The sequence below is a fragment of the Chelatococcus sp. XZ-Ab1 genome, from assembly GCF_029309855.1.
In the GTDB taxonomy this organism is placed as follows: domain Bacteria; phylum Pseudomonadota; class Alphaproteobacteria; order Rhizobiales; family Beijerinckiaceae; genus Chelatococcus_A; species Chelatococcus_A sambhunathii.
The window spans coordinates 1-55037 of the sequence record NZ_JARKII010000007.1 but is presented as its reverse complement, the minus strand read 5'-3'; the positions used below and the strand labels follow the sequence as shown (position 1 = coordinate 55037).

At 68.6% G+C, this 55037-nt stretch carries 56 protein-coding genes and 1 tRNA gene (1 of these 57 running past the window's edge); 35 read left to right on the top strand and 22 right to left on the bottom strand.

Annotated features, from left to right (window positions below; all coding sequences use genetic code 11):
• From putA to P2T65_RS11730, 6 genes are all read left to right on the top strand, one after another.
• Window positions 1–1462, top strand: the 3' end of a protein-coding gene (gene putA / locus P2T65_RS11755; protein ID WP_276199836.1) for a bifunctional proline dehydrogenase/L-glutamate gamma-semialdehyde dehydrogenase PutA. The gene continues 1655 nt to the left of window position 1, outside the view; the window shows 1462 of its 3117 coding nt (coding positions 1656–3117); its start codon lies beyond the left edge, outside the window; it ends in the stop codon at window positions 1460–1462.
• A 250-nt stretch (window positions 1463–1712) separates the two neighbouring features.
• Window positions 1713–2267, top strand: a complete 555-nt coding sequence (locus P2T65_RS11750) for a peroxiredoxin (RefSeq protein WP_019402473.1) — start codon at window positions 1713–1715, stop codon at window positions 2265–2267.
• Between the two features lie 61 nt (window positions 2268–2328).
• Window positions 2329–2865, top strand: a complete 537-nt coding sequence (locus P2T65_RS11745) for a carboxymuconolactone decarboxylase family protein (RefSeq protein WP_019402474.1) — start codon at window positions 2329–2331, stop codon at window positions 2863–2865.
• A 140-nt stretch (window positions 2866–3005) separates the two neighbouring features.
• Window positions 3006–3692, top strand: a complete 687-nt coding sequence (locus P2T65_RS11740) for a response regulator transcription factor (protein WP_055459858.1) — start codon at window positions 3006–3008, stop codon at window positions 3690–3692.
• Complete coding sequence (locus P2T65_RS11735) at window positions 3689–5056, top strand: HAMP domain-containing sensor histidine kinase (protein ID WP_055459859.1); 1368 nt, start codon at window positions 3689–3691, stop codon at window positions 5054–5056. Before P2T65_RS11740 ends, P2T65_RS11735 begins: the two co-directional genes overlap by 4 nt.
• Window positions 5057–5136: 80 nt before the next feature.
• Window positions 5137–5739 carry a methyltransferase domain-containing protein gene (locus P2T65_RS11730; RefSeq protein ID WP_276199835.1) on the top strand — a complete coding sequence of 201 codons (603 nt, stop codon included), beginning with the start codon at window positions 5137–5139 and terminating at the stop codon, window positions 5737–5739.
• 38 nt (window positions 5740–5777) lie between these two features.
• Here P2T65_RS11730 and P2T65_RS11725 read toward each other — a convergent pair whose 3' ends face one another.
• Entirely contained in the window at window positions 5778–6542 is a 765-nt protein-coding gene (locus P2T65_RS11725; RefSeq protein WP_071923139.1) for a CPBP family glutamic-type intramembrane protease, read from the bottom strand.
• On the opposite strand from P2T65_RS11725, the gene P2T65_RS11720 reads away from it, so the two are divergent.
• From P2T65_RS11720 to P2T65_RS11710, 3 genes are all read left to right on the top strand, one after another.
• On the top strand, window positions 6541–6663 hold the full coding sequence (locus tag P2T65_RS11720; protein WP_276199834.1) for a hypothetical protein: 123 nt from the start codon (window positions 6541–6543) through the stop codon (window positions 6661–6663). The genes P2T65_RS11725 and P2T65_RS11720 overlap by 2 nt on opposite strands.
• An 82-nt stretch (window positions 6664–6745) precedes the next feature.
• Window positions 6746–7486 carry a hypothetical protein gene (locus tag P2T65_RS11715; RefSeq protein ID WP_055459932.1) on the top strand — a complete coding sequence of 247 codons (741 nt, stop codon included), beginning with the start codon at window positions 6746–6748 and terminating at the stop codon, window positions 7484–7486.
• Window positions 7487–7517: 31 nt separating this feature from the next.
• Window positions 7518–8234, top strand: coding sequence for a hypothetical protein (locus P2T65_RS11710; protein ID WP_276199833.1), 717 nt, complete (start codon window positions 7518–7520; stop codon window positions 8232–8234).
• Window positions 8235–8245: 11 nt separating this feature from the next.
• Here the strand turns inward: P2T65_RS11710 and cueR are convergent, their stop codons facing one another.
• Both cueR and P2T65_RS11700 read right to left on the bottom strand, forming a co-directional pair.
• Window positions 8246–8686: a Cu(I)-responsive transcriptional regulator gene (gene cueR, locus P2T65_RS11705; RefSeq protein ID WP_276199832.1), complete on the bottom strand. Its 441-nt coding sequence runs from the start codon at window positions 8684–8686 to the stop codon at window positions 8246–8248.
• An 11-nt stretch (window positions 8687–8697) separates the two neighbouring features.
• Entirely contained in the window at window positions 8698–11214 is a 2517-nt protein-coding gene (locus P2T65_RS11700) for a heavy metal translocating P-type ATPase (RefSeq protein WP_276199831.1), read from the bottom strand.
• A gap of 173 nt (window positions 11215–11387) precedes the next feature.
• Between P2T65_RS11700 and P2T65_RS11695 the strand changes: the two genes are divergently transcribed.
• Complete coding sequence (locus P2T65_RS11695) at window positions 11388–11591, top strand: cation transporter (protein ID WP_055459864.1); 204 nt, start codon at window positions 11388–11390, stop codon at window positions 11589–11591.
• Window positions 11592–11597: 6 nt separating this feature from the next.
• Here P2T65_RS11695 and P2T65_RS11690 read toward each other — a convergent pair whose 3' ends face one another.
• The 6 genes from P2T65_RS11690 to P2T65_RS11665 all read right to left on the bottom strand — a co-directional run bounded on the left by P2T65_RS11690 (window position 11598) and on the right by P2T65_RS11665 (window position 20390).
• On the bottom strand, window positions 11598–12545 hold the full coding sequence (locus P2T65_RS11690; protein WP_276199830.1) for a homocysteine S-methyltransferase family protein: 948 nt from the start codon (window positions 12543–12545) through the stop codon (window positions 11598–11600).
• Between the two features lie 115 nt (window positions 12546–12660).
• Window positions 12661–13449, bottom strand: coding sequence for a DeoR/GlpR family DNA-binding transcription regulator (locus P2T65_RS11685; protein ID WP_276199829.1), 789 nt, complete (start codon window positions 13447–13449; stop codon window positions 12661–12663).
• Between the two features lie 32 nt (window positions 13450–13481).
• Window positions 13482–14264 (bottom strand): TIGR00730 family Rossman fold protein, encoded by a 783-nt coding sequence (locus P2T65_RS11680; protein WP_055459867.1) that lies wholly within the window; start codon window positions 14262–14264, stop codon window positions 13482–13484.
• A 104-nt stretch (window positions 14265–14368) separates the two neighbouring features.
• Window positions 14369–15283 (bottom strand): DMT family transporter, encoded by a 915-nt coding sequence (locus P2T65_RS11675; protein ID WP_055459868.1) that lies wholly within the window; start codon window positions 15281–15283, stop codon window positions 14369–14371.
• A 251-nt stretch (window positions 15284–15534) separates the two neighbouring features.
• Window positions 15535–19089, bottom strand: coding sequence for an autotransporter domain-containing protein (locus P2T65_RS11670; protein WP_276199827.1), 3555 nt, complete (start codon window positions 19087–19089; stop codon window positions 15535–15537).
• A 602-nt stretch (window positions 19090–19691) separates the two neighbouring features.
• A complete protein-coding gene (locus P2T65_RS11665) occupies window positions 19692–20390 on the bottom strand; it encodes a TetR/AcrR family transcriptional regulator (RefSeq protein ID WP_071923133.1) in 699 nt (232 codons plus the stop codon).
• Window positions 20391–20631: 241 nt separating this feature from the next.
• Here P2T65_RS11665 and P2T65_RS11660 point away from each other — a divergent pair, with 241 nt between their 5' ends.
• The 3 genes from P2T65_RS11660 to P2T65_RS11650 are packed head-to-tail and all read left to right on the top strand — an operon-like array spanning window position 20632 to window position 23584.
• Window positions 20632–21603, top strand: coding sequence for an efflux RND transporter periplasmic adaptor subunit (locus P2T65_RS11660; protein ID WP_276199916.1), 972 nt, complete (start codon window positions 20632–20634; stop codon window positions 21601–21603).
• Window positions 21604–21614: 11 nt separating this feature from the next.
• Window positions 21615–22862: an ABC transporter permease gene (locus P2T65_RS11655; protein WP_055459871.1), complete on the top strand. Its 1248-nt coding sequence runs from the start codon at window positions 21615–21617 to the stop codon at window positions 22860–22862.
• Window positions 22859–23584: an ABC transporter ATP-binding protein gene (locus P2T65_RS11650; RefSeq protein ID WP_071923132.1), complete on the top strand. Its 726-nt coding sequence runs from the start codon at window positions 22859–22861 to the stop codon at window positions 23582–23584. The genes P2T65_RS11655 and P2T65_RS11650 overlap by 4 nt, the downstream gene beginning before the upstream one ends.
• Here P2T65_RS11650 and P2T65_RS11645 read toward each other — a convergent pair.
• Window positions 23565–24371, bottom strand: a complete 807-nt coding sequence (locus tag P2T65_RS11645) for a DUF72 domain-containing protein (RefSeq protein ID WP_276199826.1) — start codon at window positions 24369–24371, stop codon at window positions 23565–23567. The genes P2T65_RS11650 and P2T65_RS11645 overlap by 20 nt on opposite strands.
• 162 nt (window positions 24372–24533) lie before the next feature.
• Window positions 24534–25361 (bottom strand): helix-turn-helix transcriptional regulator, encoded by an 828-nt coding sequence (locus tag P2T65_RS11640; protein ID WP_055459874.1) that lies wholly within the window; start codon window positions 25359–25361, stop codon window positions 24534–24536.
• 116 nt (window positions 25362–25477) lie between these two features.
• Here P2T65_RS11640 and P2T65_RS11635 point away from each other — a divergent pair, with 116 nt between their 5' ends.
• Both P2T65_RS11635 and P2T65_RS11630 read left to right on the top strand, forming a co-directional pair.
• On the top strand, window positions 25478–25882 hold the full coding sequence (locus tag P2T65_RS11635) for a hypothetical protein (protein WP_055459875.1): 405 nt from the start codon (window positions 25478–25480) through the stop codon (window positions 25880–25882).
• Between the two features lie 28 nt (window positions 25883–25910).
• Complete coding sequence (locus P2T65_RS11630) at window positions 25911–26231, top strand: DUF1330 domain-containing protein (protein WP_055459876.1); 321 nt, start codon at window positions 25911–25913, stop codon at window positions 26229–26231.
• Here P2T65_RS11630 and P2T65_RS11625 read toward each other — a convergent pair.
• Window positions 26224–26925, bottom strand: a complete 702-nt coding sequence (locus P2T65_RS11625; protein WP_276199825.1) for a helix-turn-helix transcriptional regulator — start codon at window positions 26923–26925, stop codon at window positions 26224–26226. The genes P2T65_RS11630 and P2T65_RS11625 overlap by 8 nt on opposite strands.
• A 132-nt stretch (window positions 26926–27057) precedes the next feature.
• On the opposite strand from P2T65_RS11625, the gene P2T65_RS11620 reads away from it, so the two are divergent.
• Window positions 27058–27372, top strand: a complete 315-nt coding sequence (locus P2T65_RS11620) for an NIPSNAP family protein (protein ID WP_055459878.1) — start codon at window positions 27058–27060, stop codon at window positions 27370–27372.
• Window positions 27373–27553: 181 nt separating this feature from the next.
• Window positions 27554–28408 (top strand): dihydrodipicolinate synthase family protein, encoded by an 855-nt coding sequence (locus P2T65_RS11615; protein ID WP_276199915.1) that lies wholly within the window; start codon window positions 27554–27556, stop codon window positions 28406–28408.
• Here P2T65_RS11615 and P2T65_RS11610 read toward each other — a convergent pair.
• Genes P2T65_RS11610 through P2T65_RS11600 form a run of 3 tightly spaced genes read right to left on the bottom strand, consistent with a single transcriptional unit; the run spans window position 28389 to window position 31985 of the window.
• A complete protein-coding gene (locus P2T65_RS11610; RefSeq protein ID WP_055459879.1) occupies window positions 28389–29081 on the bottom strand; it encodes an ATP-binding cassette domain-containing protein in 693 nt (230 codons plus the stop codon). The two genes, P2T65_RS11615 and P2T65_RS11610, sit on opposite strands and share 20 nt — an antisense overlap.
• On the bottom strand, window positions 29078–30757 hold the full coding sequence (locus tag P2T65_RS11605; protein ID WP_276199824.1) for an ABC transporter permease subunit: 1680 nt from the start codon (window positions 30755–30757) through the stop codon (window positions 29078–29080). Before P2T65_RS11605 ends, P2T65_RS11610 begins: the two co-directional genes overlap by 4 nt.
• Before the next feature lie 7 nt (window positions 30758–30764).
• Complete coding sequence (locus P2T65_RS11600; protein WP_082464842.1) at window positions 30765–31985, bottom strand: ABC transporter substrate-binding protein; 1221 nt, start codon at window positions 31983–31985, stop codon at window positions 30765–30767.
• Between the two features lie 261 nt (window positions 31986–32246).
• On the opposite strand from P2T65_RS11600, the gene P2T65_RS11595 reads away from it, so the two are divergent.
• Window positions 32247–32522, top strand: a complete 276-nt coding sequence (locus P2T65_RS11595; protein ID WP_157672641.1) for a hypothetical protein — start codon at window positions 32247–32249, stop codon at window positions 32520–32522.
• A gap of 21 nt (window positions 32523–32543) precedes the next feature.
• Here the strand turns inward: P2T65_RS11595 and P2T65_RS11590 are convergent, their stop codons facing one another.
• A complete protein-coding gene (locus tag P2T65_RS11590) occupies window positions 32544–33044 on the bottom strand; it encodes a peptide deformylase (protein WP_055459936.1) in 501 nt (166 codons plus the stop codon).
• Between the two features lie 196 nt (window positions 33045–33240).
• Here P2T65_RS11590 and P2T65_RS11585 point away from each other — a divergent pair, with 196 nt between their 5' ends.
• The 7 genes from P2T65_RS11585 (at window position 33241) to P2T65_RS11555 (ending at window position 39891) form a co-directional block, all read left to right on the top strand.
• A complete protein-coding gene (locus tag P2T65_RS11585) occupies window positions 33241–33924 on the top strand; it encodes a TetR/AcrR family transcriptional regulator (RefSeq protein WP_276199823.1) in 684 nt (227 codons plus the stop codon).
• Between the two features lie 53 nt (window positions 33925–33977).
• Window positions 33978–35216: an amidohydrolase family protein gene (locus P2T65_RS11580; protein ID WP_055459883.1), complete on the top strand. Its 1239-nt coding sequence runs from the start codon at window positions 33978–33980 to the stop codon at window positions 35214–35216.
• Between the two features lie 31 nt (window positions 35217–35247).
• Window positions 35248–36468 (top strand): ABC transporter substrate-binding protein, encoded by a 1221-nt coding sequence (locus P2T65_RS11575; protein WP_055459884.1) that lies wholly within the window; start codon window positions 35248–35250, stop codon window positions 36466–36468.
• Between the two features lie 207 nt (window positions 36469–36675).
• The gene (locus tag P2T65_RS11570) at window positions 36676–37539 is read left to right on the top strand and encodes a branched-chain amino acid ABC transporter permease (RefSeq protein ID WP_055459885.1); all 864 of its coding nucleotides are present in this window, start codon (window positions 36676–36678) and stop codon (window positions 37537–37539) included.
• Window positions 37539–38426 carry a branched-chain amino acid ABC transporter permease gene (locus P2T65_RS11565; protein ID WP_055459886.1) on the top strand — a complete coding sequence of 296 codons (888 nt, stop codon included), beginning with the start codon at window positions 37539–37541 and terminating at the stop codon, window positions 38424–38426. The genes P2T65_RS11570 and P2T65_RS11565 overlap by 1 nt, the downstream gene beginning before the upstream one ends.
• Complete coding sequence (locus P2T65_RS11560) at window positions 38423–39181, top strand: ABC transporter ATP-binding protein (RefSeq protein ID WP_063188019.1); 759 nt, start codon at window positions 38423–38425, stop codon at window positions 39179–39181. Before P2T65_RS11565 ends, P2T65_RS11560 begins: the two co-directional genes overlap by 4 nt.
• Entirely contained in the window at window positions 39178–39891 is a 714-nt protein-coding gene (locus P2T65_RS11555; protein WP_276199822.1) for an ABC transporter ATP-binding protein, read from the top strand. Before P2T65_RS11560 ends, P2T65_RS11555 begins: the two co-directional genes overlap by 4 nt.
• Window positions 39892–39896: 5 nt before the next feature.
• Here P2T65_RS11555 and P2T65_RS11550 read toward each other — a convergent pair whose 3' ends face one another.
• Window positions 39897–40316 carry a DUF3830 family protein gene (locus P2T65_RS11550; protein WP_040404561.1) on the bottom strand — a complete coding sequence of 140 codons (420 nt, stop codon included), beginning with the start codon at window positions 40314–40316 and terminating at the stop codon, window positions 39897–39899.
• A 710-nt stretch (window positions 40317–41026) separates the two neighbouring features.
• Here P2T65_RS11550 and P2T65_RS11545 point away from each other — a divergent pair.
• Window positions 41027–41479: a group III truncated hemoglobin gene (locus P2T65_RS11545; protein ID WP_276199821.1), complete on the top strand. Its 453-nt coding sequence runs from the start codon at window positions 41027–41029 to the stop codon at window positions 41477–41479.
• Window positions 41480–41542: 63 nt separating this feature from the next.
• On the opposite strand, the gene mgtE is transcribed toward P2T65_RS11545, so the two are convergent.
• The 3 genes from mgtE to P2T65_RS11530 form a co-directional block, all read right to left on the bottom strand.
• Window positions 41543–42925 (bottom strand): magnesium transporter, encoded by a 1383-nt coding sequence (mgtE, locus tag P2T65_RS11540; RefSeq protein ID WP_276199820.1) that lies wholly within the window; start codon window positions 42923–42925, stop codon window positions 41543–41545.
• 306 nt (window positions 42926–43231) lie between these two features.
• Window positions 43232–43396: a hypothetical protein gene (locus P2T65_RS11535; RefSeq protein ID WP_276199819.1), complete on the bottom strand. Its 165-nt coding sequence runs from the start codon at window positions 43394–43396 to the stop codon at window positions 43232–43234.
• A gap of 564 nt (window positions 43397–43960) precedes the next feature.
• On the bottom strand, window positions 43961–44671 hold the full coding sequence (locus tag P2T65_RS11530) for a L,D-transpeptidase (protein ID WP_055459892.1): 711 nt from the start codon (window positions 44669–44671) through the stop codon (window positions 43961–43963).
• 325 nt (window positions 44672–44996) lie between these two features.
• On the opposite strand from P2T65_RS11530, the gene P2T65_RS11525 reads away from it, so the two are divergent.
• The gene (locus P2T65_RS11525; RefSeq protein WP_276199818.1) at window positions 44997–46235 is read left to right on the top strand and encodes an MFS transporter; all 1239 of its coding nucleotides are present in this window, start codon (window positions 44997–44999) and stop codon (window positions 46233–46235) included.
• Between the two features lie 298 nt (window positions 46236–46533).
• Here P2T65_RS11525 and P2T65_RS11520 read toward each other — a convergent pair.
• Window positions 46534–46608 (bottom strand) — tRNA-Gly (locus P2T65_RS11520).
• A gap of 275 nt (window positions 46609–46883) precedes the next feature.
• Between P2T65_RS11520 and P2T65_RS11515 the strand changes: the two genes are divergently transcribed.
• The 4 genes from P2T65_RS11515 (at window position 46884) to P2T65_RS11500 (ending at window position 49381) form a co-directional block, all read left to right on the top strand.
• Window positions 46884–47441, top strand: a complete 558-nt coding sequence (locus P2T65_RS11515) for a prolyl-tRNA synthetase associated domain-containing protein (RefSeq protein WP_276199817.1) — start codon at window positions 46884–46886, stop codon at window positions 47439–47441.
• 53 nt (window positions 47442–47494) lie between these two features.
• A complete protein-coding gene (trxA, locus tag P2T65_RS11510) occupies window positions 47495–48394 on the top strand; it encodes a thioredoxin (RefSeq protein WP_055459894.1) in 900 nt (299 codons plus the stop codon).
• A 32-nt stretch (window positions 48395–48426) separates the two neighbouring features.
• Window positions 48427–49098: an LON peptidase substrate-binding domain-containing protein gene (locus tag P2T65_RS11505; RefSeq protein WP_055459895.1), complete on the top strand. Its 672-nt coding sequence runs from the start codon at window positions 48427–48429 to the stop codon at window positions 49096–49098.
• A 106-nt stretch (window positions 49099–49204) separates the two neighbouring features.
• Window positions 49205–49381, top strand: a complete 177-nt coding sequence (locus P2T65_RS11500) for a Trm112 family protein (protein WP_071924357.1) — start codon at window positions 49205–49207, stop codon at window positions 49379–49381.
• A gap of 4 nt (window positions 49382–49385) precedes the next feature.
• Here P2T65_RS11500 and P2T65_RS11495 read toward each other — a convergent pair whose 3' ends face one another.
• Window positions 49386–50687, bottom strand: coding sequence for a ubiquinone biosynthesis hydroxylase (locus P2T65_RS11495; RefSeq protein WP_276199816.1), 1302 nt, complete (start codon window positions 50685–50687; stop codon window positions 49386–49388).
• A gap of 116 nt (window positions 50688–50803) precedes the next feature.
• On the opposite strand from P2T65_RS11495, the gene tesB reads away from it, so the two are divergent.
• The 4 genes from tesB to P2T65_RS11475 all read left to right on the top strand — a co-directional run.
• Entirely contained in the window at window positions 50804–51673 is an 870-nt protein-coding gene (tesB, locus tag P2T65_RS11490; RefSeq protein WP_276199815.1) for an acyl-CoA thioesterase II, read from the top strand.
• A gap of 191 nt (window positions 51674–51864) precedes the next feature.
• The gene (locus P2T65_RS11485; RefSeq protein WP_055461131.1) at window positions 51865–52203 is read left to right on the top strand and encodes a P-II family nitrogen regulator; all 339 of its coding nucleotides are present in this window, start codon (window positions 51865–51867) and stop codon (window positions 52201–52203) included.
• 25 nt (window positions 52204–52228) lie between these two features.
• Entirely contained in the window at window positions 52229–53593 is a 1365-nt protein-coding gene (locus tag P2T65_RS11480; RefSeq protein ID WP_055461130.1) for an ammonium transporter, read from the top strand.
• Window positions 53594–53778: 185 nt separating this feature from the next.
• The coding region (locus tag P2T65_RS11475) for a DNA translocase FtsK 4TM domain-containing protein (RefSeq protein WP_276199814.1) at window positions 53779–55037 on the top strand (1259 nt) is incomplete at its 3' end.

Here is a 55037-nt window from a genome sequence, read left to right as displayed (position 1 = left end):
GGCCATCGTCGGCGGCGAAGCCCGGCCCGGCACGCGCCGCGAGATCGTCAGCCCCATCGACGGCAGGACCGTCGCCGGCGTCGTCGAGGATGCGGACGAGGCTACCGCCGATGTGGCGATGGCGGCGGCGAAGGCCGGTTTTAGTGCCTGGGCGGCAACGCCCGCCGCGACGCGTGCCGAAGCCATCTGCAAGGCTTCCGACCTTCTGGAGGCGCGGCGCGGGCTGTTCCTCAACCTACTGCAGGTCGAAGCCGGCAAGACGCTCGACGACGCGGTGGCGGACCTACGCGAAGCAGTGGACTTCTGCCGCTATTATGCGCGGCAGGCCGAGCGGCTCTTCGGCGAGGGTACGGTGATGCCCGGCCCGACGGGCGAAGAGAACCGCCTCGTGCTGCGCGGGCGCGGCCCCTTCGTCGCCATCTCGCCGTGGAATTTCCCGCTCGCCATCTTCCTCGGGCAGGTGACGGCGGCGCTCGTCGCCGGCAATTCAGTCGTCGCCAAGCCGGCCGAGCAAACGCCCGTGATCGCCTTCGAGGCGGTGAAGCTGCTGCACGAGGCCGGTGTGCCGAGAAGCGCCCTCCACTACGTGCCCGGCGACGGGCGCATCGGCGCCCGGCTCGTCGCCCACCCGGCCGTCGCCGGCGTCGTCTTCACCGGCTCGACGGAGGTCGCGCGCATCATCAACCGCACGCTTGCCGCCAAGGAAGGGCCGATCGTGCCACTCATCGCCGAAACGGGCGGCATCAATGCCATGATCGTCGACGCGACCGCTCTGCCCGAGCAGGTGGCCGACGACGTCGTCACGTCCGCCTTCCGCTCCGCTGGTCAGCGCTGCTCGGCGCTGCGCCTCATGTGCGTGCAGGAGGATGTCGCGGACCGGATGATCGAGATGGTGGTAGGCGCCGCACGCGAGCTCAAGGTGGGCGATCCGCGCGATCCGTCCGTCCATGTGGGGCCCGTGATCGATGCCGAGGCCAAGGAGAAGCTCGAGGCCCATATCAAGGCGATGAAGGAGAGCGCCCGCACGCATCTTGCCACACCCGGCCCGACGCCGGGCACCTATGTCGGCCCCCACGTGTTCGAGCTCGCCGGCCCGAGCGACCTCAAGGAAGAGATCTTCGGCCCCATCCTGCATGTCGTGCGCTACAAGGCGAACAGGCTCGACGACGTGATCGCCGCCATCGATGCCACGGGCTATGGCCTGACGCTCGGCATCCACTCGCGCATCGAGGACACGGTCGCGCGGATCGTCGCACGACTCGAGACGGGCAATGTCTACGTCAACCGCAACATCATCGGCGCGGTGGTCGGGACCCAGCCCTTCGGCGGCCACGGTCTCTCCGGTACCGGGCCGAAGGCAGGCGGACCACACTACCTCCTGCGCTTCGCCACCGAGCAGACGGTGACGATCAACACCGCTGCCGCCGGCGGCAATGCCAGCCTGATCGCGATGGGCGAATAAAAGGGACGGCGCCGCTCTCCCCGCCCCCCGCACGGGCGAGGGAAAGCAGGTAGCCGCGAGCCATTCGTCGCACCGGGCCCGCCATGCGGCCTGCGCAATTTACTTTCGCCGCGGCGCGGCTATTGTCGCGGCGCAGCGCATGATTTGTGCGCTGCACAGGAGCTGCGTCCGTGGCTCCTTCCAGCCAATTTCCCCTCGGCGGCGCGGGCGCGGCAGGCGCGGCGCGGCCACTGCTTTGCGGAGAAGCGACATGCTCGGAATCGGCGACAAGCTCCCCTCGTTCAGCGTCACCGGCGTCAAGCCCGGCTTCAACAACCACGAAGAGAACGGCCAGAGCGCCTTCGAGACGATCACGGACGAGAGCTTTGCCGGCAAGTGGAAGGTGATCTTCTTCTATCCGAAGGACTTCACCTTCGTGTGCCCGACCGAGATCGCGGAGTTCGCCCGCCTCGCCGGCGAGTTCGCGGACCGTGACTGCGTCGTCCTCGGCGGCTCGACGGACAACGAGTTCGTGAAGCTCGCCTGGCGCCGCGCCCATCCCGACCTCGACAAGCTGCCGATCTGGTCCTTCGCCGATACCAACGGCTCCCTGGTCGACGGGCTCGGCGTGCGCTCGCCGGACGGTGTCGCCTACCGCTACACCTTCATCGTCGACAACGAGAACACCATCCAGCACGTCTATGCGACCAACCTCAACGTCGGCCGCAACCCCAAGGACACGCTGCGCGTTCTCGACGCCCTGCAGACGGACGAGCTCTGCCCCTGCAACCGCGAGGTCGGCGGCGCCACGCTGAAGGCCGCGTGAGCCGCGGGGCCGGGCGGGCATGCCCGGCCCTCACCCGCCCCTGAAGCCAAGGACGCAATCGATGTCGTTCGACACGCTGAAGAGCAAGATCCCCGACTTCGCCAAGGACGTGCGGCTCAATCTTTCGTCGCTGGCCCAGGACGAAACCCTGAGCGAGCAGCAGAAGTACGGTCTCATCCTCGCCTGCGGCATCGCCACCCGCAACGCCGAGGTGGCCGCCGCCTGCGAGGCCGAGGCCAAGGCCAAGCTGTCGCCGGTGGCGCTCGACGCCGCCCGCGCCGCCGCCTCGATCATGGCGATGAACAACGTCTACTACCGCTTCGTCCACCTTGCCTCGAACAAGGAATACGGCACCCTGCCGGCGAAGCTGCGCATGAACGTCATCGGCAACCCCGGCGTCGACAAGGTCGATTTCGAGCTGTGGTCCCTGGCCGTCTCGGCCATCAACGGCTGCGGCATGTGCATCGACGCGCACGAGAAGGTGCTCAAGGATGCCGGCCTGCCGACGGCCACCGTGCAGACGGCGGTGCGCTTCGCCGCCATCATCCAGTCCGCCGCCGTGGCGCTGGAGGCCGCCGCGCTCGCGACGGCCGCGTGAGCCGCGCCTGCCGGCCGGGACGAGCGAAGGGCCGCCACGCGCGGCGCTTTTTCATTCCGGGCACGGCAGGACCCGCGCGGCGCAACGCTTCCGCAATGATCGCCGCTCACAGATGATGGTCCGGCACAGCGGAGCGACCATTGCGGATCCTGCTCGTCGAAGATGAGGTCGAGATGGCCGGCGCCCTGGCGTCGGCCCTGCAGCGCCACGACATCGTGCTCGATCACGTGACGAGCCTCGCCGAGGCGCGCGAGGCGCTGGCGGGCGAGGTACACCATGCCGTCCTCGTCGACCGCCGCCTGCCGGATGGCGAGGGGCTCGATCTCGTCCGCGGGCTCAGGGGCGGCGAGCGCGCGGCGCTGCGCCATCTGCCGGTGATCGTGCTCACGGCCCGCGGCGACATCGAGGATCGCGTTGCCGGCCTCGACGCCGGCGCCGACGATTATGTGCCCAAGCCCTTCGCCGTCGAGGAATTGCTGGCGCGCCTGCGTGCCATCCTGCGCCGGCCGGGCGCCGTCTCGCAGCGCTCGCTGCGCATCGGCCATCTGACCTTCGACACCGAGCATCGCGAGGCGAACGTCGGGGGCGCGCGCCTCGACCTGCCGCGCCGTGAGCTCCTGGTGCTCGAGACGCTGCTGCGCCGCGCCGGCCGTACGGTAATGCGCACCATGCTGGAGGAAGCGGTCTACGGCTACAGCGACGAGATCCAGTCGAACGCTCTCGACGCCCACGTCTCACGCCTGCGCCGCAAGCTGACCGAAGCCGGGGCAGGCCTCGAGATCCACAACGTCCGCGGGGTCGGCTACCTGCTGCGGCCGGCCTCATGAGAGGCGGCACGCGCCATTCGCTCAAGCGGCGCCTGGTAACGCGGCTCATCGCGGTGCAGGCGGCCGTCGTCGCGCTCGTCGTCCTCGCGGTCTTCCTCACCCTCTGGCTGGGCGGCCACTTCGCCAGCAAGCTCGAGCCCGAGGACGCGATCCTCGAGGCCGTGGCCCATGCCCTCGGGCGCGATAGCGGCGGCGGCCTCATCCTTCGTCCGACGCGGCAGCTCGCCGAATTGCGACAGCGCTCGCCCGACCTGTGGTTCGTCGTGCGCGACAAGGATGGCGCCATACTCTCCGAGGGGCGGGTGCCCGATGACTATGCGCGCATCGGCGCATTCGCAATGCGAATCGGCCAGGCGCGCTTCGGCTGGAATCTCGGCGATCCGCCAGGGCAGATCGCCCGCCTGAAGCAGATGGATACCGCTGCCGGGCGCGTGCAGGTGCTGACCGGCCCCGGTAGCGACATACCGCTGCGGCGTATCGTCTGGGCCGTCACGATCAGCTTCGCCGGCATCGTCCTGCCCATCGTCCTCGTCATGGCGCTGGCGACGCTGACCGCCACGCCGCTCGTCGTCGGCCGGGCGCTGGCCGGCCTGACGACGGTCGCCGAAAAGGCACGCCAGATCGACGCCGGCCGGCGCGGCGGGCGCCTGCCGCTCGACGGCGTGCCGGCCGAGGTCGTGCCGCTCGTCACGGCCGTCAACGACGCCCTCGCCCGTCTCGATGACGGCTACGAGCGTCGCCAGCGGTTCCTCGTCGATGCCGCGCACGAGCTGCGCACGCCCATCGCCATCTTGACGACGCGGCTCGAGGCACTCGACGACAGCCCGCAGCGGCAGCGCCTGCTCGCCGATGCCGCGCGCCTCTCCAACCTCGCGGGCCAGCTGTTGGACCTGCAGCGCATCGATGCGGCGCCCTGTGCCATGACAAGCCTCGACCTCGTCGCCCTGGCGCGCGAGGTCGCCGCCGACCTTGCCCCGCTCGCCATCGCCGCGGGCTTCGAACTGTCGTTCGAGGCGTGTGTGAAGACGATGAAGGTGCGTGGCGACCCGCTCGGGCTGGGGCGGGCGCTAACCAATCTCGTACAGAACGCCATCGACCATGCCGGCCGGCCCGGCCTCATCACCATCACAGTTGCCGAAGGCGGCATCGTCGAGATCGCGGACGACGGCAACGGCATCCCTGCGGCCCAGCGCGAGCAGATCTTCGAGCCTTTCCAGCGCCTCGACACGCGCTCGCACGGCACCGGCCTCGGGCTGCATCTCGTCGTCGAGATCGTGCGTCTGCACGGCGGCACCATCGCCGTCGTCGATGCGCCCGGCGGCGGCGCCTGCTTCCGCATCGCCCTGCCGCAGCCGGAGGACTGATCCGGGCGGGCGTCATGCTTCCACAATCCGGGTCGGCGACAAGCGAATGGGGCCCGCCATAGGAAGGATCGTCGCAAGCCATGTCCGTCGCCCGTCCATCCGATCTCGTCCAGTTCCTCCGCGCCTGGTGCGCCGATCCGGCCCGAGTCGGCGCCGTTGCGCCATCCGGCGCTGCTCTCGCCGAGCTCATCACGCGCGAGATCGGGCCGGCCTCGGCGCCCGTCATCGAACTCGGCCCCGGTACCGGCGCCTTCACAGAGGCGATCCTCGCCCGCGGCGTTGACGCCCGCGACCTCGTGCTCGTCGAATACGGCTCCGACTTCGCCCGCCTCCTGCAGGCGCGCTTCGACCGGGCCCGGGTGCTGTGGATGGACGCGGCCCGACTTGCCCAGGTCGAGCTGTTCGACGGACGTCCGGCCGGGGCCGTCGTCAGCGGCCTGCCACTGCTCAACCTGTCGCCGCGCAAGGTCATGGCCATTCTCGATGGCGCCTTTCGCCACCTCAGGCCCCAAGGTGCCTTCTACCAGTTCACCTACGGCATGCGCTGCCCGGTGCCGCGGACCATCCTCGACCGGCTCGGCCTCAGGGCGACGCACCTCGGGCGTACCGTTCGCAATGTGCCGCCGGCGGCAGTCTATCGCATCACCGCCCGCCCGCAGAGGCGCGGTGTGAAACATGTCTGAAGGGCCGGACATTTCCTGCACGATGCGGCGCCTTAACCTCAGGGCAGGAACAGCATCGGAGCGATCTGCAGGGGAAGATGTGCGGCCGCATGAGCGATCATGGCGGCCTCCAGTCCCCGTCGGACATAGATGAACCCGCACACCACACCCACGAGGCCGTTGAGCAGCAGGGCACGCAGGACGATCGCAGGGGTCAGCGGGGCGAGTGCCGCCGTGGCCGGAAGATGGCCAAGCCCGAAGACGATCGCAGCGACGGCGATGGCGATGACGACGGGCACGGTGCCGGCCCGCGCGCCCTCACGCCAGCCGCATGCAAGGAGATAGACGAGCGCGGACACAAGAAAGAGGCGCAGGAGGATCTCCTCGGCGAGGCCACCATACAGAAGGCCGGCGAGCAGACGCTTCCACAGGGCGACCTCGCCGAAGATGGCGGCAGAAGGCGGCAGCACGCCGCGAAAGAGAACCCCGTCCACGGCGACCACCAGAAGGCCGACGCCGAGCCCGACCATCACCGCCCGGTCAAGGCGCGCGTCCGCCAGGGGCGCGGGCCGCCCGCTGGCCAGCGCCGCCAGCAGCGGTGCGCCGGGAAGCCCGACGTGCTCGGCGGACCTCAGGCCGAGATGGGCGGCAAGCGCGAAGACGACCAGCGCCTGCAGCGCCATCCCGGCGATCAGGACCGGCCAGGGGGGCAGGCCGGCCATCCCTCCGTGCAGGGCGAAAGCCACGGGCAGGGTGGCGAACGAGGCCACGACTCCCAGAATCGACAACACCAGGACGAGCCGACGGTGGGGGGACGGTTGCATGACGAGCCTGTTCCGCGATGGTTGCGCCTCGGCGCTGCAGGCCCTGCTAAAGCGGGTAGATTACCTGGTTATGATGAACCTGTGCCGCAGCAGCACCGCGCCACTAAAATTGCATTCTTGACGTGTTACAACCATTGCGCGAATAATGATTTTGCTTACACTTGTTCCGTTTTCACAAGCCTTTCTTTCACCGGGGTCATTTCATGAAACATACGGTTATCCTGGTCGGCGCCGACAAGGGCGGTGTCGGCAAGACCACGACGTGCCGCGGCCTTCTCGACTATCTCATCGACCGCAACATCCTGCCTCGTGCCTTCGACACCGAAACACCTCGTGGCACGCTGCAGCGCTTCCACCCCGATATCACCGAGATCGTCGACCTGTCGCTGACGGCCGGCCAGATGCGCATCATCGACACACTGTCGCGCACAGACGTGAAGGCGAGCGTCGTCGACGTGCGCGCCGGCCAGATGGGACGAACCCTGGCCGCGCTGCGTGACATGGGCTTTCTAGAGGCGGTGGCCGAAAAACGCTTCAACTTCATCGTCCTGCATGTCCTCGGGCCGTCCATCGCATCGCTGGACGAGATTGCGGAGACGGCGCCCTTCACGAGCGATGCCCAGTATTTCCTGGTGAAGAACAAGGTGAACGATACCACCTTCTTTGATTGGAGCCCCTCCACGTCCAAGGCCTATTTCGGCAAGGTCAAATGCGCGGGTGAAATCACCATCCCGAAGCTCAACGAGATGGCCTACGAGCAGGTGGAACTCGCGGGAACGAGCTTCTCCACCTTCATTGCCGACAAGTCGCGCGACGGCGAGGAAGCCGGCCACTCCTTCGTGCTGCGTGGCTATGTCCGCTCCTGGCTGCGCTCCGTCTGCGCGGAATTCGATCGAGTGCACTTCGCCGACATCATGACGGCCCGCCCGGCGAAGAGAGCCTGAGCGAAGCCGAGGCAACGAGCTGGAAGCCCCGATGCGGCACGTCGTCATGAGTGGCTGGACGCCCATATTCATCGCCTGCGGGCCACTGGCGAACGCCGGCAAGACCCTTTCAGCGCGACTCTTCCTGGAGTTCTGCCGGGCGAGCGGGCGCTCGCCCCTCGCCTTCGACGTCAATCCACACGATGCGGAACTGGCAGCGACAACGAGTGGCGCCGCGCACATCGTCAATCTCTCCACCACGGCCGGACAGATGCGGCTGTTCGAGGGCATGCTGCAGGCGGGACCGGAAGCGCGGGTGGTCGACCTGTGGCACGGCTCCTACGAGCCCTTCCTCGACCTCATGGAGCAGATGGAGTTTGCCTCGGAAGCCGCCCGGCGCGATTTCAGACTGGTGCTGCTGCTGCACGGACGTTCGCTCGAAGACCTCGACATCCAGGCCGAGCAACTGCGCGCCCGCATCAATCCGGCCGAAACCATCGTCGTGCTCAACGAACACATCTGCGAATCGGCAGGGCCGTCATTCGCGCGCTTCGAACATTCCCTCTCGATCCCCGTGCTCGCGCCCTCCATTCTGCAACAGCTGGCGCGCATGCGGCTCGGGCTCGTCGAGGGGATCGACGCCGAACGCGGCCTGCCCTCCATGGTGGCCCGCAGTTGCCTGCGGGACTGGCTGACGCAGATCTTCGCGCAGTTCCACTGCATCGAACTGCGCCACCGTCTCGGCGCCACGACCTTCAACCCGGGCTGAGCGCGGCACCGTCACACCCGAGCGGGGCGTCGCGCTGCCCTGTTCTGTTGCGCCTCATCGAGGTCGCCCTGGGCGAGGTTGTCGAGAATGGGGCAGTGGGGCCGGTCGTCGCCATGGCAGTGGTCGGCGAGATGCCTGAGCGTGTTCACCATCTCGCGGATCTGCCGCATCTTCTCCTCGAGATCGGCGATATGGGTGGTGGCGATACGCTTCACGTCGGCGCTGGCGCGATCGCGGTCGGCCCACAGGGCGAGCAGCTCGCTGATCTCCTTGACGGAGAAGCCGAGGTCGCGCGCGCGACGGATGAAGCGCAGCCGATGGACGTCGCTCGTCGAATAGACGCGATAGCCCGCCTCGGTGCGCGCGACGCCGGCGACGAGGCCAATCTGTTCATAATAGCGGATCATCTTGGCCGAGACGCCGGAGGCGGCCGCGGCTTCGCCGATGTTCATGGGTTTGCTCCTCAGCTTCCGGCACCTGCCGGCTGCGCCGGCGAAAACCGCCGCAGCCGCAGGGCGTTGGTGACGACGAAGACACTCGACAGGGCCATGGCACCGGCGGCCAGCATCGGCGACAGCAGGATGCCGGCAGCCGGATAGAGCACGCCCGCCGCCACGGGGATGAGCGCGACGTTGTAGGCGAAGGCCCAGAAGAGGTTTTCGGTGATGTTGCGCATCGTCGCCCGCGACAGGGCGAGCGCCGTCGCGACCCCGGTGAGGGCGCCCGACATCAGCACCACGTCGGCGCTCTCGATGGCGACATCCGTCCCGGTGCCGATGGCGATGCCGACATCGGCGGCGGCGAGCGCCGGCGCATCGTTGATGCCGTCGCCGACGAAGGCGAGGGGGCCGGCGCGCTTCAGCCGCTCGACGACCTCGACCTTGCCGCCGGGCAGCACCTCCGCTTCCACGGCATCGATGCCGAGGCGCCGGGCGACGGCCTCGGCCGTGCGCCGGTTGTCGCCCGTGATCATCACGACGGAGAGGCCGAGCGCATGCAGAGCCGCCAGAGCGGCCGGCGTCGAGGGCTTGACCGTGTCCGCGACGGCGACGATGGCGGCGAGACGCCCGTCGACGGCGACATAGAGCGGCGTGCGCCCCTCGTCCGCGAGCCGCGCCGCCTCTTCGGCGAAGGGCGCGACGGCCACGCCGAGCCGTTGCATCAGGCGGTCCGCGCCGACCTCGACCCGGCGGCCCGCGATGACGGCGCTGACGCCGAAGCCGGGATCCGCCGAGAAGGCCTCGGCGGGGGCCAGGCCAAGGCCCCGCTCCTCGGCGGCGCGCACCACCGCCTGGGCGATCGGGTGCTCGGAGCGCGCCTCGGCCGAGGCGAGGAGGCCGAGCACCTCGGTCTCGTCGAAGCCATCGGCGGTGACAAGATCGGTCAGCGACGGCCGGCCCTCGGTCAGGGTGCCCGTCTTGTCGAGGGCGACGGTGCGCACGCCCCGCAGGCTCTGCAGCGCGTCCCCCTTGCGGAAGAGGACGCCGAGCTCCGCCGCCCGGCCCGTGGCGACCATGATCGAGGTGGGTGTCGCGAGCCCCATGGCGCAGGGGCAGGCGATGATGAGCACCGCCACCGCATTGACGAGCGCAAAGGATAGCGCCGGATCGGGGCCGAGGGCCAACCAGGTGAGGAAGGTCGCGCTCGCGACGGCGACGACCGCCGGCACGAACCAGGCCGTGACCTTGTCGACGAGGCCCTGGATGGGCAGCTTCGCGCCCTGGGCCGCCTCGACCATGCGGATGATCTGGGCGAGCAGCGTCTCGGCGCCCACCTTGGTGGCGCGGAAGGTGAAGGAGCCGGTGCCGTTGACCGTGCCCGCCACCACCTCCGCCCCCGCTTCCTTGGCAACGGGGACCGGCTCGCCCGTGATCATGGACTCGTCGACAAAGGAACGGCCGTCGAGAACCTCGCCATCGACGGCGATGCGCTCGCCGGGGCGCACCACGACGGTATCACCCGCCGCGACGGCGCCGATGGCAATCTCCTGCTCGGTGCCGTCGCGCAGGACGCGCGCCGTGCGCGGCTGCAGGCCGACGAGGCGGCGCACGGCCTCGCCGGTGCGGCCCTTCGCCCGCGCCTCCAGATAGCGGCCGACGAGGATGAGGGTGACGATGACCGCCGCCGCCTCGAAATAGACGTGGGTCGTCTCGGCCGGCAGCAGGGCGGGAGCAAAGGTCGCCACGCTCGAGTAGAGGAAGGCCGCGCCCGCGCCGAGCACGACGAGGGCGTTCATGTCCGGCGCGCCGCGCACAAGGGCGGGCACGCCCTTCGCGAAGAAGCGGCGGCCAGGCAGGGCGAGCACGGCGGCCGTCAGCGCGAACTGCAGCGGCCAGTTGAGATCGCCGAGCGTCGCCATCACCCAGTGGTGGAAATCGGAGAAGAGGTGAGCTCCCATCTCCACGATGACGATCGGCAGCGTCATGACGGCGGCCAGGGCGACGTCGCGACGCAGAAGGCGCGCCTCCTCGTCACGCCGGTCTGTCGCCTCGGCCCCGCCGGCCGCGACCCCGTCGAGCGGGCGCATGCCGTAGCCGGCCCGCTCCACCGCCGCGACAAGCGCAGCCGCGTCGACCGTACCTGCGGCGTGCTGCACGAGGGCCTCGCCGGTGGCGAGGTTGACGCTCGCCGCGATGACGCCGGGCACCGCGCGGAGCGCCTTCTCGATGCGCGCGACGCAGGAGGCGCAGGTCATGCCCTCGACGGCGAAGCGGCTGGTCTCGACGGCGACCGAATAGCCGGCCTCGGCGACGGCGGCGACGACGGGCGCGATGTCGGCGTCGCGGCCGGCGAAGGCGATCCGCGCCCGCTCGGTCGCGAGATTGACGTCGGCCGCCGCGACACCGGAGGCGCCGGCGATGGCCCTCTCGACGCGCCGCACGCAGGAGGCGCAGGTCATGCCCTCGATGGGCAGGAAAACCGTCGGGCCCTGCGCGGCGACGGCGCCGGCCGAGCCGGCCTCGTCGGGTGATCTCTTCATCGGCAACTCCCACATGTCTCGAAGTTGCCCCTCACATGAGGCTTCCCATGATGGGAAGGTCAAGGGCCGTTGCAAGAGCCGTTGCAAGGGCCCTCCATCGGCTGAAGCCGCTTGACCTTACTATGATGGGAAGGATTAGACAGGGCCGGGATCAATCGTTCCGGAGATCATCCATGCTCACGTTCCAGGTTCCCGAGATGAGCTGCGGCCATTGCGTCGCGGCCATCGAGCGCGCCGTCAAGGCGCTCGATGCCCACGCGGAGGTTGCCGTCGACCTTTCCGCCCGCAAGGTGACGGTCAAGACGACGCGCGACGAGGCCGCGATCCGCCGCGCCATCGACGCGGCCGGCTATCCGGCGGAACGGATCGCCGCCTGAGCGGCGTCAGTCGAGGCACTCCTCGCAGATCGCGCGCAGGTGGCGGATGTCGGTGCCACAACAGCCGCCGAGCACGCATACATGGCGCATCAGCCCCTCGCGCAGCGCCCTGTAGCGCCGGCCAAGATCGATCGGATCGCCGGGATCGAGCTCGGTCGCCGCGTCGAGCTCGGCATGGCTCGTCCTCGAGGCATTGGCACGAATGCCGCCGATGCGGCGGCGCCAAGGGGCGCCGTCGTCGTCGAGCACCCCGGCGAAATGCGTCGGGTGCGCGCAGTTGATCATGTAATAGGCGGGATAGCCGCCGGTCTCGTCATCCACCATCGCGATGGCTTCGGCAAGGCTCTCGCCGGACGGCAGCCGCCCGTCTGTCTCCACCGTGAAGGAAATGGCGACCGGCATGGCGTTCGCCCGTGCGGCGCGGGCGATGCCGGCGGCCTCGCGCGCATAGGTCATGGTGATCGCGCTCACCATGTCGGTCTCCGTCGCCGCTAGCGCGTCGACCTGATGGCCGTGGTAGCTCTCCGCCTCCGCGGGCGACATGCTGGTATCGGCGATATAGCCGTCGCCGCGCGGGCCGATGGCCCCGTTGATGACGATGGGGGTGCCGGCGGCCTCGAAACGCCGGCGCAGCTCCTCCGCAAGCGTGACGGAGGCCCGCTGCACCCGGGCGAGGTCGGCCATGGTATAGCCGAGGCGCGCACCCCAGTCAGGGCTGGCCCGCCACGTCGCCGTGTCGAGCACGAAGCCGACGCCGCGGGCGCGGGCGAGCTCGAGATAGGGCACGAAATAACGGCTCAGGCGCTCGCGGCCCTCCTCGTCGAGCACGAGAGGAAAGGCGGCAAAACAGGGCAGGTCGAGATTGTCGTGAAAGACGAGGGTGGTCTCCAGCCCGCCATCCGCCAGGAAGGGCTGACCGTCGAGCTGCGGCAGTCGCTGTCGGTAGAGTGCCATCGTCCGCTCCTTTCGGCGTGGAACGACCTATGAGGCGCGCTTGCGGCGCGCGCCGTCTGTGCCGCGGCGCACACGGCGCCCCGCAGGGAGCGGCTTTCTACCGGAGCGCAGGTCGCTACGCTTCCTCGACAGGCGTCTCGCCCACCTCGACGATCTCCACGCCGTGGTCGGCGCACAATTCGCGCAATGGGGCGGAGGTCAGCCGGTCGGTCACGAAGACATCGACCTCGCGCAGATCGGCAATGCGCACCGGTGCCGTGCGGTCGAGCTTGTGCGCATCGGCGACGAGGACAACGCGGCGCGCATTCTCGATGATGGCGCGCGCGACCCGCACTTCCCGGTAGTCGAAATCGAGCAGCGCCCCGTCCTCGTCGATGGCCGATGCGCCGATGACGGCATAATCCACCTTGAACTGGCGCACGAACTCGACCGCCGCCGAGCCGATGATGGCCCCGTCGGCCCGGCGCACCGGCCCGCCCGCAAGGATGACGTCGATGGCCGGATGGCGATAGAGCAGCGTCGCCACGTTGAGATTGTTCGTGATGACGAGCAAACCCTCGTGGTCGACGAGCGCGCGCGCCACCTCCTCCGTCGTCGTGCCAATGTTGATGAAGAGCGAGGCATTGTTCGGAACCAGCCGCGCCGCCGCCTCGCCGATGGCCCGCTTGCTGGTATGAGCGATGAGGCGGCGGGCCTCGTAGGACAGGTTCTCGACGCCCGAGACGACGATGGCGCCGCCGTGCACCCGTGTCATCAGCCGCCGGTCGCAGAGCTCGTTGAGATCCTTGCGGATGGTCTGCGGCGTCACCTCGAAGCGCCCGGCGAGGTCCTCGACATTGACCCGGCCCTGGACGCGCGCGATGGCCAGGATCTCCTGCTGGCGCGGTGTGATACTGTCGCTCATGGGGCCGCCCCTGCCGCTCGGGCCGATTCGGATCAGCGCGATTGTGGGGGCAGCCTGAGGCCGGAGGCAACGAGCTTGTCCCAGATTTCCTCGGCGCTCTCGGCGAACTCGAACAGGTCGAGGTCGTGCGGGGAAATGGTGCCCTCCTCCACCAGCGCATGGAAATTGATGATCGAGCGCCAGTAGCTCTCGTCATAGAGCACCACCGGCAGGCGCGGCGCCTTCTGCGTCTGCTGCAGGGTGAGGAGCTCGAACAGCTCGTCGAGTGTGCCGAAACCGCCGGGGAAGACAACGAGGGCATTGGCGCGCATGGCAAGATGCATCTTGCGCATCGCGAAATAATGGAAGCGGAAAGTGAGCTCGGGCGTCGAATAGGCGTTCGGCTCCTGCTCGTGCTGCAAGGTGATGTTGAAGCCGATGGAGGGCGCGCCGGCCTCGAAGGCGCCACGGTTTGCCGCCTCCATGATGCCAGGCCCACCGCCGGTGGCGATGACATTGTCACGCTGGCCATGGTCGTGCTCCATGGCCCCGCCGCGCTCGGAGGCGATGCGGCCGAAACGGCGCGCCTCCTCATACCAGCGGGCCCGGCGGGCGAGTTGCTTGCGCTCGCGGTCGCCAACCGTCTCGTCCGCGGTCATATCGTCGAGAGGCCGGGCCCGCGCGGTACCGAAGACAACGATTGTCGAGCGCACGCCCCAGTTTCGCAACGCTTCCTCGGCCTTGGCATATTCGAGCAGGAAGCGCACGCCGCGCATCGAATCCCCGAGCAGGAAGTCCTGGTCCAGCGCCGGCAGGCGGTAGGAGGGGGATTGCATCTGCTGTCGGTTGTCTTGGGTCGCCACCGCCTGCCTCATTTGTTCAGAGTTATTTCAAACCCTTCCCGATTAGCAGGCCCGGTGGCTTTGTCGAGCCTGCGAGGTCAGCGCTGACGCAGCAGCGCCTGCTCGCGCAGGAAGATGAAGAGGCCCGCCGCGATGATGATGGCCGCGCCGGCGAGCATGGCTGCGTCCGGGATGTCGCCAAAGACGAGATAGCCGAGGATGACTGCCCAGACGATCAGCATGTACTGGTAGGGAGCGAGCACCGAGGCGCTCGCGTGCTTGAGCGCGCGCGTCACGCAGATGTGCGCCGCGAGCGCCACGACGCCGAGGAGCGACAGCAGCGCGAAATCGCCCGTCGCCGGCGGCACCCAGCCGAACGGCGCAAGCGCGATGCCGAAGACAAGGGCGCCCAGTGTCTGCCAGAAGACGAGGGACGTGTCGCTCGTGCCGCGCAGGTGACGAGTCGTGATCATCAGGAGGGCGAAGAAGATGCTGCCGAGCAGCGCCACGAGCGCATAGACGTCCAGCGTCGCTGCCGAGGGGCGCAGCGCGATGAGAACGCCGACGAAGCCGACGAGCACAGCCGTCCAGCGCCGCCAGCCGACCTTCTCGCGCAGGAAAAGCGCCGACAGCGCTGTCACATAGATGGGGCCGGCCAGATAATAGGTGACCACATCGGCGAGCGGCAGGCCGATGACGGCCCAGTAGAAGAACACGACCTCGAAGGTGGCGAAGACGACGCGGGCGAGCTGCAGCCCGGGCTTCGGCAGCGTGAGGATGTTGCCGAGACCTTCGCGCCACACGAATGGCGCAAGGACGAGGAGCGCTGCGAAGCTGCGGATCAGCAGCACCTGCGCCACCGTGAAGGTGGCGACCAGCCACTTGCCGAGCACGTCGTTGACGGAAAACATGAAGATGCCGAGCATCATCAGGCTGATGCCCAGGAGAGCATTGCCCGGCGGCGACGCCTTGGCGGCGGCCGCGTCATCCTCGCGCGCCGGTGTTGCCGACATGCTGCACCTCCCCCGGCCGGATAAATGCCGACCTGCTCAACGTCTGTGCATCGCCCGGCACAGCGGGAAAGGCAAGCGCACCCAGCGCATGGCTAGCCGGCAGCATTGCAGGACGCGCCCGGCGCCAGCGCGAGGCGCATCCCTTGATCGTCGGACGATCGGATGGGTGCGTACAAGCGTCGTGAGCCTCCATCCGGGCGGCAATCGGCCGACTCCGGCACGAACCGGAGCCGGCACGCGGCAGGTGAGCTTCAGAATTTCCAGCTCACGTTGCCATGAACGCCATGCGTCTCGGTCGACTTGCCGAACTGGCCCGAATAGGCGACGCCGACGGTCAGGTCCTTCGTAAAGGCGGCGTCGAGGCCCGTCTCCACGACGCCCACGTTCTTCGCCACCGGCACGCCATAGACCGTGAAGGGGCTGCTGCCGGCAAAGGCATGGACGGCGCTGAGCGTCGACTTGCCGAAGGCATGGCGCCAGCCGAGCATGCCGCGGGCGGTCAGCGCCATGTCGCCGAGGTCGAACTGGCGCTCGAGGCGCAGGCCCAGGGTGCCATAGAGCTTGTCCGAGGAATGGCCGGTGCCGGTCAGGGCGGCGACACCAACCTTTTCGCGATAGCCGTCCTCCTCGAGCCTGACATAGGCGAGGCCGCCGAAAGGCTCCAGCGTGAGCGCGTTCCAGTGAATCGCGTAGCCGAGATCGCCGTAGGCCTGCAGCGTGCTGGCGTCATAGCTCGAGGCCAGGCTCTCCGAGAAGCCGGGGAAGCGCACGTCGCGCGTGGTCGAGATGTCGTGCCAGGTGTAGCTGGCGCCGAGCTGCAGGCCGAGCCGGTTCCATTGCGCCCCCCCATAGAGGCCGATGTGGTAGTTGTCGCTCGATGCCTGCGAATGGCGCTCGTCGACACTGAACCGGGACTTGCTGTAGCCGCCGACGAGGCCGACGCGGAACCTCTCCACGACCGGCACATCCGCGCCGATGAGGAAGCCGCCCGTGCTGTGATCGAGCGAGGCGGCATTGCCATCGCCGTTGGTGCTGCTCCATGTGCCGAAGCCCTGCCCCCACAGGACGAGCTCGTCCCCGATCCTGGGCGTGACCTGCCGCGGCATCGGGTCCTTGATGTTGCGGCTCGGCTCGTGCGTGGGCACCTCGCGGCCGAGACCGCCCAGGGCACTGCGCAGGCGGTTGCCCGTCGCCTCGCGGATGAAGCGGCTCTCCTCCAGCAGCGCGGCCTTGGTCGAGGCGTAGATCTCGCCAGAGATCTGGTCGAAGGCGTAGCGCGCCTCCTCATCGGTCTGCAGATAGGCGATGGCGCGAAAGAGCGCGTTGGTCGGGTAGTTGGTAGCCGGATCGCGCTGCCACTTGAGCTCCTGCACAGCCGTCGCCGCGTTGATCTGGTTGACCGTGCGCCCCGCCTCCTGGAACAGACGATATTGCGCCACGTCGAGATAGACGTTGTTGGCGTCGTAATGGTCCTCAACGCGGTAGAAGGTCGACACCCACGTATCGCCGGTCAGCGTGTAGGTGCCGGTGCGGCCTCCGTCCGCCGTCAGCACCGTGTAGCGGTGCTCGAGCTCGTAGCGGGCCGGATCGATCTTGGTCACGTTGAGGACGGCGCCCGGATCGATCGTCGCCGTGCCGGTGACGTGGATCAGGTCGCTCTCGCCGGTCGAGCGCACCTCGGTCTGGTAGAAGGAGCCGGCCTCCTGCGTGACGTTGCCGGCGATCGTGAGCGTGCCGATGGGTGTCCTGCCCGGATCGGTGGCGTTGCCCGGGGCGATGGTGCCGCCGGCATGCACGACGGTGGTACCTACCTGCCCGAGGCCTTCGAGCGTGCCGCCGGTGTTGACGTCGACCGTGCCGCCGAGGATGCCGTTGACGGAGAGCGTGCCGGCATCGATGAAAGTACTGCCCGTGAAGCCCGAGCTGCCGGCGGTGAGGCGCGTCACGCCGGAGCCGATCTGCCTGATCGTGCCGGTACCGGTGATCTGACGGTCGAAGACCTTCACGTCGGAGCGGTTGAAGGCGAGGGTGCCGTCGGCGCGGATGTCGACACCGGAGGTGGCGTCGATGGAGCCGGTGGTGCCGCCGTCGCCCAGCTGCAGCGTGCCGCGGAAGATGGTGGTGGGGCCGGTATAGGTATTGGCGCCGGTCAGAATCGTCGTCCCGGTGCCGATCTGCTCGACGGCGCCCGTCCCGCTGATGACCTGGCCGTAGGTATAGGCGTTGGACCGGTTGAACTGCACGACGCCGTCATTGACGATGTCGTTGACGACGTGGCCGGTCTCGCCGGTGTCGTTCGGCCCCTCGTGGCCGATGCGCAGCGTGCCGCCCGAATGCACCGTGACGTTGCCGGCGAGCACGTTGTTGACGACCATGGTGCCGCCGTGGACGTGGGCCGGGCCGATGAAGCCGGACGAATCCCCGTCCAGCACCGTAAAGCCCTCGAAATGGTTGACGGTGCCGAGGCCGACGAAGCCGGCCTTGAAGCGGTAGTCGAGGGCCTCGTCGCCCGTATGCTTGAAATTGACCGTGCCGGCGCCCTCTCCGAAGCGGACGAAGGCGGCGTCGAGCGTGCCCGGCGCACGCGCATTCGCATCCGTGTCGGTGCCGCCGAGATAGGTCTTCACATCCGTGTGCAAGCCGTAGTCGACGCCCTGCGGCGACATGGCACCGATGTTGAGGATTCCGGTGGAGCCGGCTTTCTCGCCGATGACCAGCGTGCCCTCGCCGTCGGCGATGCGCACCGTGCCGCCGTCGTTGATGACGAGGACACCGGCGGTGTTGCTCTCCGAGGCGAGGGTGAGGGACTGGCGATTGTCCCACAGGCTGTCGGTGCCGGTCACGAGCGCATAGCCGCGCGCCCCCGGCTCCTTGGCGATGACGCCGATCCCATTGTTGACCTCGCCGCCCTGGTCGACGATCAGGTATCCTTCGCCACGCACGCCGACGTCGAGGCGTCCGCCGCCGCTCATGGTGCCCTGGCTCGTGATCGCGATGCCGACGCCGGTCGCGGTGGCTCCGAGTGCGATGTCTCCCGCCGTGGCCGTCGTCGCCGTCGCCCCGATGGTCCGGATATGGCCGTAGCCCGCCTCGCCGACGATGAGCCGGTCGCCGGTCGTCATCTGGCCCTCATTGACAATCAGGCCCGCGCCCGACGAATTCGTGCCGAGCGTCACCCGGCCGTTGGTGACGGCAGAGCTGCCGGATGCGATGAAAAGCGAGCCGGAGCCAGCTTCGCCGACGGTGAGGTTGCCGCCAGTGACGAGGCTGCCGCCACCGAGCAGGGTGATCGCCCCCGCGACCCCGCCGAGTTGGCCGATGACCGTGCTGCCGCCGACGGCGATCATGCCGCTGTTGCTGACGGAGCCCTGGCCCGCACTGCCGACGATCAGGCTGCCGCCCACCGTGGCGGTGCCGGAATTGTTGAAATGCCCGACGCCTGTCGAGCCGACGACCATCGAACTGGTGACCGAGAGCGTGCCCAGATTGGCGAGATTGCCCGCGCCGAAGCTGCCGCTGTTCGCTCTGCCGCCAGAAAAGCCGATGAAGAGGTTGCCGGCCGCCGCCGCACCCGAATTCTGAACCGTGTCGTGCTGAACCGGGCGCGGGCTGGCGCCGCTCTGATAGGTCGACAAGCCGATGTTCACGTCCTGCGTCGCCGTTGGCAGGCCTGCCGCCCAGTTGCCGGGCGTGCCCCACTGATTGTCGCCGGCCGTCGCACAAGTCGTGATCCCGCACGTGTAGTAGAATGAGCTCCCCCCTGTCCAGGAATTGGTCTGCGCCATGGCCGACGACGCGGTTACCATGAGCGCTGCCAAGGAACTGGTCAGCTCTAAGTATGTAGCCGGCTTCATAATATCCTCTACTCGGTTCTGAGCGCGGATTGATCGAGGGCAGGACGCGTTTTTTGGGCTGCCGGATCGTCTCGGCGCGATGCGGCGGATCTGGGTCGGACGCGATGCCGATGAGGCCGGCCGTCAAATTCCGGCACCGGGAAAGCGCCCCCGAAAAGCGCCCGCTCTACAAAAGCCGCCGTGACGCTCGGCGCCATGGCGCCTTACGGCTTACGAAACGCAATCTGTGCAAATTCACAGAATTACAAATACTTCAACTGTATACATCATTATCCGAAAAACATTCCTGCACTGGGAACGATCGCACTTGGCCTAAGCATCAACAATAATTGCGATCGGCAGCATTGATAAGATTTTATATTTCCATGCCGCCGCAGCGAGCCGTAGCGCCAGCCGCTCCCATGGCCGGCGACCGTCGAGCAGTGTAGCGCCGATTAACGGTGGCAAAACTCATCCGTCACGCAAAACGATTGCAAACGGCGCAGGGAGAAGGCGACGTGCCGCATCGGTCAGGCGCTGAGCAGGACCTGAGCGGCGGGCCGATCGAGTGGCGATCACGGCGCCTGCGCAGGCATCATCAGCGCCTTTGCGAAGCCGTTCTCCACGAAGCGGATGCTCCCGTCAGGCAGGCCGAGGATGCGGTCGAGGGCGATGCCGTGCATGCGCAGCCGCTCGTCGAGCGCCGCGGCCGCCGCCTCCCCCTCCAGCGTGTCGGCCGCATTGACGGCGCGGGCGACGGCATCGTGCGTGCTTGCACCCAGGGTGAGGATGATCTCGGCGACAGCCTGTACATCCGGCACGTCAAAGATGCCCTCCTCCTGCCCCTGCGCGATGATGCGGGCGAGCGCCGGCAGCGTCACGGCGCCGACGGCGGCGTTCAGCCGGTGGTAGAGCACCAGGTTGCCGGGCCGGAAGATGACGTAGAACATGGCCCGGATGGCCGGCGCCTGCTCCACCTTGAGACGGCGGGCGCGACCGAGGAAGGCGTTGAGCCGCGTTAGCGCATCGAGCCCCGGCTCGTCGAGAATCGCCTGCAGCTGGGCGAGGCTTTCACGCGCCATCGCCTCGGCGAGCGCCTCCAGCACATCCTCCTTCGATGCGAAGTGATGATAGAAGCCACCCTTGGACATGCCGGCCCGGGCGATGATGTCATTGACCGTGGTCGCTTCGTAGCCGCGCTCGAAGAACAGGTCCCGGGCGGCGTCGAGGAGCTCCTTGCGGCGCTCCTGCGGATGCTTGACGATGCGGGGCATGCCTCTTGCCTTAGCGCACTGCTTCTTGACGACCGACCGACGGTCTGTAATATGACCGACCGTCGGTCTGAAACATAGCGCCGGCGCCGCCTCGGCCGCAACCTGCATTTTCGGCCGGCTGACGCAGCGCAATGCGGAACGCGCCCCGCGCAGGTCATGATGAAGCACCGCGCGGGCAAAGGCCTCCCGCACCGGAGGCGTTCGGAGAAACGTCGTGAAGACTTCGCGCATCCTCGTCGTCATGGGGCTCGTCGCCGCCGGCGCAGCTGGCGTCTGGTCCTTCATGCGCCCGACGAGCGTCGAACTCGTCGCCCCGCGGCGCGGGGACGCCGCCGAGATCGTCTATGCGACCGGCGTCGTCGAGCCGCGCACCTGGGCCAAGGTCACACCGCTCATCCGCGAGCACATCGTGGAGCTGTGCAACTGCGAGGGTCAGGATGTCGAGGAAGGCGCCGTGCTCGCCCGCCTCGACAGTCGCCAGGCCGATGCGACCCTGGCCGAATTGCGGGCCCGCGAGCGCTTGGCTGCAACAGAGTACGAACGCCTGTCGGTGCTCATCGAGCGCAATGCGGCGAGCCAGCAGGCGCTCGATCGGGCACGCAGCGAGATCAACCAGGCGGAAGCGCTCATTTCCGGCCACAAGGCGCGGCTCGAGAACTACGTGCTGCGCGCACCGATGTCCGGGGTGGTGTTGCGGCAGGACGGCGAGGTGGGGGAGATCGCCGAGCCCGGCACCGTGCTGTTCTGGGTGGGCAAGCCCAAGCCCCTGCAGGTCGTCGCGGACGTGAACGAAGAGGATATCCCGCGCATCGCGGCGGGCCAGCACGTCCTTCTCCAGGCCGACGCCTTCCCCGGCCGGCAGCTCGAGGCGAGCGTCGATCGGATCACGCCCAAGGGCGACCCGGTCGCCAAGACCTATCGGGTCTACCTCGCCCTGCCGGACGATACGCCGCTGATGATCGGCATGACAGTCGAAATCAACATCGTCATTCGGGTGGCGGACAACGCCCTGCTGGTGCCGGCCGAGGCGATCCGCGAGAATGCGGTCTTCACCGTCGCGGACGGTGTGGCGCGCCGCCACCCGGTCACGATCGGCATTCGCGGCCCGCGCGAGGTGGAGGTCCTGTCCGGCCTCGACGACGATCAGCGCATCATCTCGCCGGTGCCTGAGACGCTCGTCGACGGCGCGAAGGTCAGGCCCGCGGAGCAGTGAAGAAGTGAACCATGCGCCTCCTCCTCGAATTGGCCGTCACGCACATCCTCGGGCGGGGACGGCAGACGGTCGTCGCCATCGCCGGCGTCGCGCTCGGCGTCGGTTTCTCCATCGCCATGGCCTCGCTGATGCAGGGCGGCGAGGACGACTTCATGGCGCAGCTGGTCGACACCATGCCGCACGTGCAGATCACCGACGAGCGCCGCACCGCGCGCCGCCAGCCGGCCGAGGACGTCTTCGCGCTCGCCGCCATCGCCGGCCTGAGGCCGAAGGAAGACCGGCGCGGCATCCTCAACCCGGCCGAGGTCGGCGCCATGCTGCGCGCCTTCGTGCCCGGCCGCATCTCGATGAGCCTCAGGACGCAGGGCGTCGTGCGCTATGCCGGGCGCGATGTCGGCATCAGCATCATCGGCATCGACCCCGAGGAGGAGGCGGCCGTCTCCTCCGTCGCGGGTGACTTCCTCGAAGGCAGCTTCGCCTCGCTCGCCGGCGGCGGCAACAACATCATCGTCGGCGACCGGCTGGCAGAGCGGCTCGGCGCCCGGCTCGGCACCACCGTCACGGTCGTCTCGTCGACGGGCCAGTCGCGGGGCTTCAAGATCGTCGGCCTGTTCCACACCGGCACTACCGCCCGCGACGAGGGCGAGGGCTACGTGCTGCTCAAGAATGCACAGATCCTGAGCGAGCGGCCCAACGCCATCAACGACATCCGCATCAAGCTGGATGACCCGTCCGCCGCACCGGCGGTCGCCCGGCGCGCGGAGGCGCAGACCGGCTACAAGACCGTGCCCTGGCAGGAGGCGAACGAATCCCTGCTCGAGGCGCTCGTGATCCGCAACGTCATCATGTACACGGTGGTCGGCGCCATCATGCTCGTCGCCGGCTTCGGCATCTTCAACATCATCTCGACCATCACCCACGAGAAGGCGCGCGACATCGCCATCCTGAAGTCGCTCGGCTTCACGCAAGGGGACATGCGCCGCCTGTTCCTCGTCGAGGGTCTCGCGCTCGGGCTCGGCGGCTCCGCCCTCGGCTGGGTCATGGGCTTTTCCCTGTGCTATGCCATGTCGCTCGTCCACTTCGAATTGTCGGGCGCGGCGGTGGGGCGCGAGATGACGCGCCTGCCGCTCGCCTGGAGCATCTGGCACTATGTCATCGCCGCGGGCTTCGCCCTCGCCTCGGCGGCCGTCGCAGGCTACCTGCCGGCGCGCCAGGCGGCGCGGCTCAACCCGGTCGACATCATCCGGGGGGCGTCATGAGCCCGCTCATCGAAGCCCGCGGGCTGACCCGCATCCTGCCCGCCACCGTGCCGGTCACCCTCGTGCGCGACGTGTCGCTGACCATCGGCGAGCGCGAGTTCATCGCCATCACCGGCCCCTCGGGCTCCGGCAAGTCCTCGCTGCTCTACCTGCTCGGACTGCTCGACGAGCCGACGAAGGGCACGCTCAGCCTCGCCGGGCACGCCACGTTGGGCCTCCACGACGAGGCACGGGCGAAGCTGCGGCTCGCCACCATCGGCTTCGTCTTCCAGTTCCATTTCCTGCTGCCGGAATTCACGGCGCGCGAGAATGTCGAGATCCCCATGCGCAAGCTCGGCCGGCTCTCGCCCGGCGAGATGAGTCGGCGCGCAACCGAGCTCCTCGCGGCCATCGGCCTCGCGGACCATCTCGACAAGCGGCCGGACCAGCTCTCCGGCGGGCAGCGCCAGCGCGTCGCGGTGGCGCGGGCGCTCGCCAACGACCCGCCACTCGTGCTTGCCGACGAGCCGACGGGCAGCCTCGATTCGACGAGTTCCGAGCAGGTCTTCCTCATCCTCGCCGACCTCGTGCGCCAGCGCGGCAAGACCGTCGTCGCCGTCACCCACGACCTCGACATTGCCAGTCGCGTCGACCGACGCATCCACCTCGTCGACGGCAAGGTGGTGAGCGACGACTGCAACAAAGACAAGAAGGCGGAGCCCGCTACGTCAGACGCTCGATGAGCGCCATCGCGGCCGCCGGATTGGCCACCTTGTGGCCGCTGATGACATAGAGGAAGACGTCCCGCCCCTGCGGCGCCGCGACATGGCGGGTGACAGTCTCGAGGTCGTCCGGCGCCCCGCCCGCCGCCCAGGCGCGGGCGCGCTCTGCCCAGGCGTCGAGCGCGGCGGGCGCGTAGCCGAGGTTCTCCCCCTCACTGGTGCCCATGATGCGGGCGTAGACAAAGGGCGCCGTCACGTCGGCGATCTGCGGATATTTGCTATCTCCGGCAACGACGAGCGCCACCTCGTGCTCGCGCAGGAGGGCGATGAAATCCGGCGAGCGGAAGCTGTCATGGCGCACTTCCACCCCATGGCGCAGGGCGCGCCCGTCGACGGATTTGGGCAACAGCGCCAGAAAGGCGGCGAAGTCGTCCGGGTCAAACTTCTTCGTCGGGGCGAACTGCCAGTTGATGGGGCCGAGCTTCTCCCTGAGCTCGATAAGGCCACCCGTGACGAAGCGTTCGATCGATTCGCCAGCCTCGGCCAGCACGCGCCGGTTGGTGGCGAAGCGCGGCCCCTTGAGGGCGAAGACGAAGCCCTCCGGCGTCTCCTCGCGCCATTTGGCGAAGCTCTCGGGCTTCTGCGAGCCGTAGAACGTGCCATTGATCTCGATGGAGGTGAGTTTGCGGCTCGCATATTCGAGCTCGCGCTTCTGGGCGAGGCCTTCGGGATAGAAGGTTCCCCGCCAGGGCTCGTAGGTCCAGCCGCCGATGCCGATGCGGATGCCGGGCGCTGCGTCTTGCGGCACGTTTCATCTCCCTGCTCGTTGCAGACGGGGCGGCTCCTGCCACGGCCGCAGGCCCTCGGCCACCCGTTTTGCGCGCGACGATAGCACCGCCGGCACTTCCCTGCAGCCGCGCGCATCCCCCGCGTCTCGCACGACGCCTTCGAGCGGCCGTGCATGTGCAGATCAAGAGCGCGGTGCTATCGCTGCGCCGAGCGCGGCGGCGGTCGCCTCGTCGGCGGGGAAAAAGGCCTCGATCGCGAGTTCCGCGAGGGTAATGTCGACCGGCGTGCCAAACACGGTGGTGGTGGAGAAGAAGGACAATGGGCCGCCCGGCATCGCCAGGCGCAGCGGCACGAGGACGCCGCCGAAATCCTCGATGCCCGCAAGGTGCTTGACCTCCTCGCCTTCCTCGGGCGCCGGAAAAGCCTTCAGTTCTTCCATCAACGCCATGAGGGCGGGATCGGCCGTCACCTCGATCTGATGACGCAGCCGGTCGAGGAGATGGGCCCGCCATTCGGCGAGGTTGAGGATGTGTGGCGCGAGCCCCGCCGGATGCAGGCTGAGGCGCAGCACGTTGACGGGTGGCTGCTTCAACGCCTCGTCTGCGACGAGGGCCATGAGCGGCGGCACAGCCGCATTGGCGGCCACCATGGTCCAATGCCGGTCGAGCGCCAGCGCAGGAAAGGGCGCATGGCCCTCGAGCACGAGGTCGATGGCCCGACGGGCCGGCGCAAGCGCCGGATCGTCGAGGCGCCGCTCGGGATAGACGGGCGCGTAGCCGGCGGCCAGGAGCATCAGGTTCCGCGCGCGCAGGGGCACGTCAAGGCGCTCGGCAAGCCGCAGGATCATCGCCCGACTCGGCACCGAGCGGCCGCTCTCGATGAAGCTCAGGTGCTTCTGGGAGATTTCGACGTCGAGAGCGAAGGCGAGCTGGCTGAGCCGGCGGTGCTGCCGCCATTCGCGGATGTGGTCGCCGACCGTGCGGGCGGTGGTGATGAAGGGCCTGGTCATGGCCCGACGATAATGCCCCGGCGCTGCTTGCCAATTACCTGCCGCTTAATTGGCACGCCGCCGAGCAAGCGAAATCCTCCTCAGCGTTCGACAACACGACGCCACGGAGAAACCCCATGACCACCAAGCGCCCCCTGTTCTTCCTGCGCCTTGCGCTTCTCGGCGATGCGGCGGCGAGCGCCGCGACCGGCCTTGCGATGGCCGCCGGAGCCGGACTCCTCGACGGGCTTCTCGGCCTGCCAGAGCCGCTGCTGCGCTATGCCGGGCTGTTCCTCGTGCCCTACGGGCTCTGCGTCGCCTTCGTCGGCACGCGCGAGCGCATCGCCCGCGGCGCCGTGCTCGCCATCGTCGCCATCAACGTCCTGTGGGTCATCGAGAGCCTTGCCATCCTCATCAGCGGCTGGGTGGCGCCAACCGCGCTGGGCACCGCCTTCGTGCTCCTCCAGGCCGCGGTCGTCGGCGGCTTCGCGGTGGCGCAATGGCTCGGCTTGCGCCGCGACATCGGCCTGTCGCCGGCCTGAACATCACGCCCCATCGGAGGAGAAAAACATGACAACCTTTGCCATCGCCCATCTGCGCTCCGTCACCATGGGACCCGCCATCATCGCGTATCTCGAAAAGATCGATGCGACGATCGCGCCCTTTGGCGGCCGCTTCGTCCTGCACGGCGAGCCTGTGGAGCCGCTCGAAGGCGCCTTCGAGGGCGACCTTGTTATCATTGCCTTTCCCGACCGGGAGAGCGCCCGGGCATGGTACCGCTCGCCAGCCTACCAGGCCATCCTGCCGCTGCGCACGGAGCATGCGGACGGCGCCGCTTTCCTCGTCGATACGGTCGGCGACGACCATCGCGCCACCGACATCCTCAGGTGACGACGATTCCGAAGTGCCGGCGCAGGGCCTCCTCACCCTTGCGCGTGACGGCGACGGCGCGGCTGCCCTCGATGCGGCGGATCCAGCCCTCTGCGAAACAGTGGCTGCACAACGCCGCGCCAACGGCACCGGCCAGATGCGGGCGGCGCTCGCTCCAGTCGAGGCAGGGCCGGCAGAGAACGCGGGCGCGGCGCCCGGCCGTCCGGCCTGCGAGATCGATGCCGAGGCTCGCGAGCAGGTCGACGCCGCTCGGCATCAGGGTGGCAGCCTCGGGCTCGATCTCGGCGTGTCCGGCCTCCACCAGCACATCGGCAAGGGCGACGCCGAGCCGGCCGGCGAGATGGTCGTAGCAGGTGCGGGCGCGCCGCAGCGCCGCGTCGCGCGGCCCGACGGTCAGCCTGTGGCCGGGGACGGCCCGTGTCGCGGCAACCTGCATGATGCCCTCCATCATCTGCGCGACGGCGCGCGAGGTAAGGCGATGATAGCGGTGACGGCCCTGCTTTTCGACGGCGACAAGGCCGGCCTCGGTCAGTCGGGCGAGATGGCCGCTCGCCGTCTGCGGCGTCACGCCGCCGGCCCGGGCCAGCTCTCCCGCTGTCATCGCCCGCCCGTCCATCAGCGCTTGGAGCATCGCCGCCCGCGCAGGCTCCCCCGCAAGCGTCGCAATCTCGGCAAAGGCCGCCGTCGAAACCATCCGCAGTCTCCCTTCCTGCCGCACCAGCCTGCCAGATCCGGCTGCATCATGTTTCGGAGGTGACCGTAACATCGGTGCACCGGCGCCGCCCATGGTGGGGACCAGACGATGCATGAAGACAGGAGCCCCGCCATGACCGTCACCGTCTCCATCCGCTACTGGATCGATCCCTACAAGCGTGATGCCTTCGAAGCCTATGCCCGCAACTGGCTCGACATCATTCCCGTCTGCGGCGGCGATCTCGTCGGCTATTTCCTGCCGCATGAGGGCATCAACAACATCGCGTGGGGCCTCATCTCCTTCGAGAGCCTCGCCGCCTACGAGGCCTATCGGGCACGGCTCAGGGCCGACGCGGGCGGCGCGGCGAACTTTCGCATGGCCGAGGAGGGGCGGTTCATCCACGCGGAGGAGCGCACCTTCCTGCGACCCGTCACGCCCGGGCCGTAACTGGCGCGCCGCTCGAACCTCCGCACTCGAAGCCCTGCCAGAAGGGCGTCGCACATACTTGCCAGTCAACCTGGAATATGTAACATGTTAGTCCGTTCCCGCTTGGGCCGTCGGCCTGCTCTCTCGACCGAGGATCTTCGTCTTGTCCGCCACGCGCGACCGTTTCGGCCTGTCCGCCGCCATGACCCTGCCGTTCCATGCGGACGGCGCCATCGACCTGCCGCGCCTTGCCGCCCATGCCCAGTGGTGCCTCGCCAATGGCTGCAGCAGCGTCACAGTCTTCGGCACCACCGGTGAGGGTCCCTCCGTCGGGCTCGCCGGCCGGCAGCAGATCCTCGGCGCATTGCTCGGTGCCGGCATCCCCGGGGACCGGATCGTCGGCGGGCTCGCCGCCACCTCGCTCCACGAGGCGCTCGACCAGGCGCGACTTGCCCTCGACGCCGGCTGCAAGGCCCTGCTCGTGCCACCGCCCTTCTACTTCAAGGGCGTGAGCGACGACGGACTCTTCGCCTGGTTCGCCGCCTTCTTCGGCAAGCTCGGCGCCGCAGCGCGCGACGTGATTCTCTACAACATCCCTTCGGTCACCGCGGTGCCCCTGTCGGTGGCGCTGGTCGGGCGGCTGAAGGCGGCCTTCCCGGGCGTCGTCATGGGCGTCAAGGATTCCTCCGGTGACTGGGCCTATACCGAGGCGCTCCTCGCCACGCACAAGGACCTCGTCATCCTCATCGGCGACGAGCGCTATCTCGCCCGGGGCGTGGCACTCGGCGGCGAGGGCGCGATCTCGGGCCTCGCCAACGTCTGCCCGGACAAGCTCGCCCGGCTGATCGATAAGGCCGAGCCGAACGAGGCCATCAACCAGCTCGTCGAACTCGTGCTCCGATATCCGGTCACGCCGGCAGTGAAGGCGCTCGTCGCCCACCGCACGGGCGATGCGGCCTGGCTCAACGTGCGCCCGCCGCTCGTGCCGATCGCGGTCGGTGATGCGGCCGTCATCGGCGCCAGCCACGACTCCATCTTCAACCGGAAGGCAGCCTGACGCCCGGGCCCGCGAGCGCGACGACCGGCCCGCCGGCCGCCTCCGCATCCTCGGCATCATGCGTGACGAGCAGGGCCGGCAGGCCGCGCTCGCGCGCATGGGCAAAGACGAAGGCGCGGATATCCGCGCGCAACGCGGCGTCGAGCTTGCCGAAGGGTTCATCCAGCAGCAGGGCGCGCGGCTCGGCTAGCAGGGTGCGCAGGAGGCTGACCCGCGCCTTCTGCCCGCCCGACAGCGTCGCGGGATCGCGATCCTCGAAGCCGGCGAGCCCGGCCTGTTCCAGCGCCTCCGAAACCTTTCCACGGCGCTCGGCGCGGCTGCGCCAGCGCCCGCGCGGCAGGCCGAACAAGAGGTTGCCAGCGACGCTCAGATGCGGGAAGAGCACCGGGTCCTGGAACAGGATGCCGACATGCCGCGCCTCGGCGGGCTGGGCATCGATGCGCTCGTGCCCGATCATCACCTGCCCCTCGGCGGCAAAGGCGCGCCTGTCGATGAAACCTGCGACATAGGCGAGCAAGGTCGACTTGCCGATGCCGCTCGGCCCCATCACCGTCGCCACCATGCCGGGCAGGACAGTGAGATCGAGCCGATCGACCAGATTCCGTCCATCGCGCGAGGCGATGGAGACGCCCGCGAGCACGAGCGCCCCGGCCGCCGCGGGATCGCCGCTCATGCCATGCCCCTGAAGCGGCGGAAGACAAGGAACGGCACGGCGAGCGCGAGACCGTAGGCCGCGAGTGGCAGGGCCGTCTGCAGCACGGCGACGAGGCCGAGGATGCGTCGGTCGCCCCCGGAGGAGAGCGTGACCGCCTCGGTCGTCAGCGTCGCCACCCGGCCGGCGCCGGCAAAGAGCGTGGGCAGGTATTGCGCGATCGAGACGGCGAAGCCGACGGCCGCGGCGACGAGGATGGGCCGCGCGAGCAGCGGCAGCTTCACGACGAGAAAGACCCGCCACCGGCCGGCTCCCATGGCCGCCGCGGTCATGGCATAGCGCGGATCGAGCGCACGGTAGGCATCGGCCAGCGACAGGAAGACGAAGGGCAGCACGAAGACGAGATGGGCCCAGACCACGGCGGCGGGCGTGCCGTCGAGACCGGCGTGGATGAGCAGCACCTGTACCCCGAAGAGAAAGGCGATCTGCGGCACGATGAGCGGCAGATAGATCAGCCACAGCACCGCTGCTCCCGGATGCAGGCCTTGGCGCTGCTCGTTCTCGAGGCAGGCCAGCGTCAGGACGAGGGCGATGGCGACGGCGGCTAGGCCGATGCCGGCGCTGGTGCCGGCAAGCGCAGCGGCCCCGCCGGCCTCGTCCCGCCAGAGCGCGAGTTGCCAATGGTCCGGCAGCGCGGCGGGAAAGCGCCACGAACCGGCGAAGGACCAGACGAGCATCGCGAGGAGCGACAGGAGCCCGAGCACGATCAGGAGACCGGCAAGGGCTCCTGCGACCTCGGCCGCCGCGCCTGGCGCGCGCGAGCGCGAGCCGCGGGCGAGCCACCGGCGGTGGAGGGCGGCGATGGGTCGCTCACATGCGAGCCACAGGAGGATGGCGAGGACGACGAGCAGGAACTGCAGCGTCGCGGCCGCGGCCGCCGGATAATAGAGGGCGAGGTCGTAGCCCTTGAACCAGCGCGTGGCGAGGACGGCTAGCGGCGGCGGGTTGCCCGGCCCGACGATGATAGCGACGTCAACGACCGACATGGAGAAGGCGAGAACGGCGAAGACCGGCAGGCGCACCTGCCGGTAGAGCTGCGGGAAGACCACCGTCGCCCAGGCCGTCGCCTGGCCGCGGCCGAGCGCGCGCGCGGCCGCGGTCAGCCGCTCGACCGGCACCGTGGCCGAGGCGGCGAAGAGCATCATGGCGAGGTAGGGCACCTCCTTGAGGAGGAGGGCGGCGACGAGGCTGGCGCCAAGCGGATCGCCGACCGTCACGGGCTCCGCCGGCGGCACCTGCCAGCCCGTCGCCCAGGGCGAGAGGAGGCGCACCAGCCAGCCGCTCGGCATGGCGAGGAAGGCGAAGCCTAGCGCAACGCCGCTCGGCGGGCTGGCAAGGAGCGGCATGATGAGGCGTCGCAGCCGCGCCATGCCGGGCCGGTGCGCCGCGGCGGCACAGAGACCGGCGGCGAGGATCAGGGCCAAGAGCGTCGTTGCGAGTCCCGTCCCGAAGGTCAGCGCGAGCGCGCTGGCGAAGCCGGGGGCAGCGAAGAGCATGCGCCAGCCGTCGAGCGAGAAGGTCGCGCCGCCGAGAGCCGGCAGGAAGCCGAAGGCCGGCAGCAGCGTGAAGGCAAGCCCCAGCACGACCGGCCCGGCGAGAACGGCGAGCGTGGCGGCCGGGGCAAGGCGCAGCAGCATCGCCGCCTCAACGCGTATAACGCCGCTCCCACTCCGCGACGAGGCGCGTCATCCAGCTCGGATGCGGCTCGGGAAGCGGGGTGCCGAGTTCGGCATTGGTCGGCAGGCCGACCGCATCGGGAGGCGGCGCGAAGCGGGCGCGCTCGGCCTCGGAGAGGCCGGCGAGGTCGAGCACAGTAACGGCGCCGAGGGCGGACGGATCCTGCGCCCGCGCCTGCACCTCGGGCGACATCAGAAGGTCCGCGACCACCATCGCCGCCGTCTTGTGCGCGGCGTTGAAGGGAATGGCGACGAAGCTCGTGTTGCCGATGGTGCCGCCTTCGAGCACGTAGACGCGCGCCGTTTCCGGCAAGGTGCCCTTCCTGATGCCGACGGCGGCGTCGGCCGGGTTGAAGGAGATGGCGAGGGCGATCTCGCCGTCGGCGAGCATCGCGAACTGCGCCGTGCCGGTTGCCGGAAAGTCCTCGCCACCGCGCCACAGGTGCGGGCGCAGGGCGTCGTACCAGGGCCAGAGCGGCGCCGTGACCGTAGCAAAGGTCGCGTCGCTCGCCGGCTGCTGCAACATGGCCGGATCGGCGGTGAGCTCGACGAGCGCCTGTTTGAGGAAAGTGGCACCCAGGAAATCGCGCGGGTGGGGATGCGTCAGCCGGCCGGGATGGGCCTTCGCCCAGTCGAGTAAGGCCGGGATCGTCTTCGGCAGGGTCGCGAGCGGCGTGCGGGCCGAATCGTAGAGGAAGACGATCTGCGCCAGCCGCCAGGGCGCGGCGTAGCCTTCGACGGGGATTGTGAAATCCGTGAGGTTCGACGGCTTCGTCCTGTCGACATGGCGCCAGTTGGGCAGCGTCTCGGCGAAGGGGCCGAAGAGCAGACCCTTCTCCTTCATGGACAGGAAATTGGGACCGTTGATCCAGATGAGGTCGACGCTGCCACCCTTATCGCGGCCTGCCGCCTTTTCCGTCACGACGCGGGTCACGGCCTCGGCGGTGTCGGCGAGCTTCACGTGCCGGACATTGATGCCGTAGCGCTCCTTCGCGAGGTCGCCGACCCAGGCGATGAAGGCGTTGGTCTGCGGATCGCCCGCCCAGGCATTGAAGTGCACGGTTTCTCCGCGCGCGGCCGCCACCGTCTCCTGCCAGTCACGCTCGGCTTCCGCGCCGGCGGGCCGGGACAGGAAGGTGGCCGTCGCGGACAGGCCCGCTGCCACGGCAAGGGCGAACAAGCGATTCATGCGGACTGTCCCGATGGCGGAGGCGTTTCGAGCACTTCTTAGCCGAGATTGAACCACTTTGCCGCCTCTCGTCACCTTGCCGCCGAGCGCTCGGCAGCAGGCACCGTTCAATTTGAGTTGAAGCCCGGCGACACGCCTGCCGTCGGTCGGATTTGACCTGCCGCAAGGCGGGCGCTTGCCCAGCCGATAGTGATCGTACCAGAAAGCGGGTCAATGCACGGATTGCCAGTGGATACGCATGTCGAGATCGATTTTGACGGCATGGCATCGAGTCGCCCGATCCTGGCCGCCATCCTGCAGGAGATCGACCATCTGCAGCAGGCGATCGGCCTCCTCGCCACCTGCCGGATCGTCGTCCGGACGTCGGAAACAGGCGGTCATTACGGCCTGACGCTGCAACTCGCCCTCCCCCAGGGTACGGCCGTAACGATCCACACACCTGCGTCACCCGATGCGCGCTATGCAGATCCGCAATTCGCCGTCAGCGACAGCTTCCGGCATGCCCTCGCACGGCTGCGGACGCCATCGGAGCCGTGAGGCCGCGGCAGGGCCGCCTTCTCAGGCCGTCCACCGCAGCTTCTCGTAGCGGCGCAAGACACGCTCGCGCTTGAGGCGCGACAACCGGCTGATCCAGAACAGGCCGTCGAGCTGGTCGATCTCATGCTGCAGGCACACGGCCAGCAGACCGTCGGCCTCCTCGACCCCTTCCACCCCTTCGAGCGTCTGGAAACGCACGCGCACGCGCGCCGGACGCTCCACTTGTTCGCTCACGCCCGGCATCGAGACACTGCCCTCGGCGTGGCGCGCCGTCTCGGCCGAAGCCCATTCGACAAGCGGATTGACATAGAAGCGCGGCCCCGTGCCGCCGGGCAGTTCGATGACGACGACGCGCAGGAGAACGCCCACGTGCGGCGCCGCGATGCCGATGCCCGGCGCGGCCTGCATGGTCTGAAGGAGATCCTGCGCCAGCTGATGCAGCGCTTCGTCGAACGCGACGACGGGCGCGGCAGACTCGCGCAGGCGCCAATCCGGAAACATCACGATCGGCCTTGCCGTCACCCGCGCCTCCTGCGCTTCGCCTCCCCCCGCCTGGGGCTCCGGCTGTGCCATGCGGGCGCTGCAAAGTCATCCCGCACCGCCGCAACTGAAGAGCGCGAGCGCGACCCAAGCGCAACAAAAAAAACAGACCCGCTTGTACAAACAGGATTGACGGTTTCTTTCAAGCGATTCATCCTTGTGACCAAAAGGGGGAAGCATGAGCCAGCGCCGACAGCGACGGACCCAGCAGGAGCGCAGCGCCGACACGGTGGCGCGCCTGCTCGAGGCGACCATCGACCTCCTGCATGACCGCGGGCTCTACCGCATGTCGACGACCGACATCGCCGAGCGCGCTGGCGTGTCGCGCGGCGCGCTTACGCATCATTTCAGTTCCAAGGAAGAGATCATCGTCGCCGCCGTGGCGCACATGCTGCGTCAGAGCACGGCCTCGCTGCACGAGATGGCGGCGGACATCCGCCGGTCTGGCGGCTCGACGGACGAGATCGTCGACTTCCTCTGGCAGATAATGAACGACCGCCTGTTCTATGTGACGATGGAATACCTGCCGGAGGCCCGGCACAACGGCGATTTCCGCGCGGCCATCGTACCCGTCGTCAAGGAATTCCATGCCGGACTCAATGCCGTCTGGGCCGAGCTCGCCGGCCAGGCGGGCGTCGACGTCGACCATGCGCTCGTCCTCATGAACGCCTCGATGTGCCTCATCCGCGGCATGATCGCCCAGACACCGGTCAAGGATGATCCGGCCTATTTCCGCGAGCTGCTCGCCTTCTGGAAGCGCCAGGTCAAGCGTGAGTTCCGCCCCGGTGGCGAGACGGACCAGGCCGCGGAAGGCATCGCCGCAGTCGCATCTGAACGCGCGGGGACGACCCCGAAAAGCTGAGAACAGGAGGCACCGCCGAACCCGGCGGGCGCAGCCGCAGGCCAGGGAGCACCATGAGCATCACCATCTTCCAGAACGCCAGCATCGTCGACGGCGCGAGCGCCGTGCCGCGCGAGGGCGTCAACGTCCTGGTGGAGGACGGGCACATTCGCGAGGTCAGCGACGCGCCACTCCGGGCGAAGGACGCCCGGGTCATCGACCTCGCCGGCAAGGTGCTGATGCCGGGCCTGATCGATTGCCACGTCCACGTCATTGCCTCCGAGGCGAATCTCGGCCGCAACGCGCTCCTGCCCGACTCACTCGTTGCCGCCCATGCCTCCGTCATCATGCGCGGCATGCTGATGCGCGGCTTCACCACCGTGCGCGACGTCGGCGGCGCCGATTTCGGCCTGCAGCAGGCGGTGGAAGAAGGGCTCTTCGAGGGGCCGCGCCTCGTCATCTGCGGCAAGGCCCTGTCACAGACAGGCGGCCACTGCGACTTCCGCGGCCGCTACGACGTGCGCGACCGCCACGCCTTCGACCGCAAGCTCGGTTCCCTCGGCCGCATCTGCGACGGGTTGAGCGAAGTGCGCCTCGCCGCCCGCGAAGAGATCAAGGCCGGCGCACAGTTCATCAAGATCATGGCCAACGGTGGCGTCGCCTCGCCCACCGACCCCATCGCCTTCATGGGCTTCTCGCGCGAGGAGGTGACGGCCATCGTGGAGGAGGCGCAGAACGCCCAGACCTATGTCGCGGCCCATCTCTACACGGACGAGGCCATCCGCCGGGGCGTCGAATGCGGCGTGCACTCCGTCGAGCACGCCAACCTCGTCACGGCCGAGACGGCGAAGCTGATGGCCGAGAAGGGCGCCTTCGCCTGCCCGACGCTCGTCACCTACGAGGCACTGAAGAGCGAAGGCGCCAACTACGGCCTGCCCGAGAGTTCGGTCGCCAAGATCGACGACGTGCGGCTTGCAGGCCTGCGCTCGCTCGAGATTCTCCATTCGGCCGGCGTCACGATGGTCTATGGCTCCGACCTGCTCGGCGCCATGCACCGCCACCAGTCCGAGGAATTCGTCATCCGCGGCCGCGTGCTGCCGGCGATGGACGTCATCCGCTCGGCCACGCTGGATGCGGCGCGGCTCTGCGGCATGGACGGCAAGATCGGCTGCATCGCACCCGGGGCCTATGCGGATCTCATCGTCGTCGACGGCAACCCGCTCGACGACCTTGCCCTGCTGACGGGCCAGGGCCGGTCGATGCCCGCCATCATGAAGGAAGGGCGCTTCGTCAAGAACACGCTCGACGCATAACGCAAGAACCGAAGAATCCAGAGGACAAGCCATGAAGACGACCAGACGCGAATTTTTGGGCTCCGTCGCCGCCGGTGCGGCGCTTGTCGCCGCTCCTTCCATCGTCCGCGCCCAGGGCGCCGACGCGATCCGCATCGGTGCGCTCTGCCCCGTCACGGGTGTCGGCGGGCCCTACGGCTCCGGCATGCAGAAGATGATCGTCGCCGCCGCCGAGGCGGTGAACGCCGCCGGCGGCGCCGGCGGGCGCAAGATCGAGATCGTCGCCGAGGACACGCAGACCAACCCGCAGGCGGCCGTGCTCGCGGCCAAGAAGCTCATCGAGGTCAACAAGGTGCAGGCCATCCTGGGCACTTGGTCCTCGGGCGTGTCGCTCGCCGTCATCCCGTTGACGAACGATGCCGGCATTCCGCTGATGCACTGCTCGGGCGCGCCGGCGCTGTCCGTGCCGCCGGCCAATGCCAAGGGCCTCGGCTTCCGCTTCCAGGCCACCAACGACCGCTTCGGCCGCGCCTTCGCCGAGATCTGCGAGAAGGAAGGCTTCAAGCGCCCGGCCACCATGGCCTTCAACAACGCCTCCGGCATCGGCAATACGGAGGGCTTCACCAAGGCGTGGAAGGCCAAGGGCGGCGAGGTGGTCGAGAGCGTCGTCTACGAGCCGAACCAGGCGAGCTATCGCTCCGAGCTGATGAAGGTGCTGGCGGCGAACCCGGACGTCATCGTCACCGGCTCCTACATCGCCGACACCACCATCATCCTGCGCGAATGGTTCCAGACCGGCCAACCGGTCAAGTGGATCATCCCCGGCTGGGCGGCGAACCCGCAGCTCGTCGAGGCGCTCGGCGCCGAGGTGACGGAGGGCATCATCTCGGTCGATTCCGTCTCCAACGAGGGCGCCGAAGCGTTCAAGGCCTATGATGCGGCCTACCAGAAGGCGATGGGCCAGGCCGGCACCAACAACGTCTATGCCGCGATGACGTGGGACATGATGACGGTGCTGGCGCTCGCCATCGAGGCCGCCGGCACCTCCGACATGGCCGCGGTCGTCGCAAAGCTGCGCGAGGTCGGCAACCCGGACGGCAAGCAGGTCTCATCCTTCGCCGAGGGCAAGGAGGCGCTCAAGGCCGGCAAGATCAACTACGAGGGCGCCTCCTCGGTGCTCGACTTCGATCAGCACGGCGACGTCACGCCCGATTTCGGCGCCTATTTCATCGAGGGTGGCAAGCTCAACCGCCGCTACGTCGTCAAGATCTGAGGTGGTTCTCGGCGACGCTGCCTTCTTAGCGGCGTCATGGCCGGGCTTGTCCCGGCCATCCACGCCTTTGACGTTGCCTGACTGTCAAGGCGTGGATGCCCGCGACGAGCGCGGGCATGACGGCGGGGGCGGGCACGAGATTTGCTATCGGCGCCGCGGCCGGTTCAAGCCGGTCAGCGCCGTCGTTCAACCGGGCGGGATGGTCCCTTGTTCTACGCTCAACTTGCTGTCAACGGCCTCGTCCAGGGGCTCGTGGTCGGCCTCGGCGCACTGGCGCTCACCCTCGTCTTCGGCATCGCCCGCTTCCCCAATGCGGCGACGGGCGACACCATGACCTTCGGTGCCTACACGGCGCTCACGGTCCACAAGGCCAGCGGCTCGCTCGCGCTCGGCAGCATCGCAGCCGTTGGTGGTGCGGCGGTGCTGGCGCTTGTCGCCTATCTCACCGTCTTCAAGCGCCTTGCCGGGCGCTCGGTGGTGTCGCTGCTCGTTGCCTCCATCGGCATCGGCTTCATGATCAGGGCCGGGCTCGGCGTCGCCTTCGGCCACCAGCAGCAGGTGTTCAACGTGCCCCTGTCGCGGCCGATCCGCATCGCCGGGCTCGCCATCAACCCGCTCGACCTACAGCTGGCGACCGTCGCCGTCGTCGCGCTCGCCGCCGTCTTCGCCATCCTCTATCTCACGCCCATTGGCCGGCAGATGCGCGCCGTGGCGGACAACCGGGACCTCGCCCGCGTCTCCGGCATCCGCCCCGAGCGGGTAATGACGGCCATGTGGCTCATCGCCGGTGGCGTCTCGGCGGTCGGCGGCATGATGCTCGGAATCAAGACCATCGTCTCGCCGGAGGTCGGCTGGGAGATGCTGCTGCCGATCTTCGCCGCCACCATCCTCGGCGGCATCGGCAGCCCGGTTGGTGCGGTCGTCGCCGGGCTCGTCCTCGGCGTGGCGCAGGAGGTGTCGACGCCCTTCGTCGGCTTCACCTACAAGATCGCCTTGTCCTTCGTCGTGCTGCTCGCCGTGCTCCTGGTGCGGCCGCGCGGCCTCTTCGGACGCATCGAGGGAGTACGCTGATGGACGCCTATCTCGCGGCGATCGCGATCATCGCCCTCATCTACATGCTCCTGTCGCTGGGGCTGACCCTGCAATACGGGCTGACCGGCCTCATCAACTTCGGCCATGTCGGCTTCTTCGCCATCGGCGCCTACACCTCCGCCCTTCTGTCGCTGCAGGGCCTGCCGCTCGCGCTCACCATCCCCGCCGCGGCGGTGACGGCGGGCCTCGCGGCCTGGCCCATCGGCCTCATCTCGCTCAGGCTGCGCGACGACTATTTCGCCATCGTCACCCTCGGCTTCTCGGAAACGGTGCGCCTCGTCATCACCAGCGAGAAATGGCTCACCAACGGCGTGCAGGGCATCCCCGGCATTCCGCGTCTGTTCGAGACCATCTCGGTGGGCATCGGCGCGCAGCTCGCCGTCATGGGCCTCATCCTCGCCGTCACGCTCGCCGCGATCTACGCCATGCGCCGCATCGTCGCGAGCCCGTTCGGCCGCGTCATCGAGGCCATCCGCGACAACGAGGAGGCGCTGCAAGCGCTCGGCAAGGATCCGGCCGGCTTCAAGATCCAGGTGCTGATCCTCGGCTCGGCGCTGGCCGGCATCGCCGGGGCCTTCTACGCCCACTACATCACCTACATCGTGCCGGACCAGTTCATCCCGCTCGTCACCTTCTACGTGTGGATGGCCATCATCATCGGCGGCGTCGGGCGCGTTTCGGGCGCCATCGTCGGCACCGGCCTCCTGATGCTCTTCCTCGAAGGCTCGCGCTTCCTGCGCGACATCGTGCCGGGCGTCTCGGAAGTAGAGATGGCCTCGCTGCGCATCGGCGTCGTCGGGCTGCTCCTCGTCCTCTTCACCATCTACCGCCCGCAGGGCCTCATGGGGGATTTCACCAAGCGATGAGCCTCCAAGTCACCAATATCTCCAAGGCCTTCGGCGGCTTCAAGGCGCTCTCGGGCGTCTCGCTCGAGGTGCCCATGGGCGGCCTCGTCGGCCTCATCGGCCCGAACGGCGCCGGCAAGTCGACGCTCTTTTCGGTCATCTCCGGCTTCATGCCGCCGGACGAAGGCGCGATCGGGTTCGACGGCAGGAGCCTCGACGGGCTGAACCCCGCCGGGCGCGCCCGCACCGGCCTCGTGCGCACCTTCCAGGTGCCGCGCGAGTTCGCCCATCTCACCGTGCGCGAGAACATGATGGCAGCGGCACCCGGCCAGACCGGCGAGAGCCTCGTCGGCCTTTTCTTCCGCGCCGGCAAGGTGCGCGAGGAGGAAGAGAGGCTCGCCGAGGAGGTCCGCGAGGTCATCCGCTTTCTCCGGCTGGAGCGGGTCGCCGACGAGCCGGCGGGCAAGCTCTCGGGCGGACAGAAGAAGCTCGTCGAGCTCGGCCGGGCGCTCCTCGTCAAGCCGCGGCTCATCCTCCTCGACGAGCCCTTCGCCGGTGTCAATCCAGTGCTCATCGGCGAGATCATGGAGCGCATCCGCGAGCTCAACGGGCGGGGCATCGGCTTCCTCGTTATCGAGCACGACCTCGAGGCGCTGACGCGGCTCGCCCCGCAGCTCTACGTCATGGACCAGGGCCGTATCCTCACCATGGGCGCGCCCGACGCCGTGCTCGCCGATGCGCGCGTGCGCGAAGCCTATCTCGGAGGCGCAGTGTGACCATCCTCGCCATCGACAACCTCAAGGGCGGCTATTCCGAGGTCGACATCCTCAACGGCATCGATCTTTCCCTCAGCGAGGGCGAGATCCTGACCGTGGCCGGCACCAACGGCGCCGGCAAGTCGACCCTCGCCAAGGCGATCGTCGGCCTCCTGCCGCGCGTCTCGGGCGCCGTGCGCATCGACGGGCGCGACATCCTCGGCCTGCCGGCGGAGGACCGCATCGGCCTCGGCATCGGCTACGTGCCGCAGGTCGCCAACATCTTCCCCTCGCTCAGCATTCTGGAAAACCTGCAGGTGGTGCAGGGCGTGAAGGACCATAAAGCACGCATCGCGGAGCTGTTCGCGCTGTTTCCCCTGCTCGGGGAGCGGCGGCGCACCCGCGCCGGCAGCCTCTCGGGCGGCGAGCGCCAGCAGCTCGCCTTCGCCCGCGCGCTGATGCCGCGGCCCAGGCTGATGATCCTCGACGAACCGACGGCGGCGCTGTCGCCGGCGCGCGTGGCCGACGTCTTCTCGCTCATCGCCCGGCTGCCGTCGCTCGGCGTCACCGTGCTCATGGTCGAACAGCGCGCGCGCCAGGCGCTCGCCATCTCGGATCGCGGCTGCATCCTCGACGGCGGCAAGGTGGCGCTCGAGGGAGCGGCGACGACGCTGCTCGCCGACGAGCGGGCGGCCGAGCTCTACCTCGGCCGCGGCCGCACGGAAGGCTGACGCCCTCAGACGCGCTCGAAGGAAATGTCCTGCGCCCCCTCCCACAGCACCTTGGTGCCGAGCTCGGGCAGCTTGTCGAGGTTGCTGGTGATGGTCAGGAAGTGGTTGCCGGCGAGGGGGCCGGCCATGCTGGCGAAGGCGACGCGGCCGTAGGCGAGCAGGATCTCCGTCTCGCTCACGCCGCCGGGATAGAGCACGACCTCGCCCGGCGCCGGATAGCAGGTGGCGTTCTCGTAGCCGACGCCGAACTGGAGATCACCGAGCGGGATCCAGACCGCCTGGCCGCTCCAGCGCACGTGGATCGCCTTGTTGCGGAAGGGCAGATGCTTCAGGAAGGCGGCGCAAGTCGCCGGTGCCTTCTCGGTTTCGAGCCGCGCGTCGAAGCTGATGCCGGCCAGCGTGATGACGAGTTTCTCCACACCCATGCTCCCTGCCTGAGACGGGCGGCCGGGCGCCCTCGCGCACAGCCAACCGTCCGGTCGATCTCTCGCCGCGCTGTTCGACGGCTCGCCGTTTCTCGCCCGACGCCATGGCACGGGCAAGCCCGTTCCGTCGGCATTGGCGCCGGGCCTCGTGATTTGCACAAGGCGAGGCGCGGCTATGCCGCCACGCGAACGGCCCGGCGGGCACGAAGAATCCTCCAAATGGCCCCAATCGTCGTCCAGTCAGGGCTCATGTGTTACGGCGCGCGCAGACATCCGATTCGCTACCTCCGGCTGACGCATGTCGTCACCCGGACCGGGAGCGCGAACGCCTGACGAGAAGACGAACGCCGCACCCGCTCCGGGCCCCCCGCACACCGAACCATCGCTGTGTTGTCGCGCGCATTGGCGCGCACGGAGGTCGAGCCGTGACGAATGGTGCCCGAATGTTGTTCTGTGATGCGTGCAGCCGCAGCGTGCCGCGCGCGGCCGTGCGCTGCCCCTGGTGCTTCAGGCCGGTGCATGCCGGCATCGCGGATGCGCGTGTTTCCGGCTGGCACGTCTATTTTCCGCGCCGCGACGCGGAACGGCAGCCCCGCCCCCGCAAGGACACCAGCGGCAAAGAGACGCCATGACCCGTCGCGGGCAGAGGCTTCTGCGCGAGGACGGCCGTTGATATGGTGCCGCCCGTCGACCATGGGCGCGGAACAATCATGACGGAATCCGAGCGGCGCACGGACGGCGCCGGCGACAGCGCCGGCGAACCCGGCATCGACGAGGCGATGATCGAGCGGCTGGTACGGGCCTTCTATGCCAGGGTCCGCGACGACGACCTCCTCGGGCCCGTCTTTGCCGCCCATATCGTCGACTGGGAGCCGCATCTTCAGCAAATCTGCGCCTTCTGGTCCTCGGTGACGCTGAAGAGCGGGCGCTACAGCGGCCGGCCGATGGCGAAGCACCTGCCGCTTCCGGTCGACGCGCGCCACTTCGACCGCTGGCTGGCGCTGTTCGAGGAGACGGCGCGCGACCTGTGCCCGCCCGCCGCGGCCGCGCGCTTTACGACCCATGCGAAGACCATCGCGGAGAGCCTCGAACTCGGCATCGCGACCCGCAACGGCCGACTTCTCATGCGCGGCGAGCGCTTCTGGAGGGGGAGCGACGGCTGAACGCCGGCCCCGGCCAGCGGGGCCGCCGCTATCGGCCGGGCGACGTTGACTTCCCGCCTTCTCCTATCCTGCGTTCAGCAGGTGTCCAAGGAAGGCATAGGCGAGGCTGAAGTAGATGAGTACGCCCAGCAAATCCATGACCGACGTGATCAGGGGCGAGCTCAACGTCGCGGGATCGGTGCCGATGCGGCGCGCGGCGAAGGGCAGCAGGGCGCCGATGAGGCCGCCCAGCACGGTGCAGATCGCCATGGACAGGCCGACGACCAGGAGGACATCGCCTCCCACACCCTTGCTGAAGAAGGCCAGCACGGCCTCGAGCGCCGCGATCACGACGCCCAGCGCCAGGGCGACCGGAATCTCGCGCCGGATCACGAACCACACGTCGCGCCAACGCAGCTTCACGTCGCCGATCGCCATGGCGCGGATGACGAGGGTAGCCGACTGGCTACCCGTATTTCCGCCCATGTCGACGATGGGGGCGATGAAGGCCGCGAGGATGATCACCCGATCGAGCATCTCCTCCTGCGCGGCGACAAAGGTGCTGGTGATGACGCCGAAGATGGTCAGCAGGACGAGCCAGAAGGCGCGCACCCGGAACATCTGCATGAAGCTCGAGGCCAGCAGATCGAGGTCGGGGCCGCCCCCCACCGCCGCGTTGCCGCCGAACTGGGCCACGCGCCGACCGCGCTGGGCCTCGGCCACGTCCATCGCATCGTCCACCGTGACGATGCCGACGAGCGCATCGCCGCCGTTGACGATCGGCAGGGCCAGCAGGTCATAGTCGGCGATCTTCCGCGCCACCTCGTCGCGCTTGTCCTGAACGTGGGCGAAGATCACGCCCTTGCGCATGATGTCGGCCACGAGCACCTCGTCGCGGGCAAGCAGGAGGTCGCGCAGGGAGAGGACGCCGACGAGGCGGCGGGCCCCATCGACCACGTAGGCCTCGTAGATCGTCTCCTTGTCCGGGGCTTCGTTGCGCAGCCGGTCGATCGCTTCGCGGGCGGTGAGATCGGGTGCCAGAACGGCATAGTCCGAGGTCATGAGCGAGCCGGCCGTGCCCTCGGGGTAGGCAGCAAGCCGGCGGATGTCCTCGCGCTCCGCGTGGGCGATGCCGGGCAGGAGCGCCTGCTGCTGCCTCGGCGTCAGGCGGTTGAACAGATCGGCACGCTCGTCGTGCGACATGGCGGTCACGAGCCGGGCGAGGTCGCTGCGGCTCAACTCGTCCGCAATGGCGACCTGCGTGGCCGGCGCGAAATAGCCAAAGACCTCGGCCGCCTGGCGCTCGGGCAGCAGAAGAAGGATCTTGGCGATGTCGCGGGGATCAAGCTCACCGGCAGCGGCAGCAATATCGGCGACATGGCGATCGGCAAGCGCCGCCTTGATCGCGGCGCGGTCGTCATGGGCGAGATGGCCGCGGAAATCGGCGGCGGTGATGATGGCGGTCATGTCTTAACTCCGTCGGCAGATGGGACGCCGCCGACGGGGGACCGGCCATCAGTGCGGTGGCAGGCGCGCGCGTCGGCGGGCTGTCGGGGTCGTCTTGCGGGGGAGGGCCACGAAGCTGGAGCGCTGCGTGGCCAAGCGACTAGATCCGTCTTCCATGTTCGGTCTCCTGAATGCCGTCAGGCCGCCGGACGGCAGCCGGCCTCGGGCCTGTGATGGGCCGCGCCGCGGATCGTGATCCGGACGTGCCGCCTGATACAACGACGGGTGTCGACGTCTGTTGCGTCCTCGTGCAACGACCACCGGCCATCAAGCCGGCCAGTCGCCGTAGCGACGCGCCAACTGCGAAACGGGCCGCGACTGGGCCGGCGCACGGGCACAAGGAAGCGGACCGGGCAGGCGCTCCCGGCGGCCGGCGAACCGCCGGTCCGGTGTCGGCCGGCGGGCATGCGAGAGGAAGATGATTGTCTCCATCGTTCACCTCCTGCGATCCCCCTCGGCGAGGGGGCGGGAGGTGAACGGGGCCGACCCTTAGGTCCGAATGCCGCCGCTCACCCGGCCCTGGCCGGGAGCGATCACCTCATTCCGCAATGGCGCCCGCCACCGGGCGCCACAACTAGGGTAACTGTCCATGACATTCTCTGCGGGAAGACATGTCTGCGGCCAAACGGCTGCAGACGCTCGCGCACTACGCCCTCGACGCGCGGGAATCAAGTGCAAAATCGGTTCTCAAACCGTCTGCCTGGCGTAACACTCGACAAAGTGGATTCCGAGCCGGCCGCAGGAGCGTTCTCGCGACAAACCGTCCGGCAAGTTGGCGCTTGGTGACGATGGCCAGCACGCCGGGCAGCATCGCACGCACAGGGCTCCCGGCAAGAGCGCGAGCAAGAGCACCAGCCACCACCAGGCGCGTAGAGAAAGGTGCCGGCGACATGGGATGCCCGGCAGGAAGGACGGATACGCCCCAGCCATGTTTGCCCGACGGCCCCGCACACGCCTCTTGGCTGCGGCGATCCTGGAAGACATGGCCGCCCGTCGCTATGCTGGCAGGACGACAACCTTCGTCTTGAGCGGCGTGCGCTCGTAGAGGTGGATCATGTCCTGGCTGAGCAGGCCGACACAGCCGCTCGTGACACCATTGCCGATCGATTCCGGGTCGCTGCTGGCGTAGATCGTATAGAGGGTATAGGCGCCGTTCTGATAGAGATAGAGCGTGCGAGCACCGAGCGGGTTATCGAGGCCGCCCGGCATGCCGCCGGCATACTTCGCCACTTCGGGCTGGCGCCGGATCATCTCCCTGGGCGGTGTCCAGGTCGGCCATTCGGCCTTGCGCCCGACATAGGCGTCGCCGCTCCACAGGAACCCCTGGCGGCCGACATTGGCGCCATAGCGGGTCGCTTGTCCGTCGCCCTCGATCCGGTAGACGTAATAGTTGCCGGGATCGACGATGATCGTGCCAGGCTCTTCCTGGGTCTCGTAACGAACGGTCCGACGGAAAAACTTGGGATCGACCTTGCTGACATCAACCGCCGGAATCGGAAACTTCTCGTCCGGCACCGGCCCATAGGCCAGCTTCGCCTCGGCCAGGCTCATGCCATCGGACGTCATGCAACCGGACAGCCCGAGCCCACCAAGGCCGACGGCGGAGCCGATCAAAAACGACCGGCGGTTGAGAAGCGCCGGCGAAAGCCCGGTCAAAGCCGTTTTCTTCATCGCGCCACCATCGGCAATCCCACCGTCCATGATCATGATGTCGGAGCCCCATGCCCGTTGCCCGGCGAGAGAGAATGGCCGTCGATTGCCCCGCCGAGCGTCTCTGCCACACCGAGACTGCCGCTGCACGCACCGATTGGCAAGCGCGGTCCTTCGCTGCGCAGCCTTCCATGAACAAAAGTCGCCCGGCCCGAATCCTACCCGGCTGGCCGACGGCGCCACCCGTCGCCCCGGCTAGAGAACGCTGCCCTGCGACTGGCGCCGTGCTCCGCTGCGGCAAAGTCGCTTGTCGGCCCGATGACCGGCGCCTAATCATTGGCGCGCGGACAGGGCCGTTCCGCGGAAGGGCCATCGAGGACACATGTCGCCCCAGGGACAGCGCGATGCGCCGGATTCCGCCTATTCCTGGCTGCGGCTGGCGCTGTCGCTCCTGCTCGGGACCATTGCCTGTGTCGGCACCTGGTCGGTCGTCGTGGTGCTGCCCGCCGTCCAGGCGGAGTTCGGTACGCTGCGGGCCGGCGCCTCGCTGCCCTATACCTGCGTCATGCTCGGCTTCGGCTTCGGCAACATCGTGATGGGCCGCATCGCCGATCGTTACGGGATCGTCGTGCCGATCGTGAGCGGGGCTGTCCTGCTCGGGACGGGCTATGTCCTGGCCGGACTATCGAGCACCCTCTGGCACTTCGCTCTGGCGCATGGTCTGCTGATCGGCATCGGCGGCGGCGCGGGATTTGCACCGCTCATCGCGGACCTGTCGCATTGGTTTCGTCGGCATCGCGGGCTTGCGGTCGTATTCGGCGCTTCCGGCAGCTATCTCGCCGGCGTGATCTGGCCGCAGGTGATCACCTGGGGCCTTCAAAGCCACGGCTGGCGCGCCACGCATATCGGCATCGGTGTCGTGGCGCTCGCCGTGATGCTGCCGCTCGCGCTGTTCTTCCGCCGGCGGCCCGCGGCCGAGACGCTGGCGGCGGCCGAGATATCGAGCGCCGGCGCGCGGGGTGACCTCGGACTGTCGCCGAACCAGCTGCAGGGGCTGCTCGCGGTCGCGGGCTTCTGCTGCTGCGTCGCCATGGCGATGCCGCAGGTCCATATCGTCGCCTATTGCGGCGATCTGGGCTACGGCGTCGCGCGCGGCGCCGAAATGCTGTCGCTAATGCTCTTCCTCGGCATCATCAGCCGGATCGGGTCCGGCTTCGTCGCGGACCGAATCGGCGGCGCGGCGACCCTGGCGCTCGGCTCGCTGATGCAGGGGCTCGCGCTATTCCTCTATCTCTGGTTCGACGGGCTGAGCTCGCTCTATATCGTCACCGGCATCTTCGGCCTGTTCCAGGGCGGCATCGTGCCGATGTATGCGGTCATCATCCGGGACTACCTGCCACCGAGGGAAGCCGGCATGCGCATCGGCATCGTCATGTCGGCGACCATCGCCGGCATGGCCTTTGGCGGCTATGTCTCGGGGCTGATCTTCGATGTCTTTGCATCCTACCGCATGGCTTTCCTGAACGGGCTCGCCTGGAACCTCATCAATCTCGCCATCGTCGGCTGGCTGATGCTGAAAGCGAAACCAAAACTGCAAGCCGCTTCCAACACTGCATTCTGAGGGGCGGGCCCGTTCGAAGCACGAGCCGTAATGGGCCGGGACGCCGCTGGGCGAAAGCGGGTCCATTGGCAGGTCAGGCCTTCCGCCGTGATTGTGATCGCTTTGGTTCGGGGAGCGAACCCGCTGTGCGGAAAGTCCGGTCGAGGTCGTTCACCGGCCGGCAGCGATGCCCGCACCGGGCGTCGTCCGACGGCGGTGCAGCACGAGGCGGCTGCGCTGTTTCGCTGGCACGAACGAGGGCAGCGAGCAAAGAACGCCCTTGCGGGCGCTTGCGAGCGTCTGGATTTCTGAGATGAACTGGAGCGGGCGAAGGGATTCGAACCCTCGACCCCAACCTTGGCAAGGTTGTGCTCTACCCCTGAGCTACACCCGCATCCATGTCCGGCAGCGATCAGCGCCATCGAGGTCGGCTACATGCCGCAAACTGCAGGACAATGCAAGGGGCAAATTCGGTATGCTCGACAAAAATGCCGCGCGCACCGCCATCCAGCCTGTGGATGACTTGGTCCCGACCGTCGCCATCCGGCACGCGAGCCCGAGCGGCCGGGCGTCCTGCCTGCGGGGTGGCTGTCCGGGCTTGGGATGACCCCGTCGGCCGCCGGGGCTCTCCTTCTTGCCGCATGCCGGGCCGGCCGGTACAACCGCGCCATGTCTACCACGCCCGACGATCTCTTCGCCTTTCTCGCCAACCTCGGCATCACGGCGGTGACGACGACGCACCCGCCGCTCTTCACGGTCGCCGAGTCGCGGGCGCTGCGCGGCCTCATTCCCGGCGGGCACACCAAGAACCTGTTCCTCAAGGACAGGAAGGGGCGGCTCTTCCTCGTCGTCGCGCTCGAGGACGCCGCGATCGACCTCAAGGCGCTGCCGGCCGCGGTCGGCGCGAGCGGCAAGTTCTCCTTCGCCAGCGCCGAACTCCTGAAGCAGCATCTTGGCGTCGAGCCCGGCTCGGTCACGCCCTTCGGCGCCTTCAACGACCGGGAGGGCGCCGTCACCATCGTGCTCGACGCCGCCATGCTGGAGAACGAGCGCCTGAACTTCCACCCGCTCATCAACACGATGACGAGCACCATCGGCCGCGACGACCTTGTCGCCTTCCTGCGCGCCACGGGCCACGAGCCGCTCGTCGTGGCGGCATCGCGCCCCGAACCTGCCGGCGGGATGCGCCCGGACGATTGCCAGACGCGCATCGCCGCCCCATCTTGAACATGCCGCGGGCAGGAAGGCCCGATCCGCATTCGTCACAAACAGAGGTTTGAATGTTGAACGAACAGCCCACCGTGGCCGATGCCGGCACCATCAAGGACACGACGACCGCCGCCTTCCGGCAGGATGTCATTACCGAATCCATGCGCCAACCGGTGCTGGTGGATTTCTGGGCGCCCTGGTGCGGCCCGTGCAAACAGCTGACCCCCGTTCTCGAGAAGGTGGTGGCCGCAGCCAAGGGCAAGGTCAAGCTCGTCAAGCTCAACATCGACGAGCATCCGCAGATCCCCGGCCAGCTCGGCATCCAGTCGATTCCCGCCGTCATCGCCTTCCAGCGCGGCCAGCCGGTGGACGGCTTCATGGGCGCCCTGCCCGAGAGCCAGGTGAAGGGCTTCATCGAACGCCTCGTAGGCCCCGTCGGCCCGGCGGCGACGGATGTGATGCTCGAGGAAGCCGCGACGAAGCTTGCGGCCGGCGACGCCACTGGCGCGGCCGAGATCTATGCCGCCGTGCTGACGCAGGAGCCGGCCAACACCGTCGCCATCGGCGCCCTCGCCAGACTGCATGTCACCCTCGGCGATATCGATGGGGCAAAGCGCTTCCTCGCCATGGCGCCGGCAGACAAGGCGAACGACCCGGCGATTGCCGCCGGCCGGGCCGCCATCGAGCTTGCCGAGCAGACGGCCGAGCTCGGCGACCTCGCCGAGCTCGAGGCGCGCGTCGAGGCTGATCCGCGCGACCACCAGGCACGATTCGACCTCGCCCTCGCGCTCAACGCCCGCGGCCGGCGGGAGGCGGCGCTCGACCATCTGCTCGAGATCGTCCGCCGCGACCGCAACTGGAACGACGATGGCGCCCGCCGGCAGCTCGTGCAGCTCTTCGACGCCTGGGGACCGATGGACGAGATGACGATTGCGGGGCGCAGGCGGCTGTCCTCGCTCCTGTTCGCCTGACAGGAGCCGGCAGCCTGGCGGGAGACGACGGCATGGTGATGAACCCGACCTACCGCAGCCCGGCGGAGATGCCGGCCGTCATTCCGCTCTTTCCCCTTTCGGGTGTGCTGCTGCTGCCGCGCGGACAACTTCCGCTCAACATCTTCGAGCCGCGCTACCTCGCCATGGTCGACGATGCGCTGGCCGGCCGGCGCATCATCGGCATGATCCAGCCCGACGCCGAGGAAGCGGCGCAGACGAGCACGCCGCGGCTCTATGCGGTGGGCTGCGCCGGGCGCATCACCCAACTGGCCGAGACCGGCGACGGGCGCTACCTCATCACGCTGAGCGGCATCGCGCGCTTTCGCGTGCGCGAGGAGCTCACCGTCATGACGCCCTACCGCCAGGCGCGCGTCGACTACGACCCCTTCGCCATCGACTTCACGCCCCGCGCCGGGGAGGAGGCGGTGGACCGCGATGCCCTCATCCACGCGCTCCGGGACTTCGCCGCCGCCAACGATCTCAAGATTGACTGGAAGAGCATCGAGGGAGCGCCGAACGAGGCGCTCGTCAATGCCCTGTCCATGATGAGCCCCTTCGGCCCCAAGGAGAAGCAGGCGCTTCTCGAGGCGCCCGATCTCAAGGCGCGGGCGGAGACGCTGGTCGCCATCACAGAGATCGAGCTCGCACGCATCGCCGGCGGGTCCGAAACGACGTTGCAATAAGCCGCGCCGCATGCGATTCGCTCGGCCGTGACAGGCGTCGACACGAGGCAAAACGATGAGCGAAGGCCGGAACGAGGGACAGAACCCGCAGCACAGCACGACACGCATGTCGAGCGGCGTCGATCCGAAGCTGCTCGAGATCCTCGTCTGCCCCTTGACCAAGACGACACTCGAATACGATGCGGCGCGGCAGGAGCTGATCAGCCGGCAGGCCAAGCTCGCCTATCCGATCCGCGACGGCATCCCGATCATGCTGCCGGAAGAGGCGCGGCCGCTGGACTGAGCCCCTAGAGTGCCTCGCCGCGCATCAGCCGCGGCACGGCGCCGGTCAGGCCCGCCGCCTCGCGGATGAAGAAGCGCTTGGCCGCCGGCATCCGCTCGACGAGGCCGAGGCCGAGGTCGCGCACGAGGCGCACGGGCAGAAGGTCGTTCGAGAACAGGCGGTTGAGCCCGTCCGTCGCAAGGCCCATGGTCACCGTGTCGAACCGCCGGGCGCGCTCATAGGCGAGGAGCGCCTCGTCATCACCGACGTCACGGCCGAGGCGGCAGGCATCGATGATCTTCTCCGCCAGAACGGCGACGTCGCGCAGGCCGATGTTGAGCCCCTGGCCGGCGATCGGGTGGACGACGTGGGCGGCGTCACCCACGAGGGCGAAGCGCCCGGCGACGAAGCGCCGGGCGATGCCGATCGACAGCGGGAAGGCACGGGCGGGCGACAGGAGCGTGATCTCGCCGAGCTCGAGGCCGAAGCGGCGCTCCACCTCCTCGCGCAGGTCCTCGTCCGGCAATTGCAGCAGGTAGTCGGCCGCATCGGCGCGCTCGGTCCAGACGATGGAGGAACGGTGCCGGCCGTCCCGCGTCGTAAGCGGCAGGATGGCGAAGGGGCCCGAGGGCAGGAAATGCTCGATGGCGCGCCCCTCGTGCGGGCGCTCGTGGCCGATGGTGGCGACGATGCCGACCTGACCGTAGCTGCGGCCGACCCAGCCGATGTCGGCCATGTCGCGCAGGCGGGAGCGGGCACCGTCCGCCGCCACGAGGAGGCCGGCCTCGATGGCGGCGCCGGAGGCGGACGTGACCAAGACGCGCTCCGGCACGGCCGCGAAGCGGGCAATGCCTTCGGCAGCGAGCGTGACCCCCGCCTCGCGGCAGGCGGCGGCGAGGGCGTTGACGAGGTCGTCATTCTCGACCATGTGCGCGAAGGGCTCGCCGGGCGCCACCTCGCCCGCGAAGTTCAGGATCGAGGGGCGCACCGGGTCGGCGAGGCGGCTGTCGGTGATGACCATGTCGAGGATCGGCGCCGCGCGCTCCGCCACAGCGCCCCAGACGCCCAGGGTCTCGAGCATGCGCCGCGCACCCGCCGCGATGGCCGAGGCGCGGGACGCATCGCCGCCCGGGGCCGGGCGGGCGAGCACCGGGTCGCAGACGGTGACGTCGAGCCCGCCGCCGCCGCCCCTGGCGAGCGACAGGGCGAGCGCGAGGCCGGCGAGCCCGCCACCCGCGACGACGACGCGCCGGGACGGCGGGATTGTCCGCGCGCCGGCACGCCGTCCCGCGCTGCCCTTGCGTCCGGTGCCTTTCGCTGCGGCCATGCCCTCTCTCCGACGATCTTGACGAACAGGCCCGGCAAGGGCCTCATGCGTTCGATCCCCGCTTCGCGGGGCCCTGTATCTTCGCAGGTTCTTGCGCACCTGCCTCGGGACGGACCATGAAGCACGCCATCTCCGATCTGCTCGAAATACTCGATCTCGAGGTGCTGGAACACAACCTGTTTCGTGGTCGCAGCCCGCAGGTGGGGTGGCAGCGCGTCTTCGGCGGGCAGGTCATCGGCCAGGCCCTGGTGGCAGCCACGCGCACGGTCGAGCCGCAGCGCAACGTGCATTCCCTGCACGCCTATTTCCTGCTGCCGGGCGACCCGAAGGTGCCGATCATCTACGAGGTGGACCGCATCCGCGACGGGCGCAGCTTCACGACCCGCCGGGTGGTCGCCATCCAGCACGGGCAGGCCATCTTCTCCATGTCCGCCTCGTTCCATGTGCACGAGCCCGGCCTCGTCCACCAGGTGCGCATGCCGGACGTATCGGGGCCGGAGGATCTGCCGAGCGACGAGGAGATCAAGGCGCGCGTGCTGCCGCTGATGCCGGACCCGGTCAGGGCCTATTTCGAGCGCGAGCGGCCGATCGAGCTGAAACCTGTGGAATTCCGCCGCTACATGTCGCGCGAGCCGATGGAGCCGCGCTTCAACGTTTGGATCCGTGCCACGGGCCGGCTGCCGGACGATCCGGCCATCCACCAGTGCGTCCTCGCCTATGCCTCCGACATGACGCTGCTCGACACCAGCCTCGTCGCGCATGGGCGCACGGTGTTCGAGCGCACGATCCAGGCCGCCAGCCTCGACCATGCCCTCTGGTTCCACCGCCCGTTCCGCGCGGACGAATGGCTGCTCTACTCCCAGGACAGCCCCTCGGCGGGTGATGCCCGCGGCTTCTCGCGCGGGCTGATCTTCTCGCGCCACGGAGAGCTCGTCGCCTCGGTCGCCCAGGAAGGGCTGATCCGTCCGCGGGACGACCTCGCCTGAAGCATTCTGCCTAGTATTTGGGCAGCACCCTGCTGCAGTGCGCCTGCCTAAAGTGCAGGCAGGGCGATTCGCGCCGTCCGAAGGATGGCAGTGGCGGGAATCCGCGGGTTGGCACGCGGCTTGTTTCGTCCCTCCCGGTACTTCACGGCGGGCCCGCACACGGGCTGCTCGGGGTCAAGGGGAAACGGGACATGAAAATCGTGATGGCGATCATCAAGCCGTTCAAGCTGGAGGAGGTGCGCGACGCGCTGACCGCCATCGGCGTGCACGGCCTCACCGTGACGGAGGTGAAGGGTTACGGCCGGCAGAAGGGGCACACCGAGATCTACCGCGGCGCCGAATATGCGGTGAGCTTCCTGCCCAAGCTGAAGATCGAGGTGGCCGTGCCCGCCGACCTTGCCGGCAAGGTGGTCGACACCATCGCCGACACCGCCCGCACCGGCCAGATCGGCGACGGCAAGATCTTCGTCTACAGCATCGAGAGGGCCGTGCGCATCCGCACCGGCGAGACCGACGGCGACGCCCTCTGAGCCCCGCAATCCAGGAGTTCGAACGATGACGTTCAAGCGCTATGCAGGGGCCGGAGCCGGCGCCCTCGCCCTTTCCCTTGTCCTTGCGCTGCCGGCGCTCGCCCAGACCGCCGCCCCCGCAGCGGGAGCCGAGACGCCTGCCGCAGCCGCGGACTTCGCCTCCGCCAAGGACACCGCCTTCATCTTCAATTCGCTGCTGTTCCTGATGGGCGGGTTCCTCGTCATGTGGATGGCCGCAGGCTTCGCCATGCTCGAGGCCGGCCTCGTGCGGACGAAGAACGTCTCGATGCAGTGCCTGAAGAACGTGGCGCTCTATGCCATCGCCGGCATCATGTATCTCCTCGTCGGCTACAACCTCATGTACACCAACGTCGATGGCGGCTTCTTCGGCTCCTTCGGCGTCTACGGCTGGCCGGCCGCCGGCACGGCCAACGAGGGCGACTATGCGGTCGCCTCGGACTGGTTCTTCCAGATGGTGTTCGTCGCCACCGCCGCCTCGATCGTGTCCGGCACGCTCGCCGAACGCATCAAGCTTTGGCCATTCCTTCTCTTCACCGTCATCCTGACGGGCTTCATGTATCCCATCACGGGATCGTGGAAGTGGGGCAAGGGCTGGCTCGACGTCATGGGCTTCTCGGATTTCGCCGGCTCGACCCTGGTCCACTCGGTCGGCGGCTGGGCAGCGCTCGCCGGTGCGCTCGTTCTCGGCGCCCGCAGGGGCAAGTACGGGCCTGACGGCGCGGTCCACCCGCTGCCGGGCTCGTCCATGCCGCTCGCCACGCTCGGCACCTTCATCCTCTGGCTCGGCTGGTTCGGCTTCAACGGCGCCTCGCAACTCGCCATGGGCACCAACGCCGACGTGTCGGACATCGCGCGCATCTTCGCCAACACGAATCTCGCCGCCTGCGGCGGTGTCGTTGCCGCCATCCTGCTGACGCAGGCGATCTACAAGAAGGTCGACATCACGATGGCGCTCAACGGCGCCCTTGCCGGCCTCGTCTCGATCACAGCCGAACCGCTGACACCGGCCCCCGTGGCGGCCATCATCATCGGCGCCATTGGCGGCATCATCGTCGTCTTGGCCGTGCCGATGCTCGACAAGCTGAAGATCGACGACGTCGTCGGCGCGATCCCCGTGCATCTCCTCGCCGGCATCTGGGGCACGCTCGCCGTGCCGCTGACCAACGACGAGACGAGCTTCGGCACGCAGATCATCGGCATCCTCGCCTATGGCGTGTTCACCTTCGGCATCAGCCTCGTCGTCTGGTTCGTCCTCAAGGCGACCATGGGCATCCGCGTCAGCGCCGAGGAAGAGGCGCTCGGCCTCGACAAGGCCGAGATCGGCGTCGAGGCCTATCCGGAGTTCAGCGGCAGCGGCATGCGCAGCTGAGCCACCCCTGATGTCCGAGAACAGGAGGCCGCGCCCCGCCAGGGCGCGGCCTTTCCCTGTCCACTGCCATCGCTGCCGCCGCACAAGGTTAACGGGGGTTTAACTCGCGGCCCGCTAGGGTAACGTATCGGTCGTCCCGGCCTCGCCGGGCGGCCGGGAGCGTCCATCCCAGCCCGGTTGCTACCATGCGAACGAGCCGCCACTCCCTTTCGCAAGCCGACGAACTGTCGGACGCCATGCGCCGCTTCTTTGCCCGTCGCGCAGCGGAGATCAGCGGACTTGGGCTCGTGGCGCTGGCCCTCGCCTTCGGTCTCGCCCTCGCCACCTGGTCGGTCGAGGACCCGAGCCTTACCCATGCCACCAACGGGCCGGTGAAGAACCTTCTCGGCCCGCTCGGCGCCGTCATCGCCGATCTCGGCATGCAGATCCTCGGCATGGGCGCCATCGTCTTCGTCGTGCCGGTGGTGATCTGGGGCATGCAGCTCATGGGGCGGCGGCGCCTCGAGCGGCTGGCACTGCGGATCGGGCTGTGGCTCGCTGGCACGGCCGCGGCGGCCGCCGTCGCCAGCGCCATGCCGGCCACCACCTCGTGGCCGCTGCCGAGCGGCCTCGGGGGCGTCGTCGGCGACGGGCTGCTCTTCGGGCTGCGCGGCACCCTCGGCCTGACCAGCGGCCCCGGCGCCGCCATCATCACGCTCGTCTATGCCGGCATCGCCATCCTCGCGCTGACGGCCGCCTGCGGCTTCGGCTTCCCCGAGACGGCGGATGACGACGACGACGAGGAGCTCGCACCACGCCGCTCCTCGCGCCGGGCGCATGCGGATGATTTCGAGGATGACGGCGCGGACGAGCCCGGCTGGGGCATCGTGTCGCTCGGCGCCCTCGTGCACGGCTTCATGACATTGAAATCGGCCATCGCCCGCCGCCTCACCGCACGGCGTCCGGCGCAGGTCCACGCCGGCTTTCAAGCCGCGCCGCAGGCCCCCTCCGCCGCACCGCGCGCCGCATCCCGGCGCGAGCCGCGCTTCGAACAGGCCCCCGCGGCCCACGACGCCTTCGACGGCGCGGCGGATTTCGGCGGCTACGATCCCGCCGAGGCGCCTTTTGCCGACGAGGACGAGGCCTATGCGCCCCGGACGGCGGGGCCGGCCGTGTCGCGGGTGGTGCCGCCGCCGGCGGCGCCCAAGCCCGGCAAGCGCCTGGCGCGGGAGGCGCAGCCCTCCTTCCTCGACGACGGCGAGGACTACCAGCTGCCGCCGCTCGCCCTCCTCGCCGAGCCGAAGAAGAACAACGGCGCCGTGATCTCGCCCGAAGCGCTCGAGCAGAACGCGGCACTTTTGGAGAGCACGCTGGAGGATTTCGGGGTCAAGGGCGAGATCATCAACGTGCATCCCGGCCCGGTGGTGACGCTCTACGAGCTGGAGCCGGCGCCCGGCACCAAGTC

Coding starts and splice junctions, on each gene's coding strand:
- P2T65_RS11660 (WP_276199916.1), top strand. CDS start 20,632: ATGGGGCTCGTCGCCGCCGGCGCAGCTGGCGTCTGGTCCTTCATGCGC.
- P2T65_RS11715 (WP_055459932.1), top strand. CDS start 6,746: ATGAAACATACGGTTATCCTGGTCGGCGCCGACAAGGGCGGTGTCGGC.
- P2T65_RS11635 (WP_055459875.1), top strand. CDS start 25,478: ATGACCACCAAGCGCCCCCTGTTCTTCCTGCGCCTTGCGCTTCTCGGC.
- P2T65_RS11535 (WP_276199819.1), bottom strand. CDS start 43,396: ATGGAGACAATCATCTTCCTCTCGCATGCCCGCCGGCCGACACCGGAC.
- P2T65_RS11575 (WP_055459884.1), top strand. CDS start 35,248: ATGAAGACGACCAGACGCGAATTTTTGGGCTCCGTCGCCGCCGGTGCG.
- P2T65_RS11515 (WP_276199817.1), top strand. CDS start 46,884: ATGTCTACCACGCCCGACGATCTCTTCGCCTTTCTCGCCAACCTCGGC.
- cueR (WP_276199832.1), bottom strand. CDS start 8,686: ATGAACATCGGCGAAGCCGCGGCCGCCTCCGGCGTCTCGGCCAAGATG.
- P2T65_RS11560 (WP_063188019.1), top strand. CDS start 38,423: ATGAGCCTCCAAGTCACCAATATCTCCAAGGCCTTCGGCGGCTTCAAG.
- P2T65_RS11650 (WP_071923132.1), top strand. CDS start 22,859: ATGAGCCCGCTCATCGAAGCCCGCGGGCTGACCCGCATCCTGCCCGCC.
- P2T65_RS11545 (WP_276199821.1), top strand. CDS start 41,027: ATGACGGAATCCGAGCGGCGCACGGACGGCGCCGGCGACAGCGCCGGC.
- P2T65_RS11695 (WP_055459864.1), top strand. CDS start 11,388: ATGCTCACGTTCCAGGTTCCCGAGATGAGCTGCGGCCATTGCGTCGCG.
- P2T65_RS11620 (WP_055459878.1), top strand. CDS start 27,058: ATGACCGTCACCGTCTCCATCCGCTACTGGATCGATCCCTACAAGCGT.
- P2T65_RS11710 (WP_276199833.1), top strand. CDS start 7,518: ATGCGGCACGTCGTCATGAGTGGCTGGACGCCCATATTCATCGCCTGC.
- P2T65_RS11525 (WP_276199818.1), top strand. CDS start 44,997: ATGTCGCCCCAGGGACAGCGCGATGCGCCGGATTCCGCCTATTCCTGG.
- P2T65_RS11720 (WP_276199834.1), top strand. CDS start 6,541: ATGACGAGCCTGTTCCGCGATGGTTGCGCCTCGGCGCTGCAGGCCCTG.
- P2T65_RS11670 (WP_276199827.1), bottom strand. CDS start 19,089: ATGGTAACCGCGTCGTCGGCCATGGCGCAGACCAATTCCTGGACAGGG.
- P2T65_RS11585 (WP_276199823.1), top strand. CDS start 33,241: ATGAGCCAGCGCCGACAGCGACGGACCCAGCAGGAGCGCAGCGCCGAC.
- P2T65_RS11730 (WP_276199835.1), top strand. CDS start 5,137: ATGTCCGTCGCCCGTCCATCCGATCTCGTCCAGTTCCTCCGCGCCTGG.
- P2T65_RS11690 (WP_276199830.1), bottom strand. CDS start 12,545: ATGGCACTCTACCGACAGCGACTGCCGCAGCTCGACGGTCAGCCCTTC.
- P2T65_RS11605 (WP_276199824.1), bottom strand. CDS start 30,757: ATGCTGCTGCGCCTTGCCCCGGCCGCCACGCTCGCCGTTCTCGCCGGG.
- P2T65_RS11495 (WP_276199816.1), bottom strand. CDS start 50,687: ATGGCCGCAGCGAAAGGCACCGGACGCAAGGGCAGCGCGGGACGGCGT.
- P2T65_RS11700 (WP_276199831.1), bottom strand. CDS start 11,214: ATGAAGAGATCACCCGACGAGGCCGGCTCGGCCGGCGCCGTCGCCGCG.
- P2T65_RS11750 (WP_019402473.1), top strand. CDS start 1,713: ATGCTCGGAATCGGCGACAAGCTCCCCTCGTTCAGCGTCACCGGCGTC.
- P2T65_RS11480 (WP_055461130.1), top strand. CDS start 52,229: ATGACGTTCAAGCGCTATGCAGGGGCCGGAGCCGGCGCCCTCGCCCTT.
- trxA (WP_055459894.1), top strand. CDS start 47,495: ATGTTGAACGAACAGCCCACCGTGGCCGATGCCGGCACCATCAAGGAC.
- P2T65_RS11625 (WP_276199825.1), bottom strand. CDS start 26,925: ATGGTTTCGACGGCGGCCTTTGCCGAGATTGCGACGCTTGCGGGGGAG.
- P2T65_RS11610 (WP_055459879.1), bottom strand. CDS start 29,081: ATGAGCGGCGATCCCGCGGCGGCCGGGGCGCTCGTGCTCGCGGGCGTC.
- P2T65_RS11665 (WP_071923133.1), bottom strand. CDS start 20,390: ATGCCCCGCATCGTCAAGCATCCGCAGGAGCGCCGCAAGGAGCTCCTC.
- P2T65_RS11675 (WP_055459868.1), bottom strand. CDS start 15,283: ATGTCGGCAACACCGGCGCGCGAGGATGACGCGGCCGCCGCCAAGGCG.
- P2T65_RS11580 (WP_055459883.1), top strand. CDS start 33,978: ATGAGCATCACCATCTTCCAGAACGCCAGCATCGTCGACGGCGCGAGC.
- P2T65_RS11630 (WP_055459876.1), top strand. CDS start 25,911: ATGACAACCTTTGCCATCGCCCATCTGCGCTCCGTCACCATGGGACCC.
- P2T65_RS11530 (WP_055459892.1), bottom strand. CDS start 44,671: ATGATCATGGACGGTGGGATTGCCGATGGTGGCGCGATGAAGAAAACG.
- P2T65_RS11655 (WP_055459871.1), top strand. CDS start 21,615: ATGCGCCTCCTCCTCGAATTGGCCGTCACGCACATCCTCGGGCGGGGA.
- P2T65_RS11485 (WP_055461131.1), top strand. CDS start 51,865: ATGAAAATCGTGATGGCGATCATCAAGCCGTTCAAGCTGGAGGAGGTG.
- P2T65_RS11600 (WP_082464842.1), bottom strand. CDS start 31,985: ATGAATCGCTTGTTCGCCCTTGCCGTGGCAGCGGGCCTGTCCGCGACG.
- P2T65_RS11615 (WP_276199915.1), top strand. CDS start 27,554: ATGACCCTGCCGTTCCATGCGGACGGCGCCATCGACCTGCCGCGCCTT.
- P2T65_RS11640 (WP_055459874.1), bottom strand. CDS start 25,361: ATGACCAGGCCCTTCATCACCACCGCCCGCACGGTCGGCGACCACATC.
- P2T65_RS11595 (WP_157672641.1), top strand. CDS start 32,247: ATGGCATCGAGTCGCCCGATCCTGGCCGCCATCCTGCAGGAGATCGAC.
- P2T65_RS11745 (WP_019402474.1), top strand. CDS start 2,329: ATGTCGTTCGACACGCTGAAGAGCAAGATCCCCGACTTCGCCAAGGAC.
- P2T65_RS11550 (WP_040404561.1), bottom strand. CDS start 40,316: ATGGGTGTGGAGAAACTCGTCATCACGCTGGCCGGCATCAGCTTCGAC.
- P2T65_RS11565 (WP_055459886.1), top strand. CDS start 37,539: ATGGACGCCTATCTCGCGGCGATCGCGATCATCGCCCTCATCTACATG.
- P2T65_RS11680 (WP_055459867.1), bottom strand. CDS start 14,264: ATGCAATCCCCCTCCTACCGCCTGCCGGCGCTGGACCAGGACTTCCTG.
- P2T65_RS11735 (WP_055459859.1), top strand. CDS start 3,689: ATGAGAGGCGGCACGCGCCATTCGCTCAAGCGGCGCCTGGTAACGCGG.
- P2T65_RS11505 (WP_055459895.1), top strand. CDS start 48,427: ATGGTGATGAACCCGACCTACCGCAGCCCGGCGGAGATGCCGGCCGTC.
- P2T65_RS11500 (WP_071924357.1), top strand. CDS start 49,205: ATGTCGAGCGGCGTCGATCCGAAGCTGCTCGAGATCCTCGTCTGCCCC.
- tesB (WP_276199815.1), top strand. CDS start 50,804: ATGAAGCACGCCATCTCCGATCTGCTCGAAATACTCGATCTCGAGGTG.
- P2T65_RS11685 (WP_276199829.1), bottom strand. CDS start 13,449: ATGAGCGACAGTATCACACCGCGCCAGCAGGAGATCCTGGCCATCGCG.
- mgtE (WP_276199820.1), bottom strand. CDS start 42,925: ATGACCGCCATCATCACCGCCGCCGATTTCCGCGGCCATCTCGCCCAT.
- P2T65_RS11725 (WP_071923139.1), bottom strand. CDS start 6,542: ATGCAACCGTCCCCCCACCGTCGGCTCGTCCTGGTGTTGTCGATTCTG.